The following is a 57,671-nucleotide window of genomic DNA, read 5'->3' on the forward strand; positions in this document are numbered from 1 at the left end:
TGGTACGAGACCCGCTATCGTGAACAGCGTCCCCCGGCTGCCTCAACCCCCGAGGTGGCCTGAACCGGAGTCTCCACTCGATCCAGGGCGATTCATTGACCCAACTGGCCGCCACCGCCCCACCGGAGGTCCGCGCCGAGCTGGACGCGAAGATCACCGTCCTGAACGAGCATCGCGAGGCGGTGGGTGCCAAGCGGGGAAAGATCAACCGGGAACTGGCGTTCCACTTCGCCCGCCAGGTCACCGACTACGCCACCGCAGCGGGCGCGCAGATGATCGCGGTGGAGGATCTCACCACCCTCGAGACCCGCGGACACGGACGGGTCAACAACAATCGGGCCGCGCAGTCCGCCCGCCGCCAAGCGGCCGCCGCCCTCGCGCACACCGCCGCGGGTGCCGGCATCACGGTGGTCTCGGTGCCCGCCCGAGGGTCCTCCGCATTGTGTCCGGGCTGCGACGAACCGCTCGCCCGCCCCGGCGGGTACCACACCGCGTGGTGTTCCCGCTGCCTGGTCGGCGGCAACCGCGACCACGTGGCCGGGGTGAACCTGGCCAAACGCGTACTGCTCGGCAAAGGCAAGGTCACCCGGCGGCGTGGGCAGTTGCCCGCGGTCCGGGTGGCCGAGCACGCGCCGGTCCGCAAGTGCCGCGACAAGAACGGTCCCACCCCGCGTCGGCCGCGGCACCGCCGGGTCCGCCGCAGCCTGCCCACCGTGACACCGCGGTTGGGAGTGACTCCGAAACAGCATGTTCCTGCACCACAAGCGTCGGTGTGGGACACGGTCCAACCCACACCACCGCACGGTGATGCGGGTAGCCGTGACACACGTCCATCTCCAACACCCGCCACACCAGTGGCAGACAGTACGAGATCTACGTAGACGCTGACCGAACTCGTCACCGGCATCGTGGTCGACCCCTACGTCATCGACCGCGAGATGGACCGGTACCGGAAGGGCAGGCGCACACTCGGCGCGGTGTGCGAGCACTACGGAATCGCGCTGAAGGACGCCCACGAGGCCGAGGCCGACGCGATCGCCGCGGCACACCTCGCCCGGACGCTCGCACAGGAGTACCCGAATCTGCGGGCCCTCGACATCATGACGCATCAGGCCGGCTGCACGCCGAACGGCAACGCGACTTCGCCGACTACCTCGTCCGGCAGGGTCGGGACGCATCGGACGTCAACGGCGAGTGGCCGATTCGCGGTCTCGCGCAGTTCCGCATCGCCTGACCCGAGTCACGGCCGTTCGGAGAGCACGCGCGACAACACCGGCCCGATGACGGCGAGCGACTGCGGCTCGATCATCTCGTTGTGCCCGCAGTCCACGGGTTGCTCGTCGATCCGGCCGGTCACGAGCGGCCGCCACTCGTCCGCCGACCGGACACGGGTCGTGCCGTCGTGCGTGGCGGGGAAGATGAGCAGGTCCCCGTCGTACACCCGGGGCACGAAGTGGTGGGCGAGCCACCTCGAACTCTCGTAGCCCGCGGTGATCCGTTCGAGGTCGTGCCCTCGCACTCCGGTCTCGGTCCCGAACGATTCGTCGATCAACCGCGCGGCGTGTTCGTAGGTCATCTCGCCGTCTTCCTCGGTCTGGAGTCCCAGCCCGCGCAGGAGGTCCCGGATCTCGAGCCGGCCGGCCAGCGGGTCCTCGCCGCCCACGGGGTAGCTGTCCATGACGGCGAGCGTGGCGACCTCGTCGCCGGCTGCCTGCAGTTCGACGGCCATGGCGTGCGCGATGACCCCGCCGAGCGACCAGCCGAGCAGGTCGTACGGGCCGGTGGGCTGGATCGCCTGCATTTCCTCGATGTAGCGGTGGGCCAGTTGCTCGATCGTCCGGTAGTCGCCGTCACCGCTGATCGTGGGCAGCTGCAGCCCGTAAGCCGGCCGGTCGGGAGGGAGATACTGCACCAGACCGGCGTACCCCCAGGACAGGCCGATGCCCGGATGCACGCAGAACAACGGTCGCCCGCTTCCCTGCGCACGCAGCGGAATCACCACGGCGAGTGCCTCTTCCATACCGGTGCTCCGGTGTGGAAGGTCGAGGCGGCGGGCGATCCCCGCCGGTGTCGGGTCGAGGAACATCCATTGCAGCGGAACCCTCCGGTCCAGTTCGGCCTGCAGGGCGCTGACGATCCTGGTGGCGAGAAGCGAATTTCCGCCGAGGTCGAAGAAGCTGTCCGCGGTGCCCACCCGGTCCACCCCGAGAACCTCCGCGAAGACATCCACGACGATGCGCTCGATTTCCGTGGCCGGCGCCCGGAACGCCGCACCGGTCGAACCGAACTCCGGGGCGGGCAACGCCTTCCGGTCGAGTTTGCCCACCGGGGTCATCGGAATCCGATCGAGTACGACCACCGCGGACGGCACCATGTGGGCGGGCAGGCGCTCGGACGCGTAGGTGCGCAGTCCCGCGGGCTCCACCTCCTGTCCGTCCTGAGCCCGCACGTACGAGGCGAGCACGGTGTCGCCGGACGGGCCGGTATGACCGATGGTGGCGGCGAAGGCAACCGCCGGGTGACGGGCGAGCACCGCGTCGATCTCCCCTAGTTCGATGCGGAAGCCACGGACCTTCACCTGGAAGTCGCTGCGCCCGATGTACTCGAGGGTGCTCGCCGACTCACGCCAGCGCACCACGTCACCGGTGCGGTACATCCGGCGCCCCGGTTCCCCGACGTTGCAGGCCACGAATCGTTCCGAGGTGAGCGCCGCCCGGTTGTGGTACCCGCGTGCCATACCCGGTCCGGCGATGTACAACTCGCCGGGCACACCGACCGGGACCGGTTGCAGCCGCTCGTCGAGGACCAGGAACGCGAATCCCCGTGCGGGTGAACCGATGTTCACGCCCTCGCCAGGACGCATCGGGGCGCTGACGCTCGCCTGGATCGTGGTCTCCGTCGGCCCGTACCCGCTGTGCAGGCTCCGCCCCGGCGCCCACCGGGCCACCACCTCCGGCGGGCACGCCTCGCCCACCAGATCCAGGACCCGAAGCGAATCGAGTCCGTCGTTGTCGAGGGCCGCCAGTGCCGTCGGGGTGATGGTTGCATGGGTCACCTGCTCGCGACGGAACAGATCCGCCAGTTCGCTGCCCCCGACGACGGCGGGCGGCACGATCACGACCCGCGCCGACGCGCTGAACGCCATCATCAGCTCGAACACCGAGGCATCGAAACTCGGGGACGCCAGCTGCGAGACCCGGGACTCGTGCGTGACCTGGAACCGTTCGTGCGTTTCCGCGGTGAAATCGGCAATGCCCCGGTGTGTGACGGTCACGCCCTTCGGCCTTCCGGTCGACCCCGACGTGTAGATGAGATACGCCGGGTGGGCGAGGTGCAACGGACTCGTCCGATCCTCGTCGGTGATCGGTGCCGACGAGACGTCCGCCGCCGGTGCGGCGAAGTCCTCGTCGTCGAGGATCAGCCACGGAACCGTGTCGGGCAGGACGCTCCGGCGACTTCTCACGGTGAGGCCGAGCGCGGCCCGGCAATCGGTGAGCATGTAGTCGATACGCTCCCGCGGGTAGGTGGGGTCGACGGGCACGAACGCCGCGCCTGCCTTGGTGATCGACCAGATCGAGACCACCGACTCGATCGACCGGGGCATTCCGACTGCCACGAACGTCTCCGGTCCCACCCCGCGGCCGCGGAGGACCCGGGCCACCCGGTTGGACCACTCGTCGAGCTGTCGGTAGCTCACCCGCCGGTCCTCGAAGGACAGCGCCACCGAGTCCGGGTCGACTGCGGCGGCGGCCGTCAGCAGATCGGGCCACAGCTCGGGGCGCACCTCCGGCTTGCCGCGGGCAGGCACCATCTCCCGCAACTCCACCTCGTCGAGGAGGGGGAGGTCACCGATCGGCCGGTCCGGATTCTCGGTGACGGCGTCGAGGATGCGCACGAAGCGGTCGGCGAAGCCGCGGACCGTGTCGGGGTCGAAGAGATCGGTGGCGAAGTCGACGGCACCGGTCATCCCGGCCGGCGCCCCGTTCGCGTCGAACTCCTCTGCCAGGAGGAATTCGAGATCCACCTTGACCACGGCGAGCCCGGGATCGATTGCACGGACTTCCAATCCCGGCAGCGTCAGGACCGGTCGCTCGTTGTTCTGAAATTCCAGCGAGACCTGAACGAGCGGCGCATACGCCGTCGATCGGGTCGGGCCGACCGCCTCCACCACCCGCTCGAACGGAACGTCGGCATGGGCGAAGGCTCCGAGGTCGACGTCGCGACAGTGCGCGGCAAGGGCGGTGAACGAGTCGGCAGCATCCACCTGCGTGCGCAGGGCGAGCGTGCCCACGAACATGCCCACCAGACCGTCGAGTGCGGGCTCTCCCCGGCCGGCGATCGGGGTGCCGACGGCGACGTCCGGGGTTCCACCGAGACGGCTGAGCAACACCGCCAGGGCGGCGTGCACGGTCATGAATTCGGTGGAGCCGAGACGTCGCGACAGCTCCCTGATGCGACAGTGGAGGTCGCTGTCGACGGAGAAGTGGATGCGCGCGCCGCGGAAGGACTGCTGGGACGGCCGATCCCGATCCGTGGGGAGTTCCAGGAGGTCGGGGGCCCCCGCCAGCGCGGTCGTCCAGTAGTCGAGTTGCCGCGAGATCAGCGATCGGGGGTCGTCGTCGGAACCCAGCGACTCCCGTTGCCACAGGGCGTAATCGGCGTACTGCACCGGCAGGGGCGCCCAGTCGGGCGCGCCGCCGCAGACGCGGGCGCCGTACGCCGTCATCACGTCGCGCACCAACGGGACCATCGAGAACCCGTCCGCCGAGATGTGATGCACGACCACGGCGAGTACGTGCTCGGTGTCGCCCAGCGAATACAGTCCGGCCCGCAGCGGAAGCCGCACGGTGACATCGAAACCCGCCGAGACCAGCCGGGTCAGCTCCTCCCGCAGGCTGTGCTCGTCCGTGACAGGGACGGGGGTCAGAGTGGGCACCGCACCCTCGGCGGGCAGGATCTGCTGAACCGGCCAGTCCCCGCGGACCGGGAACATCGTGCGCAACGACTCGTGCCGGGCGACGACGTCGGTGAGTGCCGAGTTCAACGCTCCCACATCGAGGTCCCCGCTCAGTGTCACCACGATCGGGATGTTGTAGGCAGCCGAGGTGGTGTCGAGCTGGTTGACGAACCACATCCGCTGCTGCGCGAACGACAGCGGAACGTCGTCCGGCCGGGTTCGGGCCGCGAGCACCGGACGTCCGGACGGCCCGGCGCCGGCGTGCTCGATCCGCGCCGCCAGCGCGGCGACCGTGGGCGCCTCGAACAGATCCCGCACCCCGCAGTCGGTGCCGAGCAGCGCGCGCAGCCGCGCCATCACCCGGGTCGCGCTCAACGAGTTGCCGCCGATGTCGAAGAAACCGGCGTCTGCGCCGACGCGCGCCAGTCCGAGTACCTCCGCGAAGACGACGGCCACCGCGTCCTCGATCGGACCGACCGGAACCCGGTCGTGCCCTGTTCCGGAGAGCAGGTCGGGTTCGGGCAGTGCCGTGCGGTCCAGCTTGCCGACCGCCGTCAGCGGAATGCGGTCCAGCACCGTGATCGAGGTGGGCACCATGTGGGACGGCAGGCGGTCCGCCAGGTGCCGGGTGAGTACGACCGGGTCGAGGGAGCGACCCGACGCCGGAACGACGTACGACACCAGCAGGGTGTCTCCCGCGGGACCGCGGTGCGCAAGAGTGGCCGCGAATCCGACGTCCGGCTCCGACATGAGGGCGGAGTCGATCTCGCCGAGTTCGATGCGGAAGCCGCGCACCTTCACCTGGAAGTCGGTGCGGCCCACATACTCGATGCTGTGGTCTGCCGTCCACCGCACGATGTCGCCGGTGCGGTACATCCTCTCGCCGGGACGGACGGGGTCTGCGACGAACCGTTCGGCGGTGAGTGCCGGCCGGCGGTGGTACCCGCGGGCCAGGCCGGCGCCGGCGAGATACAACTCGCCCGGAACTCCCACGGGGACCGGTTGCAGCCGGGAGTCGAGCACCAGTTCCGTCACCCCGCGGATCGGGCCGCCGATGGTGATCGGTTCCCCGGGAACCATCGGCTCGCTGATGTTGGACATGATCGTCGTCTCGGTGGGCCCGTACGCGTTGTACAGCCGACGGCCCGGTGCCCAGCGGGCGACGAGTTCGGGTGGGCAGGCCTCGCCGCCGAATACCAGGTCCGTGAGATGCACGAGGCCGGCCGGATCGAGTGACGCCAGCGCAGCGGTGGTGATGAACGCGTGGGTGACGCTCCGGTCGGCCAGCAGCCTCGCGAGTTCCTCCCCGCCGAACACGTTGGGCGCCGCGATCACCATCGTCGCGCCGGCACCGAAGGCCTGCAGATACTCGAACACCGACCCGTCGAAACTCGGCGTGGAGAAGTGCAGGGTGCGGGACTGCGGTGTCGCCCCGAAACGTTCGAGCTGGTCGAGAGCGAAGTTGTCGAGTCCGCGATGGGTGACCACCACGCCCTTGGGCACACCCGTGGACCCCGACGTGTAGACGGCGTACGCGGCGGTGTCCAGTGTGACCGGACCGCTCCGGTCGGAATCGGTCACGGGTGCCCCCGTGCGCTCGGCGCACTCGGTCGCGAAGCCGGGTTCGTCGAGCACCAGCCAGTGTGCGGTGCCCGGGAGCCGGTCTCGGTGCGCGGTCGTGGTCACGCCGAGGGTGACTCCGGAGTCGACGAGCATGTGGGTGATGCGCTCGTCGGGGTAGTTCGGGTCGATCGGCACGAACGCGGCACCGGTCTTCGCCACCGCCCACATCGTCAGTACCGAGTCGATGGACCTCGGTATTCCGATGGCCACGAACGTCTCCGGGCCCGCCCCGCGCGCGAGGAGTGCGCGGGCGAGACGATTCGACCGCTCGTCCAGATCGCCGTAGCTCACGTCGCCGTCATCGGAGGACAGTGCCATCGCGCCCGGATCGAGCGCGGCCCCCTCGTCGAGAATCTGGGGCAGCGTGCGGGCCGACCCGCCCGGACGGCCGCGGACCGGCACCAGGTCGGCGCGCTCCCGGTCGGTCAGCAGCGACAGCGCGGCCAGCGGCTGGTCCGGACGAGTGCAGGCGTCGAGCACCCGCAGCACGCGCCCGGCGATGTCGTCGATGGTGTCCGCGTCGAAGACGTCCGGCAGGTACTCGAACTTCAGGCGCAGGCGAGAGTCGACGGATGCCACGAGACTCAGCGGATAGTGGGCCGCATCGCGCGCATCCACTCCGGTGACCCGCATTCCGGCGATGTCGGTCTCGGTGGAGAGCCCGGCGCGGTCGACCGGGTACGACTCGAACACCGTCAACGTGTCGAATCCGACCTCCGGCCCGGCGGCACTCTGAATCTCGGCCAGCCCGAGGTAGTGGTGGTCCAGCAACGCCGCCTGCTCGGCCTGCACGCGTTCCAGCAGGGCACCCACCGTGTCGTCGGGGCGCAGCCTCACCCGGACGGGCAGGGTGTTGATGAACAGTCCGACCATCGTCTCGATGCCGGCCAGTTCGGGTGGCCGCCCCGAGACGGTGGCACCGAACAGCACGTCGTCTCGGGCGGTCAACGTACCCAGCACAATCCCCCACGAGACCTGAACGAGCGTGTTGACCGTCAGACCGCGCGACCGTGCGACGTCGCGCAGGCGGGTGGTGTGGTCCTCGTCCAGGTCGAAGACCCACTCGTCGGACATCGTGGACAGCCGCCGGTCCGGGTGCGCAGGTCCATTCCCCGTCGCTCCGCTCGCCCCGGCCGCCAGCAACGTCGGTCCGTCCACCCCGGCGAGGGCCCGAGCCCACATCTCACGGGAGGCTCCCTGATCTCGGCGGCTCATCCACGCCAGATAGTCGCGGTACCCGCGTACGCGGGGCAGCGGCGACGGGTCCCCGTCGGTGGCGTAGAGCGTCAGCAACTCCCGGACCAGCAGCGGCATCGACCAGCCGTCGAGGAGGATGTGGTGGTTGGTCGACACCAGCCGGTAGCGGTTCGGCGCGGTCGCGATCAGCATGAACCGGATCAGCGGGGCACGCGTCATGTCGAACGGGAGCACGCGGTCCTCGGCCAGCAGTCGCGCGACCTCGGACGCCGCGGCGTCGTCGTCCAGAAGATCGACCTCGCGCCAGGGCGCCTCCACCCGTCGCCGGATCACGTGAACGGCGTTGCCCTCGGCGTCGTGCAGGAAGCCGGCACGCAGGTTGGCGTGCCGGTCCAGCAGGACATCGGCCGCGCGGCGCAGTCGACGCGGATCCACGGCGCCGTCGAGTTCGAGGCTCACCTGCACCAGGTAGGCGTCGCGGGAGTCGTCGGCGAGTTCGGAGTGGAAGAGCATGCCGGACTGCAGGGGCGACAGCGGCCACACATCCGTCAGGTCCGGACAGACGTGTTCGAGGTCCTCGATCGCATCCTGCCGTAGTTCGACGAGATCGAGATCCGACGGCGTGAACCCGCCACCGCCCGACTCCGCATGCGTGCCGAGAGCAGCGAGTGCCTGCAGCCACAGCTGCGCGAGTTTTTCGACCTCATCGCGGGCGAGGACGCCCGGAGGGTAGGTCCAGGTGGAGTTCAGCTGGGGCCCGTCCCCCGAGTCGACGGTCATCGCGTTGACGTCGACGACGGCCGCGACGGGCACCGCCGACTTCTCGCGCAGTCCGGGTGCGTCGACCGGCGCCCACCCCTCGGCGGTCTCCGTGGCGGTCCGATTCATTCTGCCGAGATAGTTGAAGCTGACCTGAGGCATCGTCAGCGGCGAAAGAGCCTGCGCCGTCTCGTCGTTCAGGTACCGGAGAAGTCCGAAACCGATGCCGTGGTCGGGAACGGCGAGGAGTTGCTCCTTGACGGTCTTCATCGCGGCCCCCGCGGACGGGCCTGCGGCGAACGCGTCGTCGAGGTCCACCCCACTCAGATCGAGTCGCACCGGGAAGATCGTCGTAAACCAGCCGATGGTGCGCGCGAGATCGGCGCCGGGCACCAACTGCTCCTCACGACCGTGTCCCTCGAGACTTACCAGCGCGCCGGACAGGTCGATCCCGCGTTTCCGCCGCCAGCTCGTCAGCGCCATGGTCAGGGCAGTCAGCAGTGCATCTCCCACGCTGCCGTGGAAGGCCCGCGGCACGGTCGTCAGGAGCGTCTCGGTCAACGGGGCAGGAACCCGCACCGCGATGTCCGCGACGGTCGCAGCGGTGTCCGACGCGGTCACCGGGCGCGACCCCAGCAGCGGGTCGGGTGCGTTCAGCATTCCCTGCCACAGTTCGGCCTCGGCGGTGCGCTGGGGTTCACGCGCGGCGTCGGCGAGTGCGTGCGCCCACCGGCGCATCGACGTCCCCGGTGGCTCGAGCGTCGGTGCCGCGCCGGACTGCAGTTGCGCGCACGCCGCCGCGAGGTCGGGGATCAGGATCCGCCAGGACACACCGTCCATCGCCAGATGATGGACGACGATCAGCACGCGACCCGGATGGTCGGCCCCGTCCAGCCAGACCGCCTGCATCATCACGCCCGACTCCGGGTCGAGCCGATCGAGGGCACTGTCGAGTTCGGCGCCGACGTCGTCCTTCCGGCCCCGCCGGAGAACGGTCGCCGCCCGCACCGATCCTTCGGCCTGCACCTCCATCGACCAGCCCTCTTCGGTGCGGGACGTGCGGTACAACCGCGCCCGCAACAGGTCGTGCCGATCCAGCACGGCCTGCAGCGCCGCCGTCAGGGTGTCTTCGTCCACCGTGGCGGGCAGCGTGAACAGTGCGGACTGCGAGTAGCGGCGGAAATCGCCACCGCGGGCGAGCATCCACCGCACGATCGGAGTCAGCGGAATCTCGCCGATTCCGCCTCCGGGCAGCTCGTCGAGAATCACCGTTCCGTCAACCGTTCCGGCCGTCGCGGCCAGCCCGGCAACGGTTTTGCGCTCGAACACCTCGCGCGGCGAGATCAGTATCCCGGCGCCCTTGGCGCGGGTGACCAGTTGGATCGACATGATCGAATCCCCGCCGAGGGTGAAGAACGAGTCGTCGACCCCCACCGAGTCGAGCCCGAGGACCTCCGCGAACACGTCGGCGAGAATCCGTTCGGCCTCGGTGACCGGGCTGCGGCCCGCGGTCACCTGCTGCCCGAAGTCCGGTTCGGGCAGCGCTTTCCGATCGAGCTTGCCGTTCACCGTCCGCGGCATCTCGTCGAGAACCACCACCGCGGCCGGCACCATGTGCGATGCCACCCGCTCCGCGGCCGCGTCGATGATCGCCGCCGGATCGATCGCGGCGCCGGTCTCCGGCAGCACGTATCCCACCAACCGGTCCCCGCGTGCCGTCACGGCCGACTGCGCCACCCCCTCACACGCGAGCAGCGCCGATTCCACCTCGCCGAGTTCGATCCGGTAGCCCTTCACCTGCACCTGGAGGTCGTTGCGGCCGAGGTACTCCAGCTGTCCGTTCCCGTTCCACCTGCCCAGGTCGCCGGATCGGTACATCCGGGCCCCGGGAGTGAAGGGGTCGGCGACGAATCGGCCGGATGTGAGGGCGGCCCGGCCGAGGTAGCCGCGCGAGACCTGCGCCCCCGAGATGTACATCTCCCCGACCACGCCTTGCGGCACGGGATGGAGTCGTCCGTCGAGCACGTACACGCGCAGTCCGGGCAGTCCCCGGCCGATCACCGATGCGGACTCTCCCTCGACGAGGTTCCGGTCGATCGGCAGGTGGCTGACGTGCACGGTTGTTTCCGTGATGCCGTACATGTTGACCAGTACCGGTGAGTCGCCCCGGCGTGCGTACCAGCGTCGCAACTGGCCGAATTCGAGGGCCTCCCCGCCGAAGATCACGTACCGCAGCGACAGGCCGGGACCACCGGCGAGGCGATCGGCCTCCGCCAATTGGTAGAAGGCGGTAGGGGTTTGACTCACGACCGTGACCGTTTCGTCGCGCAGGAGTTCGAGGAACTTCTCGGGCGAGCGCGCCGTGAAGTAGTCCACCAGCACCAGCCGGCCGCCGTGCGCGAGCGCTCCCCACATTTCCCACACCGAGAAGTCGAACGCGGCGGAATGGAACATGGTCCACACGTCGGCCGGTCCGAATCCGAACAGCGTCTGGGTGTTCGCCAGCAACGTGATCACGTTGCGGTGCGAGACCTGCACGCCCTTCGGCTGCCCGGTGGAACCCGACGTGTAGATCACGTACGCCACCGAGTCCAGATGCAGCGGAGCACCGCGGTCGCCGTCGGTCACCGGCAGCGACGAGAACCGCTGCAGCGCAGTCGCGGTCTCGGGGTCGTCCACCACAACCACCGGAACCCCGGCACTCCGGAAGGTCTCGGCGTCGGCGGTCGTGGTGAGCACGCACCGCGGCCGGGCGTCGCCGAGCAGGAAGGCCAACCGCTCGGCAGGAGAGGCCACGTCCACCGGAAGGTAACCGGCGCCCGACTTCACCACCGCCAGCAGTGCCACGACGAGGTCGATCGACCGCGTCATCCCCACCGCCACCAGCGTTTCCGCACCTGCCCCCTGCGCCACCAGCAGTCTCGCGAGCCGGTTGGCCCGGTCGTCGAGTTCCCGGTACGTCATCGACGCGCCGTCGCAGCGCACCGCGACGGCATCGCCTGCGGACGCCACCATGCGATCGAACGCGTCCACGAGCGACAGCGGTGGGACGTCGGTCCCCGGCCGATGCGCGGCCGTGAGCAGGAGCTCGCGTTCGGGCGCGTGCAGGATGTCGACGTCCCCCACGGGTGTGGTCGGGTCGGTGGTCACGGCCTCGATCACCCGCACGAAACGCTCGGCGAAATTCTCCACCGATGCCCGATCGAACACGTCGGTCGCGTAGCGGAGGCCGGCACCGATCCCGGCCGGCACGCCCTGCTCGTCGACCCGCTCCACCAGGCTCAGCTGCAGATCGAACTTCGCGACGTCCAGATCGACGTCGAGCGACCGGGCGGTCAACCCGGGCAGCTCCAGGTGGGTGCGGGTGGCGTTCTGGAATTCGAGCAACACCTGGAACAGGGGTGAGTGCGAGGTGGACCGCTCGGGTGCGAGTTCGTCCACCAGACGCTCGAAGGGGAGGTCTGCGTGCTCGAACGCGCCGAGGTCCACCGACCGCACGGCGGTGAGCACGTCGGCGAACGACGATCCTGGTGCCACCGGTGTGCGGAGCACCAGTGTGTTGACGAACATCCCCACGACGTCGTCGAGTGCCGCGTGGCCCCGGCCTGCGATCGGGGTCCCCACCACCACGTCGTCGGATCCCGACACTCTCGTGAGCAGCACGGCCAACGCGGCGTGCACCACCATGAACAGCGTCGAATTGTGCTGGTGTGCAAGTTCGGTCAGAGCGTCGTGGACGGCCGGTGGGATGTCGAACGGCACGACGGCCCCGACGAAAGACCGCTGGACGGGACGCGGCCGGTCCAGGGGCAGTGGCAACACATCCGGGATGCCCGACAACGTCCGGGTCCAGTAGCCGAGCTGGCCGGACATCATCGAATCGGGTTGCTGTTCGGTGCCCAGGACCTCTCGCTGCCACAGGCTGTAGTCGGCGTACTGCACGGGCAGCGGCGCCCAGCCGGGTGCCTGCTGCTGCGCGCGGGCGGTGTAGGCGAGCATCACGTCCCGCGCCAGGGGCGCCATCGAGAAGCCGTCGGCCGCGATGTGGTGTGCGACGAGGGCGAGGACGTGCCGCTCGGGAGCGAGTTCCCACAGCCGCACCCGGATCGGAAGGTCTTCGGTGACATCGAATCCCACGCCGAAGAATGCGGCGAGCGAGTCGCGAAGGTCTCCTTCGGCAACCGGGACCGGATCGAGGCCGGGGGTGGCGAGCGCGGAATCGACGATCACCTGCCGGGGTCCGTCGGCGGAGCCGGGGAACACGGTCCGCAGCGACTCGTGCCGTTCCATGACGTCGCCGAGTGCCGCTCGTAGTGCAGCCACGTCCACCACCCCGTCCAGGTGCAGGGCGACCGGAATGTTGTAGGCCGGTGAGGAGGTGTCGAACTGGTTGACGAACCACATGCGCTGCTGCGCGAGGGACAGGGGAATCCGCTCGGGCCGCGCCGTCGCGGTGAGTGCCGGGGAGGCGGAACTCGTCGTCACGTCCGAGTCGATCCGGACGGCCAGATCGGACACCACGGGTGCGTCGAACAACGCCGCGACACCCAGCGTCGTGTCGAGCGCGCTGTTGATGCGTCCCACCGCCCGGGTGGCACTGAGCGAGTCTCCCCCGAGATCGAAGAAGCTGTCGCCGGCCCCGACGCGATCGACACGGAGGACGGCGGCGAAGGCCGTGGCGACCGCTTCCTCCGCCGGTGTGGTGGGCGCGCGATATCCGACCGTGGTCGTGCCGAATTCGGGTTTCGGCAGCGCTTTTCGGTCGAGTTTGCCGTTCGCCGTCACCGGCAACTCCGCCAGCACCACCACCACCGACGGCACCATGAACCCCGGCAACCCCACCGCAGCCCACTCCCGCACCTCCCGCTCATCCACCACCGCACCCGCCACCGGCACCACATACCCCGCCAGATAATCCCCCGACGACCCATCACCGCGCAGCACCACCACCGCCTGCGCCACCTCCTCCCGGCGCAACAACACCGCCTCGATCTCCCCCAACTCGACCCGCTGACCCCGCAACTTCACCTGAAAATCCGTACGCCCCAAATACTCCAACTCACCGGACGGGAACCACCGAACCCGATCCCCCGTCCGATACAACCGCCCCGCACCGAACGGATTCGCCACGAACCGATCCGCCGTCAAATCCGGCCGCCCCTGATACCCCCGCGCCAACTGCACACCACCGAGATACAACTCCCCCGCCACCCCCACCGGCACCGGCCGCAACCGCCCATCCAGCTCAAACGTCTGCGTATTCCACACCGGCGCCCCGATCGGCACCACAGTCCGATCCGCCTCCGTCACCTCGTGGAACGTCACATCCACCGCAGCCTCGGTCGGACCGTACAGATTGTGCAGCTCCGCCCCACTCACCCGCCGCAGACGCGCCGCGGTCGCCGACGGCAACGCCTCACCGCTGGCAAACACCCGGCGCAGCGCACCACACCCCTCCACGTTCGCCCCCGCCACAAACACCTCGAGCATCGACGGCACGAAATGCACAGTGGTGACCGACTCCTCACGGATCACCCGCTCCAGATACCCCGGGTCACGATGCCCGTCCGGCTCCGCGATCACCAACCGCGCACCGACAATCAACGGCCAGAACAACTCCCACACCGACACATCGAACGTCACCGGCGTCTTCTGCAACACCACATCATCCGACACCAACCCATACCGATCCTGCATCCACAACAACCGATTCACAATGCCCTCATGCGGCACCGCCACACCCTTCGGCCGCCCCGTCGACCCCGACGTGAACATCACATACGCCGGATTCTCCGGCCGCACCGGAGCCGACCGATCGCCGTCCCACACCGGATCCGCCGACCACCCCGACAACTCGAGCGTGTCCAACTCCACGACACGCACGGAATCCGGGAACATCCCCCGATCCCCGGACATCGTCGCGACCAGCACCGGATCCGCAATCCCCACCACATATCCGACCCGCTCCTCAGGCAGATCCGGATCTATCGGAACGTATGCTCCACCCGCCTTCACCACTGCGTGGATCCCTACCAGCATCTCCACCGAGCGACGCACCGCCACACCCACCGACGACTCCGGGCCCACCCCGGCCGCGATCAGGAACCGCGCCAGCCGATTCACCCGCGCATCGAACTCCGCGTACGACAGCACCACCGCACCGCACACCACCGCCACCGCGTCCGGAGTCCGCGCCACCTGCGCATCGAACAGGTCGGCGAGGGTGGTGTGCGGCACCGGGTGACCCGTCGCATTCCACGAACCCACCACCAACGCCCGCTCACCCGGCCCCAGAACCTCCACATCACCGACCGCGGTGTCCACGTCGCCGGCGATCGTCACCAGAATCCGGACGAGGCGGTCGGCGAGCGCTCCGGCACTGCCGCGGTCGACGGCTCCCGGCTGGTAGCGCAGACTCAATCGCAGCCGCGGTTCGAGGATCGACAGCAGAGTGAGCGGATAGTGGGTGGCGTCGCGGGCATCGAGACCGGTCACCCGCATGCCCCCGATGTCGGTGTTCTCGTCCAGCCCGGACGTGTCGATCGGGAACGATTCGAACACCGACAGCGTGTCGAACAGATTGCCCAGACCCACCCGCGCCTGAATCTCGCCGAGGCCGAGGTGATGGTGGTCGAGCAGGGACGTCTGCTCGTCCTGCAGGCGGGCGAGCAGCCGCGCGACACTCTCGTCCGGGTCCACCCGTACTCGCACGGGCACCGTGTTGATGAACAGTCCCAGCATGTTCTCGACACCGGACAACTGCGGCGGACGACCGGACACGGTGGCACCGAAGACCACGTCGTCGCGGGAGAGTAACCGGGACAACAGCATCCCCCACGCCGCTTGGATCACCGTGTTCGTGGTGACGCCGGCGCGCTCCGCCGCCGTGGCGAGTCCGCTCCGCAGCGGGGCGGGCAGTTCGACGTCGAGTTCGTGGGGCACACCGTAGAGCGACGCAGATGCGTGCGGCGCCACCAGCGTCGGCTCCTCGACGCCGTCGAGCGCTCGTTCCCAGGCACGCGCCGACGCCTCGGCGTCCCGGCTCGCTACCCATTCCAGATACGTGCGGTACGAGGGCGGCTGCGGCAGTCCGGCCGGATCGCCGTCGGCGGCGTAACGAACCAGCAGTTCCCGCACCAGCAGCGGCATCGACCAGCCGTCCAGGATGATGTGATGATTCGTGACCGCCAGCACGAAGCGCTCCGGTGCGGTGCCGAACAGGGTCAGCCGGAGCAGCGGCGGCCGGGCGAGGTCGAATCGGGCACTGCGGTCCTCGTCGAGCAGGCGCGCGAGTTCCGTGTCGGTGGCCGGTCCACGGGCGGTGAGATCCACCTCCTGCCACGGCACGTCCACCGCGTCGACCACCAGTTGCGCGGGCACCCCGTCGTCGTTGACGAACGCGGTCCGCAGGCTGGGGTGACGGGCCAGCAGCCCGGCCGCGGCGGCGCGCAGACGGTCGGCATCGACCGCCCCCTCGAGGTCGATGCGCAGTTGCGCCGTGTAGACGTCCATCGACTCCGCGGCCAGGGAAGCGTGAAACAGCAATCCCGACTGCAGCGGAGACAGCGACCACACGTCCCGCAGTCCCGGGAACCGCTCCTCCCACCGCTCGATCTGCTGCTGACCGGCCGACACCAGCGGAACGTCGGATGGTGTCAGACCGCCCGCATCCGGACGTGATGCGTGCGCGGCGAGTCCGTCGAGGGCGCGGCGCCACAGATCCGCGAACGCCGCGACCTCGGCGTCGCGGAGTACCCCGGCCGGAAAGGCGAACGACGCCCTCAACCGGGGTCCCTCAGGACTGTCGGTGACGACGGCGTTGACGTCGATCACGGCCGCAACGGGCATGTCGGGGTTCCGTGTGCCGCCGAGCGTGCTCTCCACCGGCAGCCAGTCCTCGGCTCCGTCCGTGGTGGTCACTCGACCGAGATAGTTGAAACTCACTTGCGGAGCACGGAATCGGCGGAGGGAATCCGCCGTCTCGCCGTCCAGATAGCGCAATAGTCCGAAGCCGATCCCGTGATCCGGGATCGCCAGCAACTGCTCCTTGACGGCCTTGACCGCCTGCCCTGCCGCAGCACCACCTGCCATCGCGTCGTCGACATCGATTCCGGTGAGATCCAACCGCGCCGGATACACGGTGGTGAACCAGCCGACGGTCCGGGACAGATCCGCGCCGGCGACGACCTGCTCCTCGCGGCCGTGGCCCTCGAGGGTGATCAGAGCGTCCGACACCGAGGCGTCCCGTTCCCGGCGCCAAGCGATCAGTGCCAGCGTGACTGCGGCGAGCAACCCGTCGCCCACACTCCCGTGGAACGCGTCCGGCAGCGTGGTGAGCAGAGCTCCGGTCACCGCCGACGACACGTCGACCGTGACGGTGCCGACGGTCGCGTCGACGTCGATCGCGGGATCGAGTGGCCGCGAACCGATCAGCGGATCCGGGCCGTCGAGGATCTTCTCCCACAATGCGAGTTCGCCGGTGCGGTGAGGCACAGCTTCGGACAGGCCGTGCGACCACCGCCGCATCGACGTTCCGACTTCCGGCAGTTCCGGTGCGAGACCGGCCTGGAGTTGGCTGCACGCCGACGCGAGATCCGCGACGAGGATGCGCCACGAGACACCGTCGACCACGAGGTGATGCACCACCACGAGCAGTCGCCCGACGTCACCCGGGACGTCGAACCACACCACCCGCACCATGCGGGCCGCGGCGGGGTCCAGGTGGTCGGCCGCAGCATCGAGTTCTGTGGTCGCGAGTGCGGTGAAGCCGTCTCCCGCCACCGTGTCGACCGGCACCCGACGGACCAGTGCGTCCGCCGGCACCGCGCCGGTCGGCAGCACATCCATGTCTTGCTCGGACACACGGGCGCGGAGCATGTCGTGCCGGTTCAGCACTGCCTCGACGGCACGGACGAGGACCTCGCGGGTGAGATCCGCGGGAGCCGCCAGCAGCAGTGCCTGCGTGAACCTGTCGAGCCGTCCGCCGCTGCGCTCGAACATCCAGCGCGCGACGGGTGTCAGCGGCAGGGGGCCGACGCCACCGCCCGGCAGCTCGTCCACAGCGACCGTGCCGTCGCTGTCGAATCGCGCCACCGCGGCGAGGCCGGCGACCGTTCGGTGGTCGAAAACATCTCGGGGAGAGAGGATCACACCGGCGGCTCGTGCGCGGGCCACCAACTGTATCGACATGATGCTGTCGCCCCCGAGGGCGAAGAACGAGTCGTCCACCCCCACCGAGTCCAGTCCGAGCACCTCCTCGAACAGTCCGGCGAGAAGCTCCTCGGTCTCGGTTTGCGGCGGCCGACTCCCGGAACCCGCAAAGTCGGGTGCCGGAAGCGCTGTGCGGTCGAGCTTTCCGTGCACCGTCAGCGGAAGCGATTCGAGTATCACGAGCGCCGCCGGCACCATGTACGACGCCAACCGGCCGCCGGCGAAGTCGAGGACAGCCTTCGAATCGATCGTCGCACCCGGTTCGGGCACCAGGTAACCGATCAGCCGATCGCCGCCGCCGTCCCCGTTCCACACGTTCGCGACCGCGTGGGCCACGGAGTCGTGGGCGAGCAACGCCGACTCGACCTCACCGAGTTCGATCCGGAAGCCCCGGATCTTCACCTGGGAATCGGTGCGCCCGAGGTACTCCAACTGACCGTCGGGCATCCAGCGCGCCCGGTCGCCGGTGCGATACATCCGGCTTCCCGACGGGCCGAAGGGATCGGCGACGAATCGTTCGGCGGTCAGTGGGAACCGCCGGCGGTACCCGCGTGCGAGGGCGGGGCCTGCGAGATACAACTCCCCTGCCACACCGGCAGGCACCGGGTGCAGTCGCGAGTCCAGCACGACCTCGGCGAAACCGAGCGTGGGCGTGCCGATGGTGATCGGAGCTCCCGGTACCAGTTCGTCGCTGATACTCGACACGACGGTCGACTCGGTCGGCCCGTACGCGTCGAACATGCGACGGCCCGGCGCCCACCGCGCGACCAGTTCGGGCGGGCACGCCTCGCCGCCCGTCACCACGCACTCGAGGGCGGTAAGACCGACTGGGTCGACCGACGCGAGCGCCGCCGGAGTGACGAAGCAGTGCGTGACCCGCTCGGATTCCAGCAACTGCGCCAAATCGGCACCGCCGTAGACGGACGGTGGTGCGATCACCATCGTGGCTGCCGCGCCGATTGCCAGCAGCAGTTCGAGAACGGACGCGTCGAAGCTCGGCGATGCGAAGTGCAGTGTTCTGGATTCGGGCGTCGTGCCGAACGTCGCCCTCTCCTGGGCAGCGAAGGCGGCGAGACCGCGATGGGTGGTGACCACACCCTTGGGCGTGCCGGTCGACCCCGAGGTGTAGATGAGGTAGGCGGGATTGTCGATCCGAATCTTCGCTGTCCGTTCGCCATCGGTGACCGGCGACGACGGGAAGCGCGACAGCCGGTCCTCGAGATCCGGATCACCCAGCACCAGCCACGGCACCGTGTCCGGCAGTGCGCCGCGCTGCGCCGAGCCCGTCACACCCCACACGGCACCGGAATCGGTGAGCATGAATTCGATCCGTGCGGCCGGATGATCCGGATCCACCGGCAGGAACGCGGCCCCCGACTTGGCCACCGCCCAGACGGCCAGTACGGATTCGACGGACCGCGGCACGCACAGTGCGACGACGGATTCCGGGCCGACACCACACTCGATCAACAGGCGGGCCAGTTGGTTCGATCGCCTGTCGAGGTCTCCGTAGCGCACGACACGCCCGTCGAAGACCAACGCCGAGGCTTCCGGATCGTTCGCGGCCGCCTCGGCCATCAGATCCGGCAGCGTCCGTGCTTCTACCGCCGCGCCGCCCGTCACCGGGGTCAGTACGGCACGCTCGAGCGGTCCGAGAATGTCGATGTCTCCCACCCGGGCGCCGGGGTCGGCCGTGATCGCCTCGAGAATGCGCACGAGCCGTTCCGCGAAGCCGAGCACCGTGTCCTCGTCGAAGAGATCGGTCGCGTAGCCCAGCCCCGCGGCGATGCCGGTCGGGTTGCCGTCGACGTCGACGTTCTCGGCCAGGGTCAGCTGCAGATCGAAGTTGGCGGTGTCGATCTCGAAGTCGATGTTCCGAACCTGCAGATCCGGCAATTCCAGTGTGGGGCGCTCGATGTCCTGGAACTCCAGCATCACCTGGAACAGCGGCGCGTACGCCGTCACCCGGGAAGGACTCAGGACTTCCACCACCCGTTCGAACGGGACCTCCGCGTGGGTGAAGGCGCCCAGATCGGTTTCCCGAACGCCGGCCAGGAACTCGGAGAAGGTGGCGCCGCCGTCGACGTGGGTGCGCAGGACGAGGGTGTTGACGAACATGCCCACCACGTTGTCGAGTTCGCGCTCGCCGCGGCCGGCGATCGGCGTCCCGACGGCGATGTCGTCCGCACTGCTCACGCGTGCCAGCATGATCGCCAACGCGGCATGCAACGTCATGAACACCGTCGTGGTGTGTTGCCGCGCCAGCCTGACCACACCGGCATGAACCTCCGGTCCGATCACGAACTCGACGTGGCCGCCGCGAAGCGACCGGACGGGGGGACGGGGACGGTCGGTGGGCAACTCGAGCACTTCGGGCAGATCCGACAGCGTGGTGATCCAATAGGTCAGCTGTCGCGAAATGGGCGAATTCTCATCGGATTCCGATCCCAGCCACTCGCGCTGCCACACCGCGTAGTCGGCGTACTGCACCTCGAGCGGGGCCCAGTCCGGGGCCGACCCGTTCACCCGGGACACATACGCGTCCATGACGTCCCGGGCCAACGGTGCCATCGAGAAGCCGTCGGCCGCGATGTGATGCACCACCACCGCGAGCACGTGCACGTCCCCGTCGAGGCTGAACAGTCGTGCGCGCAACGGCACCTGCGTCGTCACGTCGAATCCGGCGGACAGCACTCTCCGCGAATGTTCGCGGAGCTCGGCCTCCCCCGACACCGCGATCGGTACGAGGTCGGGCACCGCGCTCGCCGCGGGCAGGATCACCTGGCACGGTCCGTCGTCGGTGAGCGGGAACAGGGTGCGCACGGCCTCGTGCCGGTCGATGACGTCGGCAACCGCCGCCTGCAGCGCTTGCACGTCGAGCCGTCCCTCGAGCCTCAACGCGAACGCGACGTTGTATGCGGACGAGGAGGTGTCGAACTGGTTGATGAACCACATCCGCTGCTGGGCCGGCGACACGGGGACTTCGGCGGTACCTTCCCTCGGCTTCAGCGGTGGCCGGGCCTCCAGTCCTTCCTCCGACTCGGCCAGCGCCGCCAGACCGGCCACGGTGGGGGCGTCGAACACGTCGCGAATACCGATCCGGTCTCCGACGGCCGCATTGATCCGCGCGACCAACCTGGTGGCGATCAGAGAGTTTCCGCCGAGGGCGAAGAAGTCGTCGTTCACGCCTACTCTCGGGAGACCGAGCAGGTCGGCGCACACGGCGGCGACTATCCCCTCGATCGGGGATCGGGGAGCGACGAAACTCGCAGTCGCGCCGCCAAAATCTGGTTCGGGCAATGCTTTTCGGTCGAGTTTGCCGTTCGCCGTCACCGGCAACTCCGCCAGCACCACCACCACCGACGGCACCATGAACCCCGGCAACCCCACCGCAGCCCACTCCCGCACCTCCCGCTCATCCACCACCGCACCCGCCACCGGCACCACATACCCCGCCAGATAATCCCCCGACGACCCATCACCGCGCAGCACCACCACCGCCTGCGCCACCTCCTCCCGGCGCAACAACACCGCCTCGATCTCCCCCAACTCGACCCGCTGACCCCGCAACTTCACCTGAAAATCCGTACGCCCCAAATACTCCAACTCACCGGACGGGAACCACCGAACCCGATCCCCCGTCCGATACAACCGCCCCGCACCGAACGGATTCGCCACGAACCGATCCGCCGTCAAATCCGGCCGCCCCTGATACCCCCGCGCCAACTGCACACCACCGAGATACAACTCCCCCGCCACCCCCACCGGCACCGGCCGCAACCGCCCATCCAGCACAAACGTCTGCGTATTCCACACCGGCGCCCCGATCGGCACCACAGTCCGATCCGCCTCCGTCACCTCGTGGAACGTCACATCCACCGCAGCCTCGGTCGGACCGTACAGATTGTGCAGCTCCGCCCCACTCACCCGCCGCAGACGTGCCGCGGTCGCCGACGGCAACGCCTCACCGCTGGCAAACACCCGGCGCAGCGCACCACACCCCTCCACGTTCGCCCCCGCCACAAACACCTCGAGCATCGACGGCACGAAATGCACAGTGGTGACCGACTCCTCACGGATCACCCGCTCCAGATACCCCGGGTCACGATGCCCGTCCGGCTCCGCGATCACCAACCGCGCACCGACAATCAACGGCCAGAACAACTCCCACACCGACACATCGAACGTCACCGGCGTCTTCTGCAACACCACATCATCCGACACCAACCCATACCGATCCTGCATCCACAACAACCGATTCACAATGCCCTCATGCGGCACCGCCACACCCTTCGGCCGCCCCGTCGACCCCGACGTGAACATCACATACGCCGGATTCTCCGGCCGCACCGGAGCCGACCGATCGCCGTCCCACACCGGAACCGCCGACCACCCCGACAACTCGAGCGTGTCCAACTCCACGACACGCACGGAATCCGGGAACATCCCCCGATCCCCGGACATCGTCGCGACCAGCACCGGATCCGCAATCCCCACCACATATCCGACCCGCTCCTCAGGCAGATCCGGATCTATCGGAACGTATGCTCCACCCGCCTTCACCACTGCGTGGATCCCTACCAGCATCTCCACCGAGCGACGCACCGCCACACCCACCGACGACTCCGGGCCCACCCCGGCCGCGATCAGGAACCGCGCCAGCCGATTCACCCGCGCATCGAACTCCGCGTACGACAGCACCACCGCACCGCACACCACCGCCACCGCGTCCGGAGTCCGCGCCACCTGCGCATCGAACAGGTCGGCGAGGGTGGTGTGCGGCACCGGGTGACCCGTCGCATTCCACGAACCCACCACCAACGCCCGCTCACCCGGCCCCAGAACCTCCACATCACCGACCGGCGCATCCGGATCCGCAACCACACCCGCCAGAATCCGGAGGAACCGCTCCCCGAATCCCGCGACCGTGGCCGGATCGAACACGTCCGACGCGAACGTGAACGATGCGGCGATCCCTGCTGCCGTCCCGGACGCGTCGTAGCGCTCCGCGAGCGTCAACTGCAGATCGAACTTGGACACACCGGAATCGACGTCGAGGATCTCCACCGTCAGCCCTGGCAGGTCGAGATGCGCCGGGGCGGTGTTCTGGAACTCCAGCAGGACCTGGAACAGCGGTGAATACGCGGTGGAGCGGGTCGGCGCGACCGCGTCCACCACGCTCTCGAAGGGCACTTCCGCATGACCGAACGCCGCCAGATCGGCCTCCCGCGCCTGGGACAGCACCTCGGCGAATGTTGCGGCGGGCTCGACGGTCGTCCGCAGGACCAGAGTATTGACGAGCATCCCCACCACGTCGTCGAGTGCTTCCTCGCCGCGCCCGGCGATCGGCGTCCCGATCGCGATGTCTCCGGAACCACTCAGCCGGGCCGCCAACACCGCCAGCGCCGCATGCATCACCATGAACATCGTGGAATTGTGTTGCCGCGCAAGGAGGAGGAGCTCCCGATGCTCGTCCGCCGACACCGAGAACCGGACGATCCCACCCCGAAGCGCCCTGTCCACGGGCCTCGGTCGATCCAATGGGAGATCCATCGCGTCGGGGATGCCGGACAGCGTCTGCTTCCAGTACTCCAACTGCGCCGACATCACGCTGTCGGGATTCGTGTCACTGCCGAGGGCCGCCCGCTGCCACAGGCTGTAGTCGGCGTACTGCACCGGGAGGGGCCGCCAGTCCGGCGCCTCCTGCTGTACCCGCGCCGAGTACGCCACCACCAGGTCATGGGCGAGCGGGGCCAGCGACGCTCCGTCCGCCGAAATGTGGTGCACCACCAGCATGAGGACGTGCTCGTCGTGGCCGGTCCGGAACAGGGCACCACGCACGGGCACCTCGGTGCTCACGTCGAAGCCCTGAGCAGTCAACTCGGCGATCCGCACGCGCAATGCGTTCTCGTCTTCGCAGACCGTCGGCTCCAGATCCGGAATCACCTCTCCCGGCGACAGGATCACTTGATGCGGTCCGTCCACCGACGCCGGATACACCGTGCGAAGCGATTCGTGTCGTTCGAGGGCATCCGCCACCGTCGCCCGGAGCGCCTCGACGTCGAGGGTTCCGGACAGGCGCAACGCCATCGGAATGTTGTAGGCAGGCGATGAGGTGTCGTACTGATTGACGAACCACATACGCTGCTGGGCAAGCGAAAGCGGGATCCGGTCGGGCCGTGTCTGCGCCACCAGGTCCGGGCGGTCGGGGCGCCTCGCGTGAGTACCCTCGATCCGGGCCGCCAATACCTCCACCGTCGGTGCCTCGAACAAGGTCCGCACCACGAGGTCGACGCCGAGTGCGGCGTTGACACGCGCGACCACCCTCGTCGCGACCAGTGAATTTCCGCCGAGGTCGAAAAAGCTGTCGTCGAGGCCGATTCGCTCCACACCCAGCACATCGGCGAACACTCGCGCGACGGCCCGTTCCACCGGAGTGACAGGAGCACGGAACTCGGTGGCCGTGGAGAGGAATTCCGGCGCCCGCAACGCCGCCCGATCGAGCTTCCCCACCGGTGTCATCGGGAGCTCGTCCAGTACGACGATCGCTGCCGGCACCATGTACGTCGGCAATTGCTCTGCGGCATAGTCGATCAACTCGCCGGTGGCGAGCTGTTGCCCCGCTGCCGGCAGCACGTACGACACGAGCACCGTGTCGCCGGACGGTGCCGTTCGCGGCATCGTCACCGCGGTCCGCACGCGCGGATGGGTGTGGAGGACGGTGTCGATCTCACCGAGCTCGATGCGGAATCCGCGTACCTTCACCTGGAAATCGCTGCGGCCCAGGTACTCCAGTGTGCGGTCGGTTCGCCACCGCACCACGTCCCCGGTTCGATACATCCGGTCGCCGGGGTCACCGAAGGGGTTGGCCACGAACCGTTCCGCCGTCAGCGCTGATTTGCCGTGATACCCGCGAGCGAGGGCGTCACCCGAGACGTACAGCTCCCCGGCCACGCCGGGCGGCACGGGTTTCAACCGCGCATCGAGGACGACCTCGTGGAATCCGCGGAGCGGACCGCCCAACGTGATGGCTCCGGCCGGGGACATCGGTGCACTGATGTTGGACATGACGGTCGCCTCGCTGGGCCCGTACGCGTTGCACAATCTGCGACCGGGCGCCCACCGCTCGACGAGTTCCGGCGGGCACGCCTCGCCACCGAACACCACGTCCCGGAAGTCGGAGAGTCCGTCCGGCTCGACCGTTCCGAGCGCGGCAGTGGTGACGAAACCGTGGGTGACCCGCTCCGATTTCAGGAGCTGGGACAGCTCGGTACCGCCGTAGATCGTGGGCGGCACGATCACCATGGTTGCCGCCGCGGCGAACACGTGCAGGTATTCGGAGACGGACGCGTCGAAGCTCGGTGTGGAGAAGTGCAGAATCCGGGATGTCTGCGTCGCTCCGAATCGTGAGTGCTGCTCGGCCGCGAAGTTGTCCAGGCCGCCGTGTGTGACCACGACGCCTTTGGGCCTGCCTGTGGAACCGGACGTGTAGATCACGTAGGACGGGTTGTCCACGCGGAGGGGCCGCGCCCGCTCGGTGTCGGTCACGACGGATACCGGCTGCGTCGCGCAGAGGGTCCGGAATTCTTCGTCGTCGAGCACCAGCCACGGAATCGCGTCCGGTAGCCGGGAACGGACGGCGGACACCGTCACGCCCAGGGCGGCGCCCGAATCGGCGAGCATGTGCTCGATCCGTTCGGCCGGGTAGTTCGGATCCACCGGCACGTAGGCCGCACCCGACTTGGCCACGGCCAGCATCGACAGGACCGACTCGATCGAGCGAGTCATGCCCAGTGCGACGAAGTTCTCCGGCCCGATGCCGCGGTCGGCGAGAATGCGTGCCAACTGGTTCGAGCGCTCGTCCAATTCGCGGTAGGTCACCTCGATACCGCGATACGAGAGCGCGACTCCGGTGGGGTTGGCTCGTGCTGCTGCTGAGAACAATTCGGGCAGTGTACGACCCGGTCGCCCCGGCTCGCCGGACACCGGAACGAGTGTGGCCCGTTCGGTATCGGACAGGATGTCGGTGTCGCCGACTGCGAGCCAGGGATCGCCGGTGACCGTCTCCAGGATTCGGCGGAACCGTTCGCCGAGACGACGTACCGTGTCGGGGTCGAACAGATCGGTGGCGAACCCGAGAGTCGCCGTGATGCCGGACGGGATGCCGTCGGCGTCGAAGGTCTCGGCCGCGGTCACCCGGAGGTCGAGTCGGCCGATCCCGGGCGTCTCCGCCGCGCCGCGGCACTCGAGCAGGACCTGGACGATCGGCGAGTACGCGGGCGAATCGCCGAGGCCGATCGTCCGGACCACCTGTTCGAACGGAACGTCGCAGTGTGCGAACGCCTCCACGTCGACGTCGTGAACGTGCCTCAGCACGTGGGTGAAGGTGCGGTCCGGTTCGGCGCGGCTCCGCAGCACGATAATGTTCCGGGAGTCGTCCTCCCCCACCGTGGTTCCGATCGCCACATCCGAGGCGCCCGACAGCCGGCTCAGCAGCATGGTGAAGGTTGCGTGCAGAACCGAGAACGTGGTGGTGTAGTGTGCCTGCGCGAGGGCCACCACTGCGGCATGTGTCTCTGCGCCGATCGGAATTTCGACGCGGTCTTCCCGCCGGGATTGCGCGACGGGTCGAGGCCGATCGGACGGCAGGTTCAGCACTTCGGGCATCCCCGACAGCCGATCCTTCCAGTACTCGAGTTGGTGCGCCTCGAGGCGTCGTCGCTCACCGTCGCGGGCCGTGGCCTCGTGAATCGTCGCGACCCGCGCCTGCGGGCCGGCCGAGATGAACTCTTCCAGCAGTTCGACGAAGTGCCGGTGATGCAGGCGCAGCACCGAATCCTCGTACCGGTTCGGGTTGGCTCGGAAATCGACGAAGATCTCGGCCGGCGTCCCGCTCGGGTACACGTTGACCAGGAGATCCTCCACCGGACCCGACGTGACGATGTGGTATTCGCCGACCAGTGGGCCCAGCTGCACGTTCTGATGGAACAGCATGACGTTGACCATCGGTCCGTGGAGATCGGCGCCGCTGCCCGCGCCCACGTCGCGGCGGATGTCCTCGATACTGCACCGCTGATGCCGCAACGCGCCCATCAGCTCTCGCCTGACCCGCGACACGAGGTCCTCGACCGTTTCTTCCTCGTCGACCGTGATCGGCAGCGGTGCGACGCTGACCATCATGCCGCCGGAGTTGCGCAGCACTGACGTGGTCCGGCCGGACATCGGAACATTCACGAGGACATCGGTTTTCGCAGTGATCCGCGACAGGTAGCAGGCGAACGCGGCGATGATCGTGACTGCCGCAGTGGCGTTTGCCTGACTGTCGGCGCTGTGGATACCGGAAACGGCCGCCTCGGACAGCAGGGCACTCTCGACCTTGCTCCTGGCGAGTGCGGGCGCGGGCGCGTCGGCCAGGGTCGATCCCTCGACTGCCTCGACTCGCTTCGCCCAGTACTCCCGATCCGCCTCGAAGCGGTCGGACGACCGGTAGCGGGCGTCGACGGCGTACAGCTCATGCAGGGTCGCGGCTCGACTCGGATCCGGTTCGCGACCGGCCACCGAGGCCGAGTACCGGTGCGCGATGCGGTTGATCACCGTCATGGCGCCGTATCCGTCGAGCGCGACGTGGTGAATGCGGCTGTACCACAGGTAATGCGACTCTCCCACGCACAGGATCGAGGTTTCGAACAGTCGATCCGCGTCGAGATCGAGTGGGGCCTGGTAGTCCCGGTCCATCCATTCGTGCGCTGCAGCGACCGGGTCGTCCGCACCGCGAAAGTCGATGACGGCGATGGACGTGTCGGTGGCATGGTCCACGTACTGCATCGGCCGGCCGTCGACTTCGACGACCTTGAGGAACGGCGACTGGAACTCGCGGGCCACCACGATGGTCTCCCGTCGCAACAACTCGATGTCGAGGTCGCCGTGCAGCTCCACGTAGTGCGCTACCGAGATCGGCACCGCGGGATCGAGTTGCTGCGCGAACCAGGTGGCACGCTGGGCCCCAGACAGCGGGAAGGGCACCGCGTCAGAATCGTGTGTGGCCGGCTTCCGCGTGTCGACGGGCTTCACGGTGGTTCCTCCCCATAAGGTATCCCCGACCGCTCAAGGCGTGACCGCGTCCGAATCCTGGCTCGCGAATGCGGGAGGCGGTAGCTTTTCCCCGCCCCCCAGAAAATTCGTTCGCCGTCAGCAGGGCGCACAGACCCCATAGTCGCACAGCGGCGCGGACCTGTTCAGCGGATTCGGTCGTCGCGGCGCCGGGTGCGACCGGCCTCGAGATACCTCGACAGCACCGGCCCGATGACGGCGAGGGACTGCGGCTCGATCATGTCGTTGTGCCCGCAGTCCACCGCGTGCTCGTCGATCCGGCCGCTGACCAGCGGCCGCCATTCCTTCGCCGACCGCGGCCTGGTGTCGGTGTCGTCCGCGCCGACGGCGGGGAAGATGAGCAGGTCGCCGTCGTAGACCTGCGGCACGAACCGGTGGACCAGGTCTCGCGAGTTCTCGTAGCCGGAGTTGATCCGCGCGAGGTCCTCACCGCGGAGCCCCGAGTCGCTGCCCCACGACTGGTTGAGAAGCCGCGCCGCCTCCTCGTAGGTGAGCTCGCCGTTCGTCTCGACGACCAGACCGAGGCCGCGGAGCAGGTCCTTCATGTCGAGCTTCCCGAACAGCGGATCCTCGCCGTTGTCGGGATAGCTGTCCATGACCGTGAGGGTGGCGACGTCGTCGCCGGCACGCTGGAGTTCGACGGCCATCGCGTGGGCGATGACCCCACCCAGCGACCAGCCGAGCAGGTCGTACGGTCCCTCCGGCTGGATGGCCTTCATCTCCTCGACGTACCGGTGCGCGAGTTGTTCGATCGACTGGTAGTCGCCGTCGCCGCTGATCGTGGGCAACTGCAGTCCGTACGCGCGGCGGCCGGCGGGCAGATACCGGACGAGGCCCGCATACCCCCAGGAGAGCCCGATTCCCGGGTGGACACAGAACAGCGGTCGTCCGGTGCCCTCGGTGCGCAGCGGAATCACCACCCCCAGCGCCTCCGTCACACTGCCCTCCGCCGACGGCAGTGCGATCCTGCGGGCGAGGCCGGCCGGGGTGGGATCGAGGAACATCCACTGCAGCGGGATCTTCCGATCGAGCCTCTCCTGCAGGGCGGCGATCACCTTCGTCGCGAGCAGGGAGTTGCCGCTCCTCTCGAAGAAGTTGTCCTCAGCCCCCACCCGGTCGAGACCGAGCACCTCGGCGAAGACGTCCACGACCGCCGCCTCGAGGTCGTTCGCCGGCAACCGGAAGCCGGCGCCCGACAGGAACTCGGGTGCGGGCAGTGCGGCGCGATCCAGCTTGCCCACCGGCGTCAGCGGAATCCGTTCGAGGACGACGATCGCGGCGGGCACCATGTGGGCGGGCAGACGCTCCCCGACGAGACGGGTGAGTTCCGCGGTGTCGACGTCCGCGCCGCCGATCGGACGGACATACGAGACGAGCAGCGGTTCACCGGCAGGCCCGGCACGGCCGATCGTGACGGCGAACCCGACGTCGGGATGATCGGTGAGTGCGGCGTCGATCTCGCCGGGTTCGATGCGGAACCCGCGGATCTTCACCTGGAAGTCGCTGCGCCCGACGTACTCGAGGGTGCCGTCCCGGCGCCATCGCACCACGTCGCCCGTGCGGTACATCCGCTCGCCCGGGGCACCCCAGGGGGCGGCCACGAAACGGGACGCCGTCAATCCCGGCCGACGGTGATACCCGGACGCCAGGGCGCGTCCCGACACGTACAGCTCACCGACCACGCCGACCGGCACCGGGCGCAGCCGCGAATCGAGCACCACCTCCGAGACACCGCGGGTGGGTGCGCCGAGCGTGATCGGGTCGCCCGGCACCAAGGCCTCGCTGATGTTCGACATGATCGTCGTCTCGGTCGGCCCGTAGGCGTTGAACATCCGGCGGCCGGGCGCCCACCGGGCGACGAGTTCGGGTGGACAGGCTTCACCGGCCACGACCAATGTCCGCAGCGATTCGAAGCCGAGGGGGTCCATCGACGCCAGCGCGGTCGGGGTGACGAATCCGTGGGACACCCGCTCGTCGCTCAGCAGTCCGGCCAGTTCGGTGCCGCCGTAGATCGTCGGCGGGGCGATCACCAGCGTCGCACCCGCGCAGAATGCCATCACGAGTTCGAACACGGATGCGTCGAAACTCGGCGACGCGAAGTGCAGCACCCGGGAGCCGGGTGTGACGGCGAGACGGTCGCGCTCCTCCGCGGCGAGGTTCGCCAGGCCGCGGTGCGTGACGGCCACTCCCTTGGGGATACCCGTGGATCCGGAGGTGTAGATGAGGTACGCGGGATGTGCTTCGTGCAGCGGCACCGTCCGGTCCGCGTCGGTGACGGGGTCAGGCGACTGCACCCGGATCCGCTCCTCGTCTTCGGCGTCGTCGAGCACGATCCAGTTCACGGTGCCGGGCAGCCGATCTCGGTGTCCCCGGAGGGTCACCCCGGACACCGCCCCGGAATCGGTGAGCATGTGCTCGATGCGGTCGAGCGGATACCCGGGGTCGACCGGCAGGAACGCGGCGCCCGTTCGAGCGACGGCCCACACCGACAGCACCGATTCGATCGAGCGCGGCAGGCTCAGAGCGACGGTGGTTCCCGGACCCGCACCATCCTCGATCAGCCGGCGCGCCAGCCTGTTCGACGCCTCGTCGAGTTCGCGGTAGCTGATCGTCCGGCCCCGGTACGACACCGCGTCGGCACCCCGGTCTCGTTCGACCGCGGCCGACAGCAGTTCTGGCAGCAGGACATTCGGGGCGTCGGGTGCTCCGCGCGCCGGGGTGAGCGCCGTGACTTCGTCGGTGCCAAGGATCTCGATGTCGCCGACCGGAACACCGGGTTCGGTGGTGACGGTGTCGAGGATGCGCACGAACCGTTCTGCGAACCCCCGCACCGTGTCGGCGTCGAACAGGTCGGTCGCGTAGTCGATCGCACCCACCATGCCCGCCGGGCTGCCGTCCGCGGCGAACCGCTCGTCGAGAATCACCTCGAGATCCACCTTCACGACGTCGAGGTCGGGATCGACCCCCTCGACGCTCAGCCCGGGCAACCGCAACGCGGGATTCTCGGTGTTCTGGAATTCGAGGGACACCTGGAAGAGCGGCGAGTGGGCGGTCGACCGCACCGGTCCGACGGCGTCCACCACCCGTTCGAAGGGCAGGTCGGCGTGCGCGAAGGCGCCGAGATCGGCGTCGCGGACCCGCGCGAGGAGGTCACGGAACGGCTGTCCCGCCTCCACCGGGGTGCGCAGGGCCAGTGTGCCGACGAACATGCCGACGAGGTCGTCGAGCGCCGCCTCGCCCCGGCCGGCGATCGGGGTGCCGATCGCCACGTCCCCGGTGCCGCCGAGCCGCCCGAGCAGTACGGCGAGTGCGGCGTGCACGACCATGAACTCGGTGGACCGGTGCTCTCGCGCCGCCGTCCGGATCCGCTCGTGCAGACCGGAGTCGATCGCGAAGCGCACCCGATCGCCCCGGAACGACTGCTGCGCGGGACGCCGACGGTCGGCAGGCAGTTCGAGGAGTTCGGGCAGCCCGGCCAGCGCCGACTCCCAGTAGGCCAGTTGCCGCGAGATCAGCGACCCGGGGTCGTCCTCCGAACCCAGCAGCCTGCGTTGCCACAGGGTGTAGTCGGCGTACTGCACCGGCAGCGGCGTCCAGGTGGGAGCGCGACCGTGGACGCGGGACTCGTACGCGATCATCACATCCCGCACCAGCGGTGCCATCGAGAAGCCGTCGGCCGAGATGTGGTGGACCACCACGGCGAGCACATGGTCCGTCGTGTCGAGGGAGAACAGGGCGACGCGCAGCGGGACGGCGGTAGCGACGTCGAAGCCGGCCGTCACGAGCCGGGTGAGCTCCTCCCGGAGGCGACTTTCGTCCGCGACCGCGGTCGGCGCGAGCATCGGCGCTTGTTCTGATCGGCCACAGCCTTGGTGGCCGGTGGGCGCGAGGATCTCCTGGACGGGTTCGCCGTCGCGGAGCGGGAAGCGGGTGCGCAACGACTCGTGCCGGGTCACGACGTCCGTGACCGCGGCGGTCAGCGCCTCCACGTCGAGGTCGCCGGTGAGCCGCACCACCATCGGGATGTTGTAGGCGGGCGAACTCGTGTCGAACTGGTTGATGAACCACATGCGCTGCTGGGCGTAGGACAGCGGGATGCGGTCGGGACGGTCCCCGGCGGTGAGGGCGGGGCGGCCGGACGGACCCGCTCCCGCGTGCTCGATGCGGGCGGCGAAGGCCTCGACGGTGGGCGCCTCGAACAACGCCCGCACGCCGATGTCGGTGTCGAGTGCGGCGCGCAGGCGGGCCACCGCGCGGGTCGCGCTCAGTGAGTTGCCGCCGAGGTCGAAGAATCCCGCATCCGCACTCACCCGGTCGAGTCCGAGGACCTCCGCGAAGACGTCGGCCACCGTCTCCTCGACCGGATCGGCGGGTGCCCGGTATTCGCGCGCACCGACGTCGAATTCGGGTGCGGGCAGGGCTTTGCGGTCGAACTTGCCGACGGCGTTCAGCGGGATCTCGTCCAGCACCGTGATCGAGGACGGAACCATGTGGGCGGGCAGCCTGCCCGCGAGACGGCGGGTGATCTTCTCGGTATCGAGGGCGCGCTCGGGCGCGGGCACGACATACGACGCGAGGAGTGTGTCCCCGGCCGGTCCGCGGTAGGCGACCGTGGCCGCGAACCGGACGTCGGGGTCCGCCACGAGGGTGGTGTCGATCTCGCCGAGTTCGATGCGGAACCCGCGCACCTTCACCTGGAAGTCGCTGCGGCCGAGGTACTCGATGGTGTGCCCGGCGGTCCAGCGCACGATGTCGCCGGTGCGGTACATCCGCTCCCCGGGAGCGGCGGGGTCGGCGACGAACCGCTGCGCCGTCAGCCCGGGGCGTCGGTGGTAGTCGCGCGCCAGTCCCGCACCGGCGAGGTACAACTCCCCCGGAACCCCGACCGGAACGGGTTGCAACCGGGAATCCAGCACCAACTCCGTGACACCGCTGATCGGTCCGCCGATGGTGATGCGCTCCCCCGGCGTCAGGGGATCGCTGATGTTGGACATGATGGTGGTCTCGGTCGGCCCGTACGCGTTGTACAACCGGCGTCCCGGCGCCCACCGGGACACGAGTTCGGGTGGGCAGGCCTCGCCGCCGACGGCGACGTCGGTGAAGTGATCCAGCCCCGCCGGGTCGAGGGACGCGAGCGCCGCCGTGGTGACGAACGCGTGCGTGACGTGCCGGTCGCGGATCAGCTGGGCGAGTTCGTCGCCGCCGAAGACGGTGGTCGGCGCGATCACCATCGTCGCCGCCGCGCCGAACGCCTGCAGGTACTCGAACACGGATCCGTCGAAGCTCGGTGTCGAGAAGTGCAGTGTCCGCGACCCGGGATCCGCCCCGAAGCGGGCGAGTTGGTCGCGCGCGAAATTGTCGAGACCGCGGTGCGTCACGGTCACGCCCTTCGGCCGGCCGGTCGACCCCGACGTGTAGACGAGGTACGCGGCCGTGTCGAGCGTGACCGGTGCCGTGCGGTCGCCGTCGTCGACCGGTGCCGCGGATGTGGCAACGCACTCGGCGGCGAATGCGGGGTCGTCGAGAACCAGCCAGCCGGTGTTCTCGGGCAGGCGGGCGCGATGCTCGGACATCGTCAGCCCGAGTGTGCACTCCGAATCGGTGAGCATGTGCGTGATGCGTTCGTCCGGATAGTTCGGGTCGACGGGCACGAACACGGCCCCGGTCTTGGCCACCGCCCAGACGCACAGCACCGACTCGATCGAGCGTGGGATACCCACGGCCACCGACATTTCCGGCCCGAGTCCGCGGTCGATCAGAGCACGGGCGAGCCGGTTCGACCGCTCGTCCAGCTCCCGGTACGACACCTCGACGTCGCCGGACGACAACGCGGCCGCATCCGGGTCGACCGCGGCGGCGTCCGTGAAGATCTGCGGGAGCGTGCGGACGGAGCCGGCGGGGCCACCGCGGACCGGTACCAGTTCCGCGCGTTCCCGCTCGGTGAGCAGCGACAGCCGGGCCAGCGGCACGTCGGGACCGGTGCAGGCGTCGAGCACCCGCACCACCCGCTCGGCGATGTCCTCGATCGCGCCGGGGGCGAACAGGTCGGGCACGTACTCGAACTTCAGGTGCAGGCTCGCCGCCGCCGACGCGACGAGGCTCAGCGGGTAGTGGGCGGCGTCGCGGGCATCCACGCCGGTCACCCGGAGCCCGGCGATGTCGGTGTCTTCCGACAGCCCCGCCCGGTCCACCGGATACGACTCGAACACGGTGAGGGTGTCGAACCCGACGCCGGGACCCGCGGCGTCCTGGATCTCGGCGAGACCCGTGTAGTGGTGATCGAGCATCGCCGCCTGCTCGGCCTGCACCCGCTCCAGCAACGCGCCCAGCATCTCCTCCGGGCGCAGCGTGACGCGCACCGGCACGGTGTTGATGAACATCCCGACCATCGTCTCGATGCCGGAGAGTTCCGGCGGTCGGCCGGAGACGGTGGCGCCGAACACGACGTCGTCGCGTCCGGTGAGCATCCCCAGCACGATGCCCCATGCCGTCTGCAGAATGCTGTTGAGGGTGAGCCCCCGAGAACGCGCAGATTCACGTAGCCGGTCGGTCCGGTCCTCGTCGAGATCGAACACCCACTCCCGCGACACGGTCGACAGCTGCCGAGCCCGGTCGGCGGGGACAAGCAGCGTCGGTTCCTCCACCCCCGCGAGGGCGTCCGCCCAGGCCCGCGCGGACAGGTCGGTGTCGCGCCCGTTCATCCACCCGAGGTAGTCGCGGTAGTCCCGCACGCGCGGCAGCGGCGACGCGTCGGCATCCGTGGCGTACAGCGTGAGCAGTTCCCGAATCATCAGCGGCATCGACCAGCCGTCGAGCAGGATGTGGTGGTTCGTCGACACCAGTCGGCAGCGTCCGCCGGCCGTCCGCACCAGCAGGAACTGGATCAGCGGTGCGGAGGCCATGTCGAAGGGGGTGGTCCGGTCGACGGCCAGCAGTCGCTCGATCTCGGCGGCCGCCGCGTCCTCGCCCAGTCCACTCAGGTCGATCTCCCGCCAGGGCGCGGCAACCCGGCCCGACACCACCTGCACGACCCCGCCCTCGGCGTCGTGACAGAACGCGCTGCGCAGGTTCGGGTGACGGTCGAGGAGGGCGCCGGCGGCCCGGCGCAGTCGTGCGGCATCGACGTCGCCGCCGAGGTCGAGAATCAGCTGGACGAGGTAGGCGTCCACCGATTCGTCGGCCAGTTCGGCGTGGAACAGCATGCCCGCCTGCAGCGGCGACAACGGCCAGACGTCGGTCATCGCCGGGTAGCGGCGCTCGAGGTCGTCGATCGCGCTCTGCCCGAGCCGGACGAGGTTCAGGTCGGACGGGGTGAAGCCGCCGCCACCGGACCGGGCGTGCGCGGTGAGGGCCTCGAGCGCGCCGGCCCACAGCCCCGCGAGTTCGCCGACGTCGTCGGCGGCGATCACCCCGACGGGAAACGACCATGTGGCGGTGAGTTCGGGACCGGCGGCGGTGTCGGTGGTCCTGGCGTTCACGTCGACGACGGCCGCCACGGGCAGCCCGAAGTGTGCGGCGGCGGCGAGCCCCGCGTCGGAGACCGGCGTCCAGTCGCCGTCCGGCGCGGAACCTGAACCGAGCCTGCCGAGGTAGTTGAAGCTCACCTGCGCGCTCGGCAGGGCCGCGAGTTCGGGAGCCGTCTCGGCGTCGAGGTAACGGAGCAGCCCGAACCCGATGCCGTGGTCGGGGATCGACTGCAACCGCTCCTTCACGGCCTTGACCGCGGCACCGGCGGCGGGGCCGGCGGCGAACGCGTCGTCGACGTCCACGCCGCTCAGGTCCAGGCCCACCGGGAAGATCGTGGTGAACCAGCCGACGGTGCGGGCGAGATCGGCGCCCGGAACCACCTGCTCCTCACGACCATGCCCCTCGAGATTCACCAGCGCGCCGGAGGATTCGATCCCCCGCGCCCGGCGCCAGCGGACGAGCGCCAACGCCAGCGCCGTCAGCAGTCCGTCGCCGACACTCCCGTGGAAGGCCTGTGGAAGCGTCGTCAGCAGCGCCTCGGTCACCTCGACGGGAATCCGGACCTCGACGTCGGAGGTCTGGATGTCGGTTGCGGTGAGGGGCCGCGACCCGAGCGGTGGGTCCGGGGTGTCGAGCATCCGCCGCCACAGGTCGAGTTCGGCTGTGCGAGAGGGTTCCCGCGCCACGTCCGTGAGGGCGTGCGCCCACCGGCGCATCGACGTGCCGGTGCCGGGCAGGGTCGGCGGCTCGCCCGACAGCACCTGAGCGCAGGCGAGGGCGAGATCGGGGACGAGGATGCGCCACGACACCCCGTCGACCACCACGTGATGGGCGACGATCAGCAGCCGTCCCGGGGCGGCCGGTGTCGCGCTGCTCGCGAACCACACCGCCTGCACCATGACACCCGACTCCGGGTCCAGCCGGCCCGTGGCCGCGTCCAGTTCGCGGGACGCAACCTCGGTGAACGAGTCCGCGGCGTCGAGTGACACCGTGCGCACCACCGCGGTCGCCCGCACCCAGCCGGGGGGCGCGACCGCCATCGCCGCGCCGAACTCGGCCCGGTCGCTGCGGTACAGCCGGGCGCGCAGCATGTCGTGCCGGTCCAGGACTGCCTGCATCGCCGCCGTCAGCGTGTCCTCGTCCAGTGCGGCGGGGGTGGTGAACAGCGCGGCCTGCGAGTACCGCCGGAAATTACCGTCCCTGCCCAGCATCCAGTGCACGATCGGGGTCAGGTGGAGTTCGCCGACGCCGCCGCCGGGCAACTCCTCCAGCGTGACCGTCTGCTCCCCCGCGGTCGCGACCTCCGCGAGTGCGGCAACCGTCTTGCGTTCGAACACGTCCCGCGGGGTGATCACCACCCCGGACGCCTTCGCCCGGGTGACGAGCTGAATCGACATGATGGAGTCGCCGCCCACCCCGAAGAACGAATCGTCGACGCCCACCGATTCGAGGCCGAGCACCTCGGCGAACAGGCCTGCGAGGATCCGCTCCGTCTCCGTGGCGGGTGCGCGGCCGAGCGACACCTGCCGTCCGAAGTCCGGTTCGGGCAGCGCCCGGCGGTCGAGTTTGCCGTTCACGGTGAGGGGCAGGGCGTCCAGTACCACCACGGCCGCGGGCACCATGTGCGCCGCCAGCCGGCCGGCGACCGCGTCGACGATTCCGGCCGGGTCCAGCACCCGGCCCGCCTCGGGCACCACGTAGCCCACCAGTCGTTCGCGCCGCGCCAGCACCACCGACTGCGCCACGCCGTCGCAGGCGAGGAGCGCCGATTCCACCTCTCCGAGCTCGATGCGGAAGCCCTTGACCTGAACCTGGAAGTCGTTGCGGCCCAGATATTCCAGCTGGCCGTCCGCGTTCCACCGGCCGAGGTCGCCGGACCGGTACATCCGCGAACCGGGTGTGTGCGGGTCGGCCACGAACCGGGTCGACGTGAGCGTGAACCGGCCCAGATAACCCCGGGACACCTGCGCGCCCGACACATAGAGTTCCCCGACCACTCCCGGCGGCACCGGGTGCAGGCGGGAGTCGAGCACGTACACGCGCAGTCCGGGCAGTGCCCGGCCGATCACGGAGGCCGACGCGGACGCGGCGAGTTCCTCGTCCAGCGGCAGGTGACTGACGTGCACGGTGGTTTCCGTGATGCCGTACATGTTCACCAGCGCCGGGGCGGTGTCAACGCGCCGCGTGTACCAGCGGGTGAGCTGCCCCAGGTCGAGGGCCTCGCCACCGAACACCACTACGCGGAGGGCGAGTTCGGCGGCGCCGGCGACCCGGTCCGCCTCGGCGAGTTGGTAGAAGGCGGTGGGGGTCTGATTCAGGACGGTGACGTTCTCGTCCCGGAGCAGTCGCAGGAACATGTCGGGTGAGCGGGTCGTGAAGTAGTCGACCACCACCAGTCGGCCGCCGTGGAGCAGCGCACCCCACAGCTCCCAGACGGAGAAGTCGAACGCCGCCGAGTGGAACATGGTCCACACGTCGGAGGCGTCGAACCGGAACAGCGGCTGCGTGTCCGCGAACAGGGTGACGACGTTGCGGTGCGCCACCTGAACGCCTTTCGGCTGCCCCGTCGAGCCTGACGTGTAGATGACGTACGCCACCGAGTCCGGGCGCAACGGCCCGGTCCGGTCGCCGTCGGTCACCGGCAGCGGCGACGTACGGTCGAGTTCGGCCGCCGTCTCCGCGCTGTCCACGAGCAGGAGCGGGACCCCGCTCGCCCGGACCGCGCCGGATTCGGCCTCGGTGGTCAGCACACACACCGGCCGGGCGTCGGCGAACACGAACGCGAGCCGCTCCGCCGGGTACGTGACGTCCACGGGCACATAACCGGCGCCCGACTTCACCACCGCGAGCAGCGCCACCACCAGATCCACCGACCGCGCCGCGGCGACGGCCACCAGGGTCTCGGGGCCGGCGCCCCGCGCGATCAGCAACCGCGCCAGACGATTCGCCCGGGTGTCCAGCTCGTCGTAGGTGAGCGAGACGCCTTCGCACACGACGGCCGTCTCGTGGTGGGACCGCTGCGCGGCCTGCTCGAACAGTTCCGCCAGGGTCGCGTCCGGTACGGCGGGCTCGGCGAACGCCGGCAGCACGAGGTCCAGCTCCACCGTGTCCAGGATCTCGATGTCGCCCACCGGGAGCTCCGTCGCAGCGGCGACCGACTCGAGCACCCGGAGGAACCGCTCCCCGAACCGGGCGACGGTGTCGCGATCGAGCACGTCCGTCGCGAACCGCAGTCCGGCAGCGAGTCCGGCGGGTGCGCCGTCCGCGTCGATCCGTTCGGCGAGGCTCAGTTCCAGGTCGAACTTCGCGACGCCGAGGTCCACGTCGAGCGAGTCGACGGTGAGTCCGGGCAGTTCGAGGTGGGTACCCTCCGCGTTCCGGAACTCGATGAGCACCTGGAACAGCGGGGTGTGCGCGGTGGATCGTTCGGGGGCGAGATGATCGACCAGCCGCTCGAACGGGATGTCCGCGTGCTCGAACGCACCGAGGTCGGCGGCCCGGACCGCGGTCAGTACCTCACCGAACGACGCCCGCGGATCCACCACCGTCCGCAGGACGAGCGTATTGACGAACATACCCACCACGTCGTCGAGCACCGCCTGCCCGCGACCGGCGACGGGCGTTCCCATCGTGACGTCGTCCGTGCCCGACAACCGGGACAGCAGGACGGCGAACGCCGCGTGGACCGCCATGAACAGTGTCGAATTATGCTGGGCCGCGATCGTGTTCAACGCCCGGTGCAGCCGGGCCGGCACGTCGAACTCGACGACGCCCCCCCGGTACGACCGCTGGACGGGGCGCGGCCGGTCGACCGGGATCTGCAGCACCTCGGGCGCACCGGACAGGGTGTCCGTCCAGTAGCCCAGCTGCCTCGACAGCACCGAGTCCGGATCGTCCACCGCACCGAGGAAGTCCCGCTGCCACACGCTGTAGTCGGCGTACTGCACCGGCAGCGGGGTCCACCCGGGCGTCTCACCCACGGTCCGGGCCGTGTACGCCAGCATGACGTCGCGGGCCAGCGGCAGCATGGAGAACCCGTCGGCGGCGATGTGGTGCACGACGATGGCCAGGACGTGCTGCTCCGGCCCAAACTCGAACAGCCGGGCGCGGAACGGGATCTCGTCGCTCACATCGAAACCGGCGCCGACCAGGACTGCGAGCGCGTCCCGCAGGGCACGCTCACCGGCGACGGCCACCGGATCGAGGCCGGGGGTGGCCCGCCCGGGATCGACGATCACCTGGTGCGGTCCGTCGACCGACCCGGGAAACACGGTGCGCAGCGATTCGTGCCGCTCGACGACGTCGCCGACCGCCGCGAGCAGGGCGGCGTGATCGAGGGCGCCGGTCAGTCGCAGGGCGATCGGGATGTTGTAGGCGGGCGAGGACGTGTCGAACTGGTTGACGAACCACATGCGTTGCTGCGCCAGCGACAACGGGATCCGGTCGGGGCGCGGTCGGGCGGTCAGTGCCACCGACGGGGTGGCCGCCGTCGCGGCCGAGTCGATCCGGACCGCCAGATCGGCGACCACGGGCGCGTCGAACAATGCGGCCACGCCGATCCCGGCGTCGAGGGCGGAGTTGATGCGCGCGACCGCCCGGGTGGCGCTGAGCGAGTCGCCGCCGAGTTCGAAGAAGCTGTCGTCCGCACCGACGCGCGGGGCACCGAGCACGTCGGCGAACACCTGCGCGACGGCCTCCTCGACCGGAGTGGTGGGCGCCCGGTACCCGATGGTCGCCGACGTGAATTCCGGTGCGGGAAGGGCTTTCCGGTCGAGCTTGCCGACGGGGGTCAGCGGAATCTCGTCGAGGACGACCACCGCGGCGGGCACCATGTACTTGGGCAGGATCCGGCCCGCGAACGCGAGCACGTCCGGCGCCGCCACCTCCTCGCCGTCGTGCGGCAGCACGTACGACACCAGCGCCGTGTCCCCCAGCGGTCCCGGCCTGCCGAGGGTCGCGGCGAAGTCGAGGTGTGGGTGGGTGGTGAGAACGGAATCGATCTCCCCCAGTTCGACGCGCTGACCGCGGATCTTCACCTGGAAGTCGCTGCGCCCGAGGTACTCGAGGGTGTGGTCGCGACGCCACCGCACGACGTCGCCCGTGCGGTACATCCGGCCGCCGCCGTAGGGGTCGGCGACGAACCGCTCCGCGGTGAGCGCGGGCCGCCGGTGGTATCCGCGGGCCAGCGCCGGTCCCGCGATGTACAACTCGCCGGGCACCCCGGCCGGAACGGGCTGCAGCCGCGCGTCGAGGACCGACAGCGCGATGCCGCGAACGGGGCCACCGATGGTGACCGGCGCGCCCGGTCTCATCGGCCGGCTGAACGTGGTGAGGATGGTGGCCTCGGTGGGGCCGTAGCCGTTGAACATCAACCGATCCGCACCCCACGCGGCGACCAGTTCGTCGCCGACGGCGTCGCCGGCCACGACGAGCGCCTCGAGGTGCTCGATGCCGTCGCGCTCCACGGTGGCCAGGACGGCCGGGGTGATGCAGGCGTGGGTGACGCGTTCGCGCCGCAGCAGCGCCGCCAGTTCCGCACCGCCGTAGACGTCGGGGGGAGCGATGACGAGCGTCGCACCCGCGGCACACGACTGGACGAGCTCGAGTATCGACACGTCGAAACTGGGTGAACAGATGTGGAGGCACCGGGCGGCGGGCGACACGGTGTAGTGCTCGGTCTGCTCGGTGAGCAGGTTCGCCAGACCGCGGTGGGTGACGACGACGCCCTTCGGCCTGCCGGTCGACCCGGACGTGTAGATCGCGTACGCGGCGTGGTCGACGTCGAGCACCGACCGGCGGTCCAGATCGGTGACGCGGACCGGCGATGCGGCGGCCCACGTGCCGTCGAAGACTGGATCGTCCAGCACCAGCCACGGCACGGAGCCGGGCAACCGGTGCCGGTGAGCCGACATCGTCACACCCAGTGCCGCACCGGAATCGGTCAGCATGTGCTCAATGCGGTCGGCGGGATAGTTCGGGTCGACGGGCACGAACGCCGCGCCCGCTTTCGCGACCGCCCACACCGCCAGCACCGATTCCCGTGATCGGGGTAGCCCGAGCGCCACGAACGTCTCCGGCCCGGCACCGCGTTCGATGAGGACGCGGGCCAGCGCACTCGACCGCTCGTCGAGCTCGCGGTAGCTCGTCTCGCGTCCGTCGCAGACGAGCGCGGGCGCCTCCGGCCGGTTCCCGGCCGAGGCTGTGAGAATCTCGGGCAGGGTCTTCGGCGGCCCGGCGGGGGCCCCGGACACCGCGGTGTACTCCTGAAGTTCAGCCTCCGACAGCAGGGTGAGGTGGGCGATGGGTGTGTCGATGTCCGACAGCAGGATCTGCACGACGCGCGCGACGCGGGCCGCCACCGACTCCGCGAACTCGCTCTGGAAGACGTTCGGCTGGTACCGCAGTCGCAGGTGCAGGCCGGTGTCGAGGTGCGCCATCAGGGTGAACGGGTAGTGGGTGGAGTCGATCCCCTCGATCCCGGCGACGTGCATGCCGTCGATGTCGGTGTCTTCCGACAATCCCATGCGGTCCACCGGATACGACTCGAACACGGTCAGCGTGTCGAACGCGGCGCCCTCGCCCACGGCGCGCTGGATTTCGGTGAGTCCCACGTAGTGGTGGTCGAGGAGGGCGGACTGTTCGCGCTGGAAATGCTGCAGCAGTTCCGCGAGCGTCTCCTCACGGCGCAGGCGCAGCCGGACGGGCACCGTGTTGATGAACAGCCCGACCATCGACTCGATGCCGGCGACTCCCGGTGGGCGACCAGACACCGTGGCCCCGAAAACCACGTCCTCGCGTGTGCCGAGCGTGGTCAGCACCAGCCCCCACGCCACCTGGACGAGGGTGTTCATCGTCAGCCCGCGCTCCCGCGCGAGGGCCTCGAGCGCCCGGGTCTTCTCCTCGCCCACGTCGAGACGCACGTCCTCGGGTTCGGCGAAGCTCTGCTCGCCGCGCGCCGAGGGTGCCACGAACGTCGGCTCGTCCGAGCCGGCGAGGGCGGATACCCACGCGGCCGTGGAGCGTTCGTGGTCCTGCCTGCCGATCCACTGCAGGTAGTCGCGGTAAGACGTGACGCGGGGAAGGGCCGTCGTGTCGCCGTCCGTGGCGTAGAGGATCAGCAGGTCCGTGATCACCAGTGGCGTCGACCATCCGTCGAGGAGGATATGGTGATGGGTCACGACCAGCCGGTACCGGTCGGGTGCGGTGCGCAGCAACGTGAATCGGAGCAACGGCGCCTCGGACATCTCGAACGGGACGGCGCGGTCGGCCGCGACGAGTGCCGCCGCCTCCGCGGCGAGCCGGGTGTCGTCGAGCTGCGACAGGTCGACGTCGGTCCACGGCGCGGTCGCCCGGTCGAGTACCACCTGGACCGGTCCGCCGCCGGTGTCGGCGAACGCCACCCGAAGGTTCGCGTGCCGGTCGAGCAGGCCCTGTGCGGCGCGGCGGAGCCTCAGGGAGTCGACGGTGCCGCGGAGGTCGAGGACCAGCTGCACCTGATAGGCGTCGAGGCGATGCTCGGACAGCTGCGCGTGGAACAGCAGACCCGCCTGCAGCGGTGACAGCGGCCAGATGTCGGCGAGGTCCGGGTAGGTGCTCTCGAGCCGGTCGATGTCGGCCTGCCCGACGGACACCAGATCGAGGTCGGACGGCGTCAGCCCGCCGGCGCCCGGACGGCTCGCGTGCTCGGCCAGGGCGGTGAGTCCCCGAACCCACAGTGCGGACAGCTCTTCCACGTCCTCGGCGGCCAGCACACCGGTGGGATACGACCACGTCGCCGTAAGCACCGGAGCGCCGTCCCGGACGGTGGTGGCAGCGTTGACGTCCACCACCCAGGCGGCGGGCATGTCGTAGTTCTGGGTTCCGCCGAGGTCCCCGCTGCCGGCGACGGGCAGCCAGGGCACGTCGCCCGCGCTCGTCGCCACCCGGCCGAGATAGTTGAAACTCACCTGCGGTGGCCGGCGTCGGCCCAATGCCTCCGAGCTGACCGGATCCAGGTAGCGCAGCATCCCGTAACCGATCCCGTGGTCGGGGATGGCGAGGAGTTGTTCCTTGATCGCCTTGATCGCGGACCCGGCCGCGTCGTCTCCGGCGAGGGCGGCGTCGACGCCGATGCCGGTGAGGTCGAGTCGCGCCGGGAACAGTGTGGTGAACCACCCGACGGTGCGCGACAGGTCGGCGCCGGGCACGACGTGGTCTTCGCGTCCGTGCCCCTCGAGGTTGATCAGCACGTCGGCCGTCTCGATCCCACGCTGCCGCCGCCACCGAATCATCGCCAGTGTGAGCGCGGTGAGAAGACCGTCGCCGACGGTGCCGTGGAAGGCCGCGGGCAGTGTGGTGAGGAGTGCCTCCGTGACGTGTGCGGGTACTTCCACGGTGACGCGGCCCGTCGTCGCATCGACGTCGGCGGCCGGATCCAGCGGCCGGGAGCCGAGGCTCGGATCGGGACCGTCCAGGATCGACTGCCACCGCCCCGCTTCGGCGCGACGGGCCCCCGCGGCATCGGTGAGTCCGTGCGACCACCGCCGCATCGACGTCCCCACGGCAGGCAGCGCGGCGGGCAGACCCTCGGCGACGCGAGAGTGGGCCGCTGCCAGATCCGCGATCAGGATCCGCCACGACACGCCGTCGACCACGAGATGATGCGCGACCAGCAGCACCCGCCCCTGCCCGCCGGGACCGTCGAACCAGAGCACCTGCACCATGCTGGCCGAGGCCGGGTCCAGGCGGTCCGCCGCCCCGTTCAGTTCCGCTCTCGCCACCGCATCGAAGTCGCCTGCGTCGAACGACGTCACGGGCACGTGATGGATCAGCGCATCGGCAGGCACCGATCCGGTCGGCAGCACCATCATCGCCCACTGCCCCGCCTCGTCGACGGCGAACTGCGCGCGGAGCATGTCGTGGCGGTCCAGCACCACGTCGACGGCGGCGACGAGGCCGTCACGGGTGAGCCGGGGCGGCGCGGTGACCAGCACCGCCTGGGAGAACCGGTCCAGCCGGCCACCGCTGCGCCCCAGCATCCACGCGACGACGGGCGTCAGCGGAACCGGGCCGACGCCACCGCCGGGCAGTTCCTCCAGCACCACGGCATCCGCCCGCTCGTAGTGGGCCACCTCGGCGAGACCGGCAACGGTCCTGCGCTCGAACACGTCCCGCGGGGAGAGGATCAGACCCGCGGCCTTCGCGCGTGCCACCAGTTGAATCGACATGATGCTGTCGCCGCCCAGCGCGAAGAACGAATCGTCCACCCCCACCGACTCGAGTCCCAGTACATCCTGGAACAGGCCGGCGAGCAGCGCCTCCGTCTCGGTGCGCGGCGGGCGACTGTCGGTGACGGCGACACCGAAGTCCGGTTCCGGCAGCGCCTTCCGGTCGAGCTTGCCGTGGACCGTCACCGGGAGCGCGGCGATCACCACGACGGCGGCGGGCACCATGTACGACGCGAGCCGCGTGCCCGCGAACTGCAGGACCACACCCGGATCGATGTCCGCTCCGGGTTCGGGTACCACGTACCCGATCAGCCGGTCGCCGGAGCGTTCGTCCCGGCGCACGTCGGCGACCGCCGCCGCCACGTCGCCATGTGCGAGCAGCGCCGACTCGATCTCGCCGAGCTCGATCCGGAATCCGCGGATCTTCACCTGGAAGTCGGTGCGCCCGAGGTAGTCGAGTTGCCCGTCCGCCGTCCAGCGCACGAGGTCGCCGGTCCGGTACATCCGGCTGCCCGCCGGCCCGAAGGGGTTGGCCACGAAGCGTTCCGCGGTGAGCGAGTACCTGCCGTGATAGCCGCGCGCGAGCGCCGGCCCGGCGAGGTACAGCTCCCCCGCGACCCCCGCCGGTACGGGATGCAGCCGCTGATCGAGGACCGCCTCAGTGAACCCGAGCGTCGGCGCGCCGATCGTGACCGGTTCGCCCGGCGCCAGCGGGGTGCTGATGCTCGACACGACGGTCGACTCGGTCGGACCGTACGCATCGAACATGGCCCGGCCCGGCGCCCAGCGGGCCACCAGTTCCGGCGGGCAGGCCTCGCCGCCGGTCACCACGCACTGCACGCTCTCGAGGCCGGCGGGATCGACCGAGGCGAGCGCCGCCGGGGTGACGAAGCAATGCGTGACCCGCTCGCGCAGCAGCAGATCCGCCAGCTCGTCGCCGCCGTAGACGGACGGCGACGCGATCACCATCGTCGCGCCCGGACCCACCGCCAGCATCAACTCCAGCACCGAGGCGTCGAAGCTCGGCGACGCGAAGTGCAGGGTCCGGGACGCCGCGGTGGTACCGAACGTGTTCTGCTCCGTCGCAGCGAAATTCGCCAGGCCGCGGTGCGTGGTCACCACACCCTTCGGCCTGCCCGTCGATCCCGACGTGTAGATCACGTACGCGGGATGGTCCACGTGCAACGCCGACGTCCGGTCGGTGTCGGTCACCGCCGCCGCCGGGAGCAGCGCCAGCTCGGCCTCGGTCCCGGGGTCGCCCGGCACCAGCCACGGGATCGACGCGGGAAGGGCAGACCGCAGCGCGGCCGTGGTGAGACCGGCGACGGCGCCCGAGTCGCCGAGCATGTATTCGATGCGCTCGGCCGGATGGTTCGGGTCGACCGGCAGGAACGCGGCCCCGGTCTTGGCCACCGACCACACGGCCAGCACGGATTCGACCGACCGCGGCAGTGCCAGAGCCACCACCTGTTCCGGGCCGACGCCGCGCTCGATCAGGAGCCGGGCGAGCCGGTTCGACCACTCGTCGAGGTCCCGGTAGGACACCTGACGTCCCTCGAAGGACAGCGCCGCGGCGTCCGGGTCCGCGGCGGTGACGGCCGTCAGCAACTGCGGCAGCGTCCGAGCGGCCACTCCCGGGCCCCCGCTCGCGGACGTCAGTGCGACCCGCTCGCCGGCGCCGAGGACGTCGACGTCGCCGACCGGGGCGTCCTGCGACTCGGTGACGGCGCCCAGGATCCGGACCAGACGCTCGGCGAACGCGGCCACCGTGTCCGCGTCGAAGATGTCGGTGGCGTACCCCAGCGCCGCGCTGATGCCCGCGGGATGTCCTTCGGCGTCGACGTTCTCCCGCAGGGTCAGCTGCAGGTCGAAGTTGATCGTGTCGAACGCGAGGTCGAGGGGTTCGACGTGGAGGCCGGGCAGCTCCAGCTCGGGGCGCTCGGTGTTCTGGAATTCGAGCATCACCTGGAACAGCGGTGAGTACGCCGTCGAACGGGAGGGCCGCAGGCTCTCCACGACGCGTTCGAACGGGACGTCCGCGTGCGTGAACGCCCCGAGATCGGCCTCGCGGACCTGGGCGAGCAGCTCGGCGAACGTGCGGGCACCGTCGACGGGGGTGCGGAGCACGAGGGTGTTCACGAACATCCCGACCAGGTCGTCGAGTTCGGCCTCGCCGCGTCCCGCGATGGGTGTCCCCACGGCGATGTCGGCCGACGCGCTCAGCCGCGACAGCAGGACCGCCAGCGCGGAATGCATGGCCATGAACACGGTCGATCCGTGCCTGCGTGCGAGCTGCACGACGCTCCGGTGGAGGTCCGGGTCGATCTCGAACTCGACGCGGCCTGCACCCAGGGTGCGGGCGGCCGGGCGGGGCCGGTCCGTCGGCAGTTCCAGCACATCCGGGAGGTCGGCCAGCGTCGCGGTCCAGTAGTCGAGCTGGCGGGCGAGCGGCGAACCGTCTTCGTCTTCGCCGCCGAGCCAGTCTCGTTGCCACAGTGTGTAGTCGGCGTACTGCACGGGAAGCGGGGTCCAGTCCGGCGCGACGCCGCGGCGCCGTGCGGTGTACGCCGACAAGACGTCGCGGGCGAGCGGAACCATCGAGAAGCCGTCCGCCGCGATGTGGTGCACGACCACGGCCAGCACGTGCTCGTGCGCGTCCAACCCGAACAGCCGGGCCCGCACCGGTGCCTCCGTCGTCACGTCGAACCCTGCGGAGAGCAGGCGGTGCAGTTCCGCGTCGAGGTCCGCCGACCCGACGGCGTGCGGTGTGAGAGCGGGTGCCACGTTCTCCGCAGGGAGGATCACCTGCCTCGGACCGCTGTCGGTGAGGGGGAAGACGGTGCGGAGGGACTCGTGGCGCTCGACGAGGTCGGCGACAGCCGTCTCCAGTGCCTGCGCGTCGAGCGTGCCGGCGAGGCGGAGTGCGATCGCGACATTGTACGCCGAACTGGCCGTGTCGAACTGGTTGATGAACCACATCCGCTGCCCTGCGAGCGAGACGGGGACCTCCCGCGACGGATCCCGCGGGGCCGGCGCCGGCCGGGATTCCGGGCGGGAGTCCCCGGCCTCGGCGCGGGCGGCCAACCCGGCGACGGTGGGGGCGTCGAACACATCCCGCACGCCCAGTCGGTCGCCGACCGCGGCGTTGACGCGGGCGACGAGCCGGGTCGCGGTCAGCGAGTTCCCGCCGAGTGCGAAGAAGTTGTCGTTCGCCCCCACCCGGACGCTGCCGAGCAGATCGGCGAACACGGCGGCGACGATTTCCTCGACCGGGTTGCGCGGGGCGACGAAACCCACCGTCGATGTGCCGAAGTCCGCTTCGGGCAGCGCTTTCCGGTCGAGTTTGCCGTTGATCGTCAGGGGCAGGGCCTCGATCACCACGACCGCGGCCGGCACCATGTACGACGGAACGCTGGCCCCGACCGCGTCGAGTACCGCCGCCGCGTCGACATCGGCACCCGTCTCCGGGACCACGTAGCCCACCAGCCGGTCGCCGTCCCGGTCGTCGCCGCGCACCACGACCACCGACTGCGCCACCCCGGTGCACGCGGCCAGCGCCGCCTCCACTTCGCCGAGTTCCACCCGGAACCCGCGCAGCTGCACCTGGAAGTCGCTGCGCCCCACGTACTCGAGCCGACCGCCCGCACCCCACTTCACGACGTCGCCCGACCGGTACATGCGCGCCCCCGCCCGGTGGTGGTCGAACGGGTCGGCGACGAAACGCGTCGCGGTCAACCCCTGCCTGCCGATGTAGCCGCGAGTCACCTGGTCGCCCGACACGTACAGCTCGCCCACCACCCCGGGCGGCACCGGATGCAGCCGGGCGTCGAGGACGTAGACGCGCAGACCGGGGAGTCCGCCGCCGATCACCGAGCCCGGTACGGACGCCGCCAGCGCGCGGTCGAGGGCGAGAAAGCTGACGTGCACCGTGGTCTCGGTGATGCCGTACATGTTCACCAGTACGGGGGCTCGGTCGTCGTGCCGGGTGTACCACCGCTCCAGTTGCCCCACGTCGAGGGCTTCGCCGCCGAAGATCACGTGCCGCAATGACAGTGGCGTTCCGCCCGTGTCTTCGACGGCATTCGCCGCACGATCGGCCTCCGTCAGCTGGTAGAACGCCGTCGGGGTCTGGTTCAGCACCGTCACCCGTTCCCGGCGCAGCAGTTCGAGGAACGTCTCCGGCGACCGCGCGGTGAAGTAGTCGACCAGCACCAGCCGGCCACCGTGGACGAGCGCACCCCACAGTTCCCAGACGGAGAAGTCGAAAGCGTACGAGTGGAACAGCGTCCACACGTCGGACGAGTCGAACCCGAACAGCTCCCGGGTGTTGGCGAGCAGCGTGACGACGCACCGATGGGACACCTGGACGCCTTTCGGCCGCCCGGTCGACCCCGACGTGAAGATGACGTACGCGACGGCGTCGGCCCACAGCGGCCGCAACCGGTCCGAGTCGGTGACCGGCAACCCGGACAGTTCCGCCACCGCACCGGCCGTCGCCGGATCGTCGATCGCCACCACCGGAATTCCGGCCGGTGCCAGCGACGCGAAGTCCGCGCTCACCACGGCGCAGACGGGTCGCGCGTCCTCGAACATCGCTGCCACCCGCTCGGCGGGATAGCTGGTGTCGACCGGCACGTACCCGCCACCGGCGGCGAGCACCGCCAGCAACGTCACCACGAGCGCAGGCGTGCGATCCACCATCACCGCGACCAGCGACTCGGTTCCCACACCCTCGGCGATCAGCAACCGTGCCAACCGGTTCGCCTGCTCGTCCAGTTCGCCGTAGGTCAGCGTCTCGTCGCCGCACACGATCGCGGTGGCGTCCGGGGTCGCCGTGGCCACCCGCGCGAACAACTCGACCACGGTCTGCGCGTCGGCGGTGACACCCTCGCGGTTCCACCGGTCCAGCACCAGGTCGCGCTCGACCGCACCGAGAACCGGAATGTCCCCCACCACCGCCGCCGGGTCGTCGACCACCGCCCGCAGCACCCGGACGAAGCGTTCCCCGAATCCCTCCACCGACGTCCGGTCGAACACGTCCGTCGCGTACCGGAAGGCGGCGGACATCCCTGCGGCGGTGCCCTTCTCGTCGTGGTATTCGGCGAGCGACAGCTGCAGGTCGAATTTCGCGACCCCCGGGTCGACGTCGACCGCATCGACGGTCAGGCCCGGCAGTTCGAGATGGGCGCGCACGGTGTTCTGGAATTCGAGCAGCACCTGGAACAGCGGCGAGTGGGACGTCGACCGGCCCGGAGCCAGCTCGTCGACGACGCTCTCGAACGGAACGTCCGTGTGCCCGAACGCGCCCAGATCCACGTCGCGGGCCCGGGCCAGCACGTCGGTGAACACCTCTCCCGGCTCCACCGGGGTCCGCAGCACCAGCGTGTTGACGAACATCCCGACGAGGTCGTCCAGCGCCGCCTCACCGCGACCCGCGATCGGTGTGCCGATGGCGACGTCACCCGACCCGGACATCCTCGACAGCAGCACGGCCAGCGCCGCGTGCATCACCATGAACAGCGTCGCGTGGTGCTCACGCGCGAGAAGGAGCAGTTGCCGGTGCAGGCCCGCGTCGATCGAGAACGCCGCGGTCGCACCCTCGAGCGAGCGGGCGGCCGGCCTGTTCCGGTCGAGTGGCAGGGCGCTGACCTCCGGGAGTTCGGCCAGCACACCGCGCCAGTACTGCAACTGCCGGGACATGAGGCTGTTTGCGTCCTCGGCACTGCCGAGAAGGCGACGCTGCCACACGCTGAAGTCGGCGTACTGCACGGGCAGCGGCTCCCAGCTCGGCGGCGTCCCGGACCGGCGCGCAGAGTAGGCGACCATCAGGTCTCGGGCCAGCGGCGCGAGCGACGCCCCGTCGGCGGCGATGTGATGCACCACGATGACCAGCACGTGTTCGTCGGGTCCGGTCCACAACAGCGACGCGCGCAGCGGGACCTTCGCGCTCACGTCGAACCCGCCCGCGAGGAGGGCCCCGATCCTCTCGTGCAGCGACTCGTCGCCGTCGACCTGCGGGGTGAGATCGGGGACGACCTCTGCGACATCCACGATCACCTGGTACGGGCCGTCCTGCGACGCGGGATACACGGTGCGCAACGACTCGTGCCGTTCGATCACGTCCCCCACCGCGGCAAGCAGCGTGTCCGCGTCCAAGGGTCCGGTGAGGCGCACGGCCATCGGGATGTTGTACGCCACCGACGACGTGTCGAACTGGTTGATGAACCACATCCGTTGCTGCGCCAGCGACAACGGGATCCGCTCGGGCCGCTCCCCGACGATCAGAGGCGGTCGGTCCACGAGGTCCGTCCCCGCACGGCGAACGTACGCGGCCAGCAGTTCGGCGGTGGGCGCCTCGAACAACGCCCGCACACCCACGTCCGATCCGAGTGCCGCGTTGACGCGCGCGATCACCCGCGTCGCCACGAGAGAGTTGCCGCCGAGGTCGAAGAAGCTGTCGTCGACACTGATCCGCTCGACGCCGAGGACCTCGGTGAAGACCTCGGCGATCGACTCCTCGACCGGATCGGCAGGCGCCTTGAACTCGGCGGCCGCGGACAGGAACCGCGGTTCCGGTAGCGCCGCACGGTCCAGCTTGCCCACCGGGTTCAGCGGAATCTCGTCCAGCACCACGACGACAGAGGGAACCATATACGCCGGCAACCGGTTCCGCACCTGTCGCAGCAGTTCCGTCGTCTCGATCGGCCTGCCTGGAGCCGGGACGACGTACGAGACCAGGACCGTGTCCCCGGACGGTCCCGGCCTGCCGATGGTGACGGCCAGTCGCACGTCCGGTTGCGTCTGCAGCATCGCGTCGATCTCACCGAGCTCGATGCGGAAGCCCCGCACCTTCACCTGGAAGTCGCTGCGCCGCAGGTACTCGAGCGTGTGGTCGGGCCGCCACCGCACCACGTCACCGGTGCGGTACATGCGGCCCCGGCCGTACGGGTCGGCGACGAACCGCGCCGCGGTGAGACCGGGCCGGCGGTGATAGCCCCGCGCCACACCGGCACCGGCGATGTACAGCTCGCCCGGCGCGCCGACGGGTACCGGATGGAGCCGGGCGTCGAGCACCACTTCCTCGACGCCCCGGAGCGGCCCGCCCAGCGTGATGGGGTCACCGGGGGTCATCGGTGCGCTGATGTTCGCCATGATGGTCGTTTCGGTGGGACCGTAGGCGTTGTGCAGCCTGCGGTCCGGCGCCCACCGGGCCACCAGTTCGGGCGGGCAGGCCTCACCGCCCACGACCACGTCGAGGAAGTCGCCCAGCGAATCCGGCGGGATCGTGCCCAGCGCCGCGGTGGTGACGAAGCCGTGCGTGACACGCTCCGACCGCAGCAGGTCGGCCAGTTCCGAGCCCCCGTACGCGGACGGCGGCACCACCACCATCGTCGCGCCCACCCCGAACGCCTGCAGGTACTCGAACACCGACGCGTCGAAGCTCGGGGTCGAGAAGTGTAGCGTCCGAGACGATCTCGTGGCCCCGAACCTCTCCTGCTGGTCGGCAGCGAAGTTGTCGAGCCCGCGGTGGGTGATTGTGACGCCCTTCGGCTGCCCCGTCGAACCGGACGTGTAGATCAGGTATGCGGCATTGCCGAGGTGCAGTGGCCGGATGCGGTCGGAGTCGGTCAGCGGACGGTCGGAGCGGGCGGCGCAGTCGGCCTGGAAGTCCGGATCGTCCAGCACGCACCAGGGAATCGAGTCGTGCAGGCGGCCGAGCGCCCATTCCTCCGTCAGGCCCAGCACCACACCCGAATCGGCGAGCATGTATTCGATCCGATCGGCCGGGTAGTTCGGGTCCACCGGAACGAAGGCCGCCCCGGTCTTCGCGACGGCCCACACGGACGCCACCGACCGGAACGAACGCGGGAGCGCCAACGCGACGAACGATTCCGGTCCCACCCCGCGATCGATCAGCATGCGCGCGACCTGCGTCGACCACCGGTCCAACTCTCGGTACGACAACTCCTCGCCCTGCCGCGACAGCGCCGACGCCGCCGGATCCAGTGCCGCGGCGTCCGCGAAGAGGTCGGGCAGGGTGCGCTCGGACCGGCCCGGCCGGCCTCGAACCGGCGTCAGTGCGGAACGTTCGTCTGCGGAGAGGATCTCGATGTCACCGACCGGAACCTCCGGATCGGCCGTCATCGCGTCGAGTATGCGGAGGTACCGCTCGGCGGCCACCCGGATCGTGTGGACGTCGAACAAATCTGCAGCGAACCCGAATTCGACGGTGACACCCGCAAGACCGCCCGACTCGTCGGCCGCTTCGATCACGGTCACGCACAGGTCGAGGCCGGAGACGGTGGAACCCCGGGAGCCGGGCGCTCGGGTGTCGAGCAGCACCTGGACGATCGGTGCGTACGCGTCCGACGCCGACACGCCGAGCTCCCGCACCAGACGGTCGAACGGAACACCCGTGTGCGCCACCGCCTCGGTGGCGACATCCCGGACGTGCGACAGATAGTCGCGGCACGACACCTCGCCCGCGTACCGTGACCGCACGACCACGGCGTCCGTGCGATCGCCCACGTCCACGGCTGTTCCGACGGCGATGTCGCTACTACCGGTTACCCTGCCGATCAGAATCGACAGCGCCGTCAGGAACACCGTGCGGCCGGTGGTGCCGGTGGCATCGGCCAGTGCGGCCACGCGGCGGTGCAACTCCCCCGGTACCACCACGGTGACCCGGTCGCTCGCCTGCGACAACCTCGCGGGCCGCCGACGGTCGGTGGGCAACGGCAGGAGGTCGGGCAACCCGTCCAGCTGGCGGCGCCAGTACTCGATTTCCGCCGCCTCGCGCAGAAGCCGTTCGCCGGTACGGGAACTGGGCTCGTGGATGCTGCCCACCCGGGACGCCGGGTCGGCGGTGGCCAGTTCCTCGAGCAACTCGACGAACTGCTGATGGTGTTCCCGCAGTTCCGCGTCCTCGTAGCGGCTGGGATTCGCGCGGAAGTCCACGAAGATCCTGGTGGGGGTGCCGCTCTGATACACGTTGATCAGCAGGTCCTCGACCGGACCCGACGTGACGATGTGGAAATCGCCGAGGAGCGAACCCAGCGCGACCTCCTGACGGAACAACATAACGTTCACCATCGGCCCGAACAGTGCCGTCGTCGCGGTGTCGCCCGCGTCGCGGCGGATGTCGTCGAGGCTGCACCGCTGGTGTCGCAGTGCGGCGACCAGCTCACGCTGGACCTTCTCGATCAGTTCCGCGACGGTGTCGTCGGCCCGGACGCTGACGGGCATCGGGGCCACGTTGACGAGCATGCCGCCGGAATTGCGCAGCACCGCCGTCGTGCGCGCCGACACCGGAATGGTCACCAGCACATCGGTTCTGCCGGTACGTCGCGACAGGTAGCACGCCGCGGCCGCGATGATGGTCGCCGCCGACAGGCTGTCGCGGGAATCGAGAACGGCCACAACGTCGTCCGAGAGGATGGCACTCTCCACCGTGCTGGTGGCCGACACGTGCCCCGCCGTCCGCGCCAGCGTGGTGCCCTCGAGCCCGGCGACCCGCCCCGCCCAGTACTCCCTATCGGTCACGAAACGCTCGGAGGCGCGGTACCGGCTGTCGATGTCGTACAACTGCCGCAGGCTCACCGCCCGGTTCGGATCCGGTTCGCGTCCCGCGACTTTCGCGGAATAGCGGTGCGCGATGCGGCGCAGCATCGTCATGGCCCCGTAACCGTCGAGGGCGACGTGGTGAATCCTGCTGTACCACAGGAAGTGCGTGTCGCCGGTCTGCAGGATCGACGTCTCCACCAGCCGGTCGGCGCTCAGGTCGAGCGGTGTGACGTAGTCACGTTCCATCCATTCGTGCGCCGCCGCCACGGGGTCCTCGTCCGCGCGGAAGTCGACGTACGCGATCGACGTGTCCGTCCGATAGTCCACGTACTGCAGCGGCCGGCCCTCGACGTCGTACACCTTGAGGAAGGGCGATTCGAATTCACGGGCCGCTTCCACTGTCTCCTGCTTGAGCAGGTCGATGTCGAGCGCACCGTGAAACTCGACGTACTGGGCGATGGAGATCGGAACCTGCGGTTCGAGTTGCTGCGCGAACCAGGTGGCCCGCTGGGCCGCCGAGAGCGGAATCGGTTCGCCGCCGCCCGGAACACGCAGGTCCGCGGGGCGGCGCGTTTCTCCCGCCCCCGGAACGGGTCCTTCACCTTGTCCAGGGCACACTCGAACTCGACCTCGCCCCGCCCTACCAGGACGGACGCACTGTTTCGAGTATCCGCCCGCAAGGCGCGCCGGGTCCAGGGCACTGCGCGCCCAATGCCGCCGATGGATACTGGGCCTCATGACCGAGCGCGTCGACACACCCGGCATCGATCCCGCGGACTTCCGCGTCCACGTCGTGGCGCAGGCCATCCGGCTGTTCTCCGAGAACGGGTACGAGGCGACGACAGTAGAGCAGATCGCGTCGGCCGCGGGCGTGTCCCGGCGGACGTTCTTCCGCCAGTTCCGCTCCAAGGAAGACGTGATCTTCGCCGATCACGAATCGCTGTTGCAGCAGGCAGGCGATTATCTGTCGACGGATTCCGACGACCCGTGGGCGGCGGTCTGCAGGACGGCGGGCCTGGTCTTCGACAGGTTTCGCGAGAATCGGGAGCTGTCGGCTCGCCGATACCAGGTGGTCCAGCGCGTGCCCGCGCTGCGCGACCGGGAGATCGTCACCGGCTTCCGCTACGAGCGGTTGTTCGTCGACTACCTGCGCGGTGTCGTACCCACCGAACCGGTGCTGAAGGTCATCGGATTCGCGGCCGCCGTCACCGCGTGCCACAACTTCCTGCTCCGGAACATGATCAAGGGCGACCCCGACGCCACCGCCGAGGAACTCGAACGGGCCCTCCTCGACGTGCGCCGGACGTTCGGCGTCGCTCCGGGGGCGTCGACGCAGGACCAGGACGCTGTTCTGGTGGTGTCGTACCCACCGGGAACGCCGGTGGACGAGATCACCGGGCGTATCCAGGCCCAGCTGTCCCGGCGCCGACGCTGAGCGGCCGGGGTGACGACTCCCACCCTTGACTGGCACTCAGTGCCGTGGTTGACTGCACTGTAGTGGCAGAAGTTTGCCCACCACGAACATTGCGGCCCACCTGAACGACAACAACCCTGGCACGGAGTGCCTATTCAGACTCGGTGCCGTCGAGACTCAGCAAGGAGCGCCCCATGGCCGGAAATCCGGACTTCGATCTGTTCAAGCTCGGTGAAGAGCACGATGAACTTCGGTCCGCGATCCGCGCGCTCTCCGAGAAGGAGATCGCACCCTACGCGAAGGAGGTCGACGAGGATGCGCGCTTCCCCGAGGAGGCCCGCGTCGCCCTCGTGAACTCCGGGTTCAACGCCATCCACGTCCCCGAGGAATACGACGGCCAGGGAGCCGACTCCGTCGCCACCTGCATCGTGATCGAAGAGGTCGCCCGCGTCTGCGGCTCCTCCTCCCTGATCCCCGCCGTCAACAAGCTCGGCACCATGGGCCTCATCCTCAACGGCTCCGAAGAACTCAAGCAGCAGGTCCTGCCGCAGCTCGCGTCCGGCGAGGCCATGGCGTCCTACGCTCTGTCCGAGCGTGAGGCCGGCTCGGACGCCGCCGGCATGCGCACCCGCGCCAAGGCCGACGGCGACGACTGGATCCTCAACGGCTCCAAGTGCTGGATCACCAACGGTGGCAAGTCCAGCTGGTACACCGTCATGGCCGTCACCGACGCCGACAAGGGCGCCAACGGCATCTCCGCGTTCATGGTCCACGAGGACGACGAGGGCTTCGTCGTCGGACCGAAGGAGAAGAAGCTCGGCATCAAGGGTTCGCCCACCGCGGAGCTCTACTTCGAGAACTGCAAGGTCCCCGGCGACCGCATCATCGGCGAGCCCGGCACCGGTTTCAAGACGGCGCTGCAGACGCTCGACCACACCCGTCCCACCATCGGCGCGCAGGCAGTCGGCCTCGCGCAGGGCGCCCTCGACGCCGCTCTCGCCTACACCAAGGACCGCAAGCAGTTCGGCAAGTCGATCAGCGACTTCCAGGCCGTGCAGTTCATGCTCGCCGACATGGCGATGAAGGTCGAGGCCGCACGCCTCATGGTCTACACCTCCGCGGCGCGCGCCGAGCGCGGCGAGAAGAACCTCGGTTTCATCTCCGCGGCCGCCAAGTGCTTCGCCTCCGACGTCGCGATGGAGGTCACCACGGACGCCGTGCAGCTGTTCGGTGGCGCCGGCTACACCACCGACTTCCCTGTCGAGCGGATGATGCGTGATGCGAAGATCACTCAGATCTACGAAGGCACCAACCAGATCCAGCGCGTCGTGATGTCGCGTGCACTGTTGAAGTAGGCGGCTACGCCGCCCGTGCGCCTTTTTGGTAGTTCCCGCTACCAGAAAGGCGCACGGCTACGTGAGGAGAATTTGTGGAACTAGTAGGCGTGATCGGCGGCGGCACCATGGGTGCCGGCATCGCCGAGGTATGCATCAAGGCCGGCAGCTCGGTTCTCATCCTCGAGACCAAGCCGGAATTCGCCGAGGCCGCGCAGGCCCGGATCGAGAAGTCCCTGGCTCGCGGGGTCAAGGCGGGCAAGCTCGACCAGGACGCCGCGGACGCCGCACTCGCCCGCGTGCGGGTCACCCTCGCTATCGAGGACTTCGCGGACCGCGACCTCGTGATCGAGGCGGCGCCGGAGATCGAGTCGCTCAAGGTCGACATCTTCGGCAAGCTCGACAAGATCGTGAAGCCGTCGGGCATCCTGGCGTCCAACACGTCGTCCATCCCGCTGATCAAGATGGCCAACGCCACGCAGCGTCCCGGGCAGGTCGTGGGTGTCCACTTCTTCAACCCGGTGCCGGTGATGCCGCTGGTGGAGATCGTGGTCAGCCTGGTCACGTCGGAGGAGACCGTCCTCGCGGTCACCGATTACGCGAAGAACACACTGCGCAAGAAGACGGTGCGGGCCGGTGACCGCGCGGGCTTCATCGTGAACGCGCTGCTCATCCCGTACCTCACGTCGGCGGTCCGGATGCTCGAGTCGGGTTATGCCACGGCCGAGGACATCGACGAGGCGATGAAGGGCGGCTGCGGCTACCCGATGGGCCCGCTGACGCTGATCGACACCGTCGGCCTCGACATCACCCTCGCCGCGGCGGAGTCG

Annotated in this window: 5 protein-coding genes and 2 pseudogenes (1 of these 7 running past the window's edge); 5 read left to right on the plus strand and 2 right to left on the minus strand. The window is 69.5% G+C overall.

Annotated elements, in window-relative coordinates; all coding sequences use genetic code 11:
- Positions 1 to 95 precede the first annotated feature (95 nt).
- Together ACFWAY_RS23355 and ACFWAY_RS23360 are read left to right on the plus strand one after the other, a co-directional pair.
- Positions 96 to 881 (plus strand): annotated as a pseudogene (locus tag ACFWAY_RS23355) (zinc ribbon domain-containing protein); the annotation flags it as partial.
- Between the two features lie 3 nt (positions 882 to 884).
- Positions 885 to 1,234 (plus strand): annotated as a pseudogene (locus ACFWAY_RS23360) (3'-5' exonuclease); the annotation flags it as partial.
- Positions 1,235 to 1,240: 6 nt separating this feature from the next.
- Here ACFWAY_RS23360 and ACFWAY_RS23365 read toward each other — a convergent pair.
- Both ACFWAY_RS23365 and ACFWAY_RS23370 read right to left on the minus strand, forming a co-directional pair.
- Positions 1,241 to 27,817, minus strand: coding sequence for a non-ribosomal peptide synthase/polyketide synthase (locus ACFWAY_RS23365; protein ID WP_378512346.1), 26,577 nt, complete (start codon positions 27,815 to 27,817; stop codon positions 1,241 to 1,243).
- Between the two features lie 164 nt (positions 27,818 to 27,981).
- The gene (locus tag ACFWAY_RS23370; protein ID WP_378512347.1) at positions 27,982 to 54,711 is read right to left on the minus strand and encodes a non-ribosomal peptide synthase/polyketide synthase; all 26,730 of its coding nucleotides are present in this window, start codon (positions 54,709 to 54,711) and stop codon (positions 27,982 to 27,984) included.
- 118 nt (positions 54,712 to 54,829) lie between these two features.
- Between ACFWAY_RS23370 and ACFWAY_RS23375 the strand changes: the two genes are divergently transcribed.
- From ACFWAY_RS23375 to ACFWAY_RS23385, 3 genes are all read left to right on the plus strand, one after another.
- Positions 54,830 to 55,528, plus strand: coding sequence for a TetR family transcriptional regulator (locus ACFWAY_RS23375; RefSeq protein ID WP_378453264.1), 699 nt, complete (start codon positions 54,830 to 54,832; stop codon positions 55,526 to 55,528).
- Between the two features lie 173 nt (positions 55,529 to 55,701).
- A complete protein-coding gene (locus tag ACFWAY_RS23380) occupies positions 55,702 to 56,862 on the plus strand; it encodes an acyl-CoA dehydrogenase (RefSeq protein WP_378453263.1) in 1,161 nt (386 codons plus the stop codon).
- Positions 56,863 to 56,936: 74 nt separating this feature from the next.
- A protein-coding gene (locus ACFWAY_RS23385; RefSeq protein WP_378512348.1) for a 3-hydroxybutyryl-CoA dehydrogenase crosses the window boundary here: on the plus strand, positions 56,937 to 57,671 show its 5' portion. Its footprint extends 114 nt past the window's final position; only the first 735 of its 849 coding nucleotides appear in the window; the start codon lies at positions 56,937 to 56,939; the stop codon falls past the right edge of the window.

The sequence above is a fragment of the Rhodococcus sp. NPDC059968 genome (assembly GCF_042738615.1).
GTDB lineage: Bacteria > Actinomycetota > Actinomycetes > Mycobacteriales > Mycobacteriaceae > Rhodococcus_F.

Coding starts and splice junctions, on each gene's coding strand:
- ACFWAY_RS23375 (WP_378453264.1), top strand. CDS start 54,830: ATGACCGAGCGCGTCGACACACCCGGCATCGATCCCGCGGACTTCCGC.
- ACFWAY_RS23380 (WP_378453263.1), top strand. CDS start 55,702: ATGGCCGGAAATCCGGACTTCGATCTGTTCAAGCTCGGTGAAGAGCAC.